The sequence below is a fragment of the Streptomyces sp. NPDC017890 genome (assembly GCF_044328675.1).
Classification (GTDB): domain Bacteria; phylum Actinomycetota; class Actinomycetes; order Streptomycetales; family Streptomycetaceae; genus Streptomyces.
Map to the genome: position 1 here is coordinate 1 of NZ_JBIRHU010000028.1, position 56,357 is coordinate 56,357.

The 56,357-nt window shown below is 71.6% G+C and carries 51 protein-coding genes, 2 tRNA genes and 2 pseudogenes (1 of these 55 running past the window's edge); 22 read left to right on the forward strand and 33 right to left on the reverse strand.

The features are described 5' to 3' along the window. Positions 1–184, reverse strand: a pseudogene (locus tag ACH4F2_RS30080) (alpha-ketoacid dehydrogenase subunit beta); the annotation flags it as partial. A gap of 31 nt (positions 185–215) precedes the next feature. After that, complete coding sequence (pdhA, locus tag ACH4F2_RS30085; protein ID WP_398135908.1) at positions 216–1,442, reverse strand: pyruvate dehydrogenase (acetyl-transferring) E1 component subunit alpha; 1,227 nt, start codon at positions 1,440–1,442, stop codon at positions 216–218. 323 nt (positions 1,443–1,765) lie between these two features. On the opposite strand from pdhA (ACH4F2_RS30085), the gene ACH4F2_RS30090 reads away from it, so the two are divergent. Together ACH4F2_RS30090 and ACH4F2_RS30095 are read left to right on the forward strand one after the other, a co-directional pair. Continuing rightward, complete coding sequence (locus tag ACH4F2_RS30090; protein WP_398135909.1) at positions 1,766–2,422, forward strand: response regulator; 657 nt, start codon at positions 1,766–1,768, stop codon at positions 2,420–2,422. A 113-nt stretch (positions 2,423–2,535) separates the two neighbouring features. Continuing rightward, positions 2,536–2,745: pseudogene (locus ACH4F2_RS30095) on the forward strand (pyridoxamine 5'-phosphate oxidase family protein); the annotation flags it as partial. A 76-nt stretch (positions 2,746–2,821) separates the two neighbouring features. Here the strand turns inward: ACH4F2_RS30095 and ACH4F2_RS30100 are convergent. Next, positions 2,822–4,447 (reverse strand): protein kinase, encoded by a 1,626-nt coding sequence (locus ACH4F2_RS30100; protein ID WP_398135910.1) that lies wholly within the window; start codon positions 4,445–4,447, stop codon positions 2,822–2,824. Between the two features lie 347 nt (positions 4,448–4,794). On the opposite strand from ACH4F2_RS30100, the gene ACH4F2_RS30105 reads away from it, so the two are divergent. Then, entirely contained in the window at positions 4,795–6,468 is a 1,674-nt protein-coding gene (locus tag ACH4F2_RS30105; RefSeq protein WP_398135911.1) for a protein kinase, read from the forward strand. A gap of 154 nt (positions 6,469–6,622) precedes the next feature. On the opposite strand, the gene ACH4F2_RS30110 is transcribed toward ACH4F2_RS30105, so the two are convergent. Then, positions 6,623–7,162 carry a bacterial proteasome activator family protein gene (locus ACH4F2_RS30110; RefSeq protein WP_398135912.1) on the reverse strand — a complete coding sequence of 180 codons (540 nt, stop codon included), beginning with the start codon at positions 7,160–7,162 and terminating at the stop codon, positions 6,623–6,625. Positions 7,163–7,388: 226 nt separating this feature from the next. On the opposite strand from ACH4F2_RS30110, the gene ACH4F2_RS30115 reads away from it, so the two are divergent. Further along, entirely contained in the window at positions 7,389–8,210 is an 822-nt protein-coding gene (locus ACH4F2_RS30115) for a hypothetical protein (protein ID WP_398135913.1), read from the forward strand. Positions 8,211–8,222: 12 nt separating this feature from the next. On the opposite strand, the gene ACH4F2_RS30120 is transcribed toward ACH4F2_RS30115, so the two are convergent. Next, positions 8,223–9,203 (reverse strand): NAD(P)H-quinone oxidoreductase, encoded by a 981-nt coding sequence (locus ACH4F2_RS30120; RefSeq protein WP_398135914.1) that lies wholly within the window; start codon positions 9,201–9,203, stop codon positions 8,223–8,225. A gap of 170 nt (positions 9,204–9,373) precedes the next feature. On the opposite strand from ACH4F2_RS30120, the gene ACH4F2_RS30125 reads away from it, so the two are divergent. Both ACH4F2_RS30125 and ACH4F2_RS30130 read left to right on the forward strand, forming a co-directional pair. Next, entirely contained in the window at positions 9,374–10,396 is a 1,023-nt protein-coding gene (locus ACH4F2_RS30125; protein WP_398135915.1) for an ATP-binding cassette domain-containing protein, read from the forward strand. After that, on the forward strand, positions 10,393–11,241 hold the full coding sequence (locus ACH4F2_RS30130; RefSeq protein WP_398135916.1) for an ABC transporter permease: 849 nt from the start codon (positions 10,393–10,395) through the stop codon (positions 11,239–11,241). The genes ACH4F2_RS30125 and ACH4F2_RS30130 overlap by 4 nt, the downstream gene beginning before the upstream one ends. A 33-nt stretch (positions 11,242–11,274) precedes the next feature. Here ACH4F2_RS30130 and ACH4F2_RS30135 read toward each other — a convergent pair whose 3' ends face one another. The 6 genes from ACH4F2_RS30135 to pdhA (ACH4F2_RS30160) form a co-directional block, all read right to left on the reverse strand. Beyond that, positions 11,275–12,372, reverse strand: a complete 1,098-nt coding sequence (locus ACH4F2_RS30135; RefSeq protein ID WP_398135917.1) for a potassium channel family protein — start codon at positions 12,370–12,372, stop codon at positions 11,275–11,277. Next, positions 12,369–13,778 (reverse strand): molybdopterin molybdotransferase MoeA, encoded by a 1,410-nt coding sequence (locus ACH4F2_RS30140; protein WP_398135918.1) that lies wholly within the window; start codon positions 13,776–13,778, stop codon positions 12,369–12,371. The genes ACH4F2_RS30135 and ACH4F2_RS30140 overlap by 4 nt, the downstream gene beginning before the upstream one ends. Continuing rightward, complete coding sequence (locus ACH4F2_RS30145) at positions 13,778–14,752, reverse strand: NTP transferase domain-containing protein (RefSeq protein WP_398135919.1); 975 nt, start codon at positions 14,750–14,752, stop codon at positions 13,778–13,780. Before ACH4F2_RS30145 ends, ACH4F2_RS30140 begins: the two co-directional genes overlap by 1 nt. Before the next feature lie 79 nt (positions 14,753–14,831). Beyond that, the gene (locus ACH4F2_RS30150; protein WP_398135920.1) at positions 14,832–16,352 is read right to left on the reverse strand and encodes a 2-oxo acid dehydrogenase subunit E2; all 1,521 of its coding nucleotides are present in this window, start codon (positions 16,350–16,352) and stop codon (positions 14,832–14,834) included. Continuing rightward, entirely contained in the window at positions 16,352–17,356 is a 1,005-nt protein-coding gene (locus tag ACH4F2_RS30155) for an alpha-ketoacid dehydrogenase subunit beta (protein ID WP_398135921.1), read from the reverse strand. The genes ACH4F2_RS30150 and ACH4F2_RS30155 overlap by 1 nt, the downstream gene beginning before the upstream one ends. After that, positions 17,353–18,525 carry a pyruvate dehydrogenase (acetyl-transferring) E1 component subunit alpha gene (gene pdhA / locus ACH4F2_RS30160; protein ID WP_398135922.1) on the reverse strand — a complete coding sequence of 391 codons (1,173 nt, stop codon included), beginning with the start codon at positions 18,523–18,525 and terminating at the stop codon, positions 17,353–17,355. Before pdhA (ACH4F2_RS30160) ends, ACH4F2_RS30155 begins: the two co-directional genes overlap by 4 nt. 174 nt (positions 18,526–18,699) lie before the next feature. Between pdhA (ACH4F2_RS30160) and ACH4F2_RS30165 the strand changes: the two genes are divergently transcribed. After that, positions 18,700–19,218, forward strand: coding sequence for an Lrp/AsnC family transcriptional regulator (locus ACH4F2_RS30165; protein WP_398135923.1), 519 nt, complete (start codon positions 18,700–18,702; stop codon positions 19,216–19,218). 79 nt (positions 19,219–19,297) lie between these two features. Here ACH4F2_RS30165 and ACH4F2_RS30170 read toward each other — a convergent pair whose 3' ends face one another. Then, entirely contained in the window at positions 19,298–19,909 is a 612-nt protein-coding gene (locus ACH4F2_RS30170) for a TetR/AcrR family transcriptional regulator (protein WP_398135924.1), read from the reverse strand. Then, positions 19,906–21,420 carry a 3-hydroxyacyl-CoA dehydrogenase gene (locus tag ACH4F2_RS30175; protein WP_398135925.1) on the reverse strand — a complete coding sequence of 505 codons (1,515 nt, stop codon included), beginning with the start codon at positions 21,418–21,420 and terminating at the stop codon, positions 19,906–19,908. The genes ACH4F2_RS30170 and ACH4F2_RS30175 overlap by 4 nt, the downstream gene beginning before the upstream one ends. 173 nt (positions 21,421–21,593) lie before the next feature. Here ACH4F2_RS30175 and paaN point away from each other — a divergent pair, with 173 nt between their 5' ends. Beyond that, positions 21,594–23,285, forward strand: coding sequence for a phenylacetic acid degradation protein PaaN (paaN, locus tag ACH4F2_RS30180; protein ID WP_398135926.1), 1,692 nt, complete (start codon positions 21,594–21,596; stop codon positions 23,283–23,285). Here the strand turns inward: paaN and ACH4F2_RS30185 are convergent. The 6 genes from ACH4F2_RS30185 to ACH4F2_RS30210 all read right to left on the reverse strand — a co-directional run bounded on the left by ACH4F2_RS30185 (position 23,282) and on the right by ACH4F2_RS30210 (position 29,310). After that, on the reverse strand, positions 23,282–24,073 hold the full coding sequence (locus ACH4F2_RS30185; RefSeq protein ID WP_398135927.1) for a TrmH family RNA methyltransferase: 792 nt from the start codon (positions 24,071–24,073) through the stop codon (positions 23,282–23,284). The two genes, paaN and ACH4F2_RS30185, sit on opposite strands and share 4 nt — an antisense overlap. A 10-nt stretch (positions 24,074–24,083) precedes the next feature. Beyond that, positions 24,084–25,370 (reverse strand): HTTM domain-containing protein, encoded by a 1,287-nt coding sequence (locus tag ACH4F2_RS30190; RefSeq protein WP_398135928.1) that lies wholly within the window; start codon positions 25,368–25,370, stop codon positions 24,084–24,086. Then, complete coding sequence (locus ACH4F2_RS30195) at positions 25,367–26,269, reverse strand: DUF5819 family protein (protein ID WP_398135929.1); 903 nt, start codon at positions 26,267–26,269, stop codon at positions 25,367–25,369. Before ACH4F2_RS30195 ends, ACH4F2_RS30190 begins: the two co-directional genes overlap by 4 nt. A 263-nt stretch (positions 26,270–26,532) precedes the next feature. Further along, positions 26,533–26,862 (reverse strand): rhodanese-like domain-containing protein, encoded by a 330-nt coding sequence (locus tag ACH4F2_RS30200; protein ID WP_398135977.1) that lies wholly within the window; start codon positions 26,860–26,862, stop codon positions 26,533–26,535. Positions 26,863–26,911: 49 nt separating this feature from the next. Further along, on the reverse strand, positions 26,912–27,727 hold the full coding sequence (locus ACH4F2_RS30205) for a hypothetical protein (protein WP_398135930.1): 816 nt from the start codon (positions 27,725–27,727) through the stop codon (positions 26,912–26,914). Positions 27,728–27,789: 62 nt separating this feature from the next. Beyond that, complete coding sequence (locus ACH4F2_RS30210; RefSeq protein ID WP_398135978.1) at positions 27,790–29,310, reverse strand: DUF2252 domain-containing protein; 1,521 nt, start codon at positions 29,308–29,310, stop codon at positions 27,790–27,792. A gap of 420 nt (positions 29,311–29,730) precedes the next feature. Here ACH4F2_RS30210 and ACH4F2_RS30215 point away from each other — a divergent pair, with 420 nt between their 5' ends. Then, on the forward strand, positions 29,731–30,591 hold the full coding sequence (locus tag ACH4F2_RS30215) for a carbohydrate-binding protein (RefSeq protein ID WP_398135931.1): 861 nt from the start codon (positions 29,731–29,733) through the stop codon (positions 30,589–30,591). Between the two features lie 99 nt (positions 30,592–30,690). On the opposite strand, the gene ACH4F2_RS30220 is transcribed toward ACH4F2_RS30215, so the two are convergent. After that, positions 30,691–30,777, reverse strand: a tRNA-Leu gene (locus ACH4F2_RS30220). A gap of 534 nt (positions 30,778–31,311) precedes the next feature. Between ACH4F2_RS30220 and ACH4F2_RS30225 the strand changes: the two genes are divergently transcribed. From ACH4F2_RS30225 to ACH4F2_RS30255, 7 genes are all read left to right on the forward strand, one after another. Next, a complete protein-coding gene (locus ACH4F2_RS30225) occupies positions 31,312–32,187 on the forward strand; it encodes an FhaA domain-containing protein (protein ID WP_398135932.1) in 876 nt (291 codons plus the stop codon). A 10-nt stretch (positions 32,188–32,197) separates the two neighbouring features. After that, positions 32,198–32,713 (forward strand): antibiotic biosynthesis regulator FhaB, encoded by a 516-nt coding sequence (gene fhaB, locus ACH4F2_RS30230; RefSeq protein ID WP_398135933.1) that lies wholly within the window; start codon positions 32,198–32,200, stop codon positions 32,711–32,713. 144 nt (positions 32,714–32,857) lie between these two features. Further along, positions 32,858–34,405: a Stp1/IreP family PP2C-type Ser/Thr phosphatase gene (locus ACH4F2_RS30235; protein WP_398135979.1), complete on the forward strand. Its 1,548-nt coding sequence runs from the start codon at positions 32,858–32,860 to the stop codon at positions 34,403–34,405. A gap of 27 nt (positions 34,406–34,432) precedes the next feature. Beyond that, entirely contained in the window at positions 34,433–35,869 is a 1,437-nt protein-coding gene (locus tag ACH4F2_RS30240; RefSeq protein ID WP_398135934.1) for an FtsW/RodA/SpoVE family cell cycle protein, read from the forward strand. Next, on the forward strand, positions 35,866–37,338 hold the full coding sequence (locus ACH4F2_RS30245; protein WP_398135935.1) for a peptidoglycan D,D-transpeptidase FtsI family protein: 1,473 nt from the start codon (positions 35,866–35,868) through the stop codon (positions 37,336–37,338). The genes ACH4F2_RS30240 and ACH4F2_RS30245 overlap by 4 nt, the downstream gene beginning before the upstream one ends. 189 nt (positions 37,339–37,527) lie before the next feature. Further along, on the forward strand, positions 37,528–39,537 hold the full coding sequence (gene pknB, locus ACH4F2_RS30250) for a Stk1 family PASTA domain-containing Ser/Thr kinase (protein WP_398135936.1): 2,010 nt from the start codon (positions 37,528–37,530) through the stop codon (positions 39,535–39,537). Between the two features lie 154 nt (positions 39,538–39,691). Continuing rightward, positions 39,692–40,729: a restriction endonuclease gene (locus ACH4F2_RS30255; RefSeq protein ID WP_398135937.1), complete on the forward strand. Its 1,038-nt coding sequence runs from the start codon at positions 39,692–39,694 to the stop codon at positions 40,727–40,729. Positions 40,730–40,826: 97 nt separating this feature from the next. Here the strand turns inward: ACH4F2_RS30255 and ACH4F2_RS30260 are convergent, their stop codons facing one another. Genes ACH4F2_RS30260 through ACH4F2_RS30280 form a run of 5 tightly spaced genes read right to left on the reverse strand, consistent with a single transcriptional unit; the run spans position 40,827 to position 44,317 of the window. Next, on the reverse strand, positions 40,827–41,600 hold the full coding sequence (locus ACH4F2_RS30260; protein ID WP_398135938.1) for a class E sortase: 774 nt from the start codon (positions 41,598–41,600) through the stop codon (positions 40,827–40,829). Between the two features lie 13 nt (positions 41,601–41,613). After that, complete coding sequence (locus ACH4F2_RS30265) at positions 41,614–42,663, reverse strand: class E sortase (protein WP_398135939.1); 1,050 nt, start codon at positions 42,661–42,663, stop codon at positions 41,614–41,616. Further along, positions 42,660–43,298, reverse strand: coding sequence for an aminodeoxychorismate/anthranilate synthase component II (locus ACH4F2_RS30270; protein ID WP_398135940.1), 639 nt, complete (start codon positions 43,296–43,298; stop codon positions 42,660–42,662). The genes ACH4F2_RS30265 and ACH4F2_RS30270 overlap by 4 nt, the downstream gene beginning before the upstream one ends. Beyond that, positions 43,295–43,492 carry a hypothetical protein gene (locus ACH4F2_RS30275; protein ID WP_174532177.1) on the reverse strand — a complete coding sequence of 66 codons (198 nt, stop codon included), beginning with the start codon at positions 43,490–43,492 and terminating at the stop codon, positions 43,295–43,297. Before ACH4F2_RS30275 ends, ACH4F2_RS30270 begins: the two co-directional genes overlap by 4 nt. A gap of 45 nt (positions 43,493–43,537) precedes the next feature. Further along, positions 43,538–44,317, reverse strand: coding sequence for a DUF881 domain-containing protein (locus tag ACH4F2_RS30280; protein WP_398135941.1), 780 nt, complete (start codon positions 44,315–44,317; stop codon positions 43,538–43,540). 121 nt (positions 44,318–44,438) lie between these two features. Between ACH4F2_RS30280 and crgA the strand changes: the two genes are divergently transcribed. Further along, the gene (gene crgA / locus ACH4F2_RS30285) at positions 44,439–44,693 is read left to right on the forward strand and encodes a cell division protein CrgA (protein WP_398135942.1); all 255 of its coding nucleotides are present in this window, start codon (positions 44,439–44,441) and stop codon (positions 44,691–44,693) included. A gap of 257 nt (positions 44,694–44,950) precedes the next feature. Here crgA and ACH4F2_RS30290 read toward each other — a convergent pair whose 3' ends face one another. Together ACH4F2_RS30290 and ACH4F2_RS30295 are read right to left on the reverse strand one after the other, a co-directional pair. Next, complete coding sequence (locus ACH4F2_RS30290) at positions 44,951–45,841, reverse strand: rhomboid family intramembrane serine protease (RefSeq protein WP_398135943.1); 891 nt, start codon at positions 45,839–45,841, stop codon at positions 44,951–44,953. Positions 45,842–45,944: 103 nt separating this feature from the next. After that, positions 45,945–46,478: a peptidylprolyl isomerase gene (locus ACH4F2_RS30295; RefSeq protein WP_398135944.1), complete on the reverse strand. Its 534-nt coding sequence runs from the start codon at positions 46,476–46,478 to the stop codon at positions 45,945–45,947. Positions 46,479–46,798: 320 nt separating this feature from the next. Between ACH4F2_RS30295 and ACH4F2_RS30300 the strand changes: the two genes are divergently transcribed. Next, complete coding sequence (locus tag ACH4F2_RS30300; RefSeq protein WP_398135945.1) at positions 46,799–47,500, forward strand: DUF5324 family protein; 702 nt, start codon at positions 46,799–46,801, stop codon at positions 47,498–47,500. Positions 47,501–47,587: 87 nt separating this feature from the next. Here the strand turns inward: ACH4F2_RS30300 and ACH4F2_RS30305 are convergent, their stop codons facing one another. Both ACH4F2_RS30305 and ACH4F2_RS30310 read right to left on the reverse strand, forming a co-directional pair. Further along, positions 47,588–48,364, reverse strand: a complete 777-nt coding sequence (locus tag ACH4F2_RS30305; RefSeq protein WP_398135946.1) for an isoprenyl transferase — start codon at positions 48,362–48,364, stop codon at positions 47,588–47,590. A gap of 611 nt (positions 48,365–48,975) precedes the next feature. Next, positions 48,976–49,048 (reverse strand) — tRNA-Ala (locus tag ACH4F2_RS30310). Between the two features lie 178 nt (positions 49,049–49,226). On the opposite strand from ACH4F2_RS30310, the gene ACH4F2_RS30315 reads away from it, so the two are divergent. Together ACH4F2_RS30315 and ACH4F2_RS30320 are read left to right on the forward strand one after the other, a co-directional pair. Then, a complete protein-coding gene (locus ACH4F2_RS30315; RefSeq protein WP_395573146.1) occupies positions 49,227–49,775 on the forward strand; it encodes a helix-turn-helix domain-containing protein in 549 nt (182 codons plus the stop codon). Between the two features lie 84 nt (positions 49,776–49,859). Further along, positions 49,860–51,524, forward strand: coding sequence for a protein kinase (locus tag ACH4F2_RS30320; RefSeq protein WP_398135947.1), 1,665 nt, complete (start codon positions 49,860–49,862; stop codon positions 51,522–51,524). Positions 51,525–51,537: 13 nt separating this feature from the next. Here ACH4F2_RS30320 and ACH4F2_RS30325 read toward each other — a convergent pair whose 3' ends face one another. Together ACH4F2_RS30325 and ACH4F2_RS30330 are read right to left on the reverse strand one after the other, a co-directional pair. Beyond that, positions 51,538–52,872, reverse strand: a complete 1,335-nt coding sequence (locus ACH4F2_RS30325) for a hypothetical protein (RefSeq protein ID WP_398135948.1) — start codon at positions 52,870–52,872, stop codon at positions 51,538–51,540. A 267-nt stretch (positions 52,873–53,139) separates the two neighbouring features. Next, positions 53,140–53,268 carry a DLW-39 family protein gene (locus tag ACH4F2_RS30330; RefSeq protein ID WP_003999697.1) on the reverse strand — a complete coding sequence of 43 codons (129 nt, stop codon included), beginning with the start codon at positions 53,266–53,268 and terminating at the stop codon, positions 53,140–53,142. A 338-nt stretch (positions 53,269–53,606) separates the two neighbouring features. Here ACH4F2_RS30330 and ACH4F2_RS30335 point away from each other — a divergent pair, with 338 nt between their 5' ends. Both ACH4F2_RS30335 and ACH4F2_RS30340 read left to right on the forward strand, forming a co-directional pair. After that, positions 53,607–53,978 (forward strand): DUF6344 domain-containing protein, encoded by a 372-nt coding sequence (locus ACH4F2_RS30335; RefSeq protein WP_398135949.1) that lies wholly within the window; start codon positions 53,607–53,609, stop codon positions 53,976–53,978. Between the two features lie 279 nt (positions 53,979–54,257). Beyond that, the gene (locus ACH4F2_RS30340; protein WP_398135950.1) at positions 54,258–55,025 is read left to right on the forward strand and encodes a glycosyltransferase family 2 protein; all 768 of its coding nucleotides are present in this window, start codon (positions 54,258–54,260) and stop codon (positions 55,023–55,025) included. Between the two features lie 118 nt (positions 55,026–55,143). Here ACH4F2_RS30340 and ACH4F2_RS30345 read toward each other — a convergent pair whose 3' ends face one another. Together ACH4F2_RS30345 and ACH4F2_RS30350 are read right to left on the reverse strand one after the other, a co-directional pair. Next, entirely contained in the window at positions 55,144–56,064 is a 921-nt protein-coding gene (locus ACH4F2_RS30345; protein WP_398135951.1) for an FkbM family methyltransferase, read from the reverse strand. Positions 56,065–56,188: 124 nt separating this feature from the next. After that, positions 56,189–56,357, reverse strand: partial view of a ferredoxin gene (locus ACH4F2_RS30350; RefSeq protein WP_398135952.1) — the 3' portion only. 26 nt of this gene lie beyond the right edge of the window; 169 of the gene's 195 nt are visible here — the last part of the coding sequence; its start codon lies beyond the right edge, outside the window; the stop codon is at positions 56,189–56,191.

Below are 56,357 nucleotides of genomic sequence, written 5' to 3' on the forward strand. Positions count from 1 at the left end.
CGACGATGCCGGACTCGGCCAGCGGGGTGTCGATGACCCGGTCCTCACCGAAGTCCTTCTGCAGACCGTCGGTCACCCGGAAGACACCACCGAGCTTGCCGACGTCCTCACCCATGATCAGGACCTTGGGGTCCGAGTCCAGCGCCCGCCGCAACGACTCGTTGATCGCCTTGGCCAGCGCCATCTTCCTGCCGGTCACGGATTCCGCAGCCATGTCAGACCCCCTCTGCCTCGGCGAACGACGCCTGGTAGGCGGCGAACCGGGCCCGCTCCTCGTCGACGAGCGCGTGCCCGTCCGCGTACACGTTCTCGAAGATGGCGAAACGGTCCGGGTCCGGCATGGCACGGACCACCTCGCGCACTCGTTTGCCCAACGCCTGGCTCTCCGCCTCCAGTTCCGCGAAGAATCCCTCGTCCGCGTGGTTTGCGGACTCCAGGAAGCGGCGAAGGCGCAGGATCGGGTCCTTCGCCTCCCAGGCGGCCCGCTCGTCGTCGTGCCGGTAGCGGGAGGGGTCGTCCGAGGTGGTGTGGGCGCCCATGCGGTACGTGTACGCCTCGATCAGCGCCGGGCCCTCACCGCGCCGCGCCCGCTCCAGCGCCCACCGGGTGACCGCGAGACAGGCCAGCGCGTCGTTGCCGTCGACACGGACGCCGGGGAAGCCGAAGCCCTGGGCACGCTGGTAGAGCGGCACCCGGGTCTGCTTCTCGTTCGACTCGGAGATCGCCCACTGGTTGTTCTGGCAGAAGAACACCACCGGGGCGTTGTACACAGCCGCGAAGTTGAACGCCTCGCTCACGTCGCCCTGGCTGGAGGCGCCGTCGCCGAAGTAGGCGATCACGGCGGAGTCCGCGCCGTCCTTGGCCACGCCCATCGCGTAGCCCGTGGCGTGCAGCGCCTGCGAACCGATGACGATGGTGTACAGGTGGAAGTTGTTGCTGTTGGGGTCCCAGCCGCCGTTGTTCACGCCGCGGAACATGCCGAGCAGGTTGGTCGGATCCACCCCGCGGCACCAGGCGACGCCGTGCTCGCGGTAGGTCGGGAAGACGTAGTCGTCCTCGCGGGTGGCCCGGCCGGAGCCGATCTGGGCGGCCTCCTGCCCCAGCAGCGAGGCCCACAGACCCAGCTCGCCCTGACGCTGCAGGGCGGTGGCCTCGGCGTCGAAACGCCGGGTGAGCACCATGTCGCGGTACAGGCCGCGCAGCTCGTCGGGGGTGATGTCGGCAACGTACTGGGCGTACTCGGCGTAGGCCGCGTTCTCGACCCGTTCGCCCTCGGGCGTCAGCAGCTGCACCAGCTCCGTCCCGGAGCCCTTCGCGGCAGCGGTGCCGGTCTTGCGAGTGGTGCGCTTGGCACCGGTGGTCGCGGCCTTGGTGCCGGTGGTACCGGTCGCCTTGCCTCCGGCGCTGCGTCGCGGCTTGCGCGCGGCAGTGCTCTCGGTCACGTGTGCTCCTCCGTCGGTCCGGCCCCCGGGTTCGCCGGAAGCCAGTGCGGCTCACCTGCGGCCCGGCGGTCGCACGAGGGTGGGTGCGGCCCGGTCGGGAACAGGCGTGACAGGTGCCCCGGCGAGCGCCCTGCGAACAGCACGTTACCCAGTGCTCCACATTTCTGTGAAACCCCTCCTGACCTGCGTTTTTACTCGGATTTCCAAGTAAATCGGCGAAGTGCGGAAGTTTTACTGGTCACAGCCTCGCAGGGGGCCGGAACAACGGCACGTTATCCCGGCCACCCCGGGCACGGGAAGGGTTGGTGTGTGACACTGACCGCGTGCGCGAAGACGGAAAAATCCGGGTATTCCTCCTCGACGACCACGAGGTCGTCCGCCGGGGGGTGCACGATCTGCTCGCGGGCGAGGCCGACATCGAGGTGGTGGGCGAGGCCGGCACGGCGGCCGAAGCGCTCGCCCGGGTCCCGGCCGCCCGTCCGGACGTGGCGGTGCTGGACGTCCGGCTGCCGGACGGCAGCGGCGTCGAGGTGTGCCGCGAGATCCGTTCGCGGGACGAGTCCGTCCGGTGCCTCATGCTGACCTCCTTCGCGGACGACGAAGCCCTGTTCGACGCGATCATGGCGGGCGCCTCCGGGTACGTCCTCAAGGACATCCGGGGCGCCGAGCTGCTGAGCGCCGTACGGGAAGTGGCCGGAGGCAAGTCCCTGCTCGATCCGGCGGCCACCGCGCGCGTGCTGGAGCGGCTGCGCGCCGGCGGCCCCCCGAGCGACGACCGGCTCGCCCGTCTGACCGAACAGGAGCGGCGCATCCTGGAGCTGATCGGCGAGGGCCTGACCAACCGTGCGATCGGCGAGCAGCTGCACCTCGCCGAGAAGACGATCAAGAACTACGTGTCGAGTCTGCTGGCCAAGCTCGACATGCGGCGGCGCTCGCAGGCCGCCGCCTTCGTGGCACGGCTACAGGCCGAGAACCGCTGAAACGCAGGGCGGGTCCGCAGTGGCCGGGCACGGGCCCGTCCGGGACCTGCGTCCCTTCCTGCCGGGCCGGGCGACTCCGTCCCCGTCCCCTCCGCTCCCGCGCAGTGAGGGCCATGCCCCCCGACGAACAGCTCGCCGTCGGCCTGCCCGGCCGCACCGCCCGCGGCCGGGCGGCCACCAGCATGCGCGCCCTGCCCTTCCTCGCCGTCGCGCGGCACATCTCGGCCGACGGCCGGGTCCTGCCGCGCATGCCCAGGGGCTGCGGGTACCACCGGGTGTGCGCCGGGATCGTCGTCGCTTACGGCGCGGCCAACCTGGGCTCCCTGTGAACGTCCGAAAACGCGACGCGCGCGTGGAGCCCGGGTTCGGGTCGCACGCGCGCGTGGGGAGCGGTCCGGATCAGCCGTCGTCCCCTTCGCCGCCCGGGGCGCCGGTCGCGCCGCCCGTCGGCTCACCACCACCGGTCGGCTCACCACCACCGGTCGGCTCACCACCACCGGTCGGCTCACCACCACCGGTCGGCTCACCACCGTCCGTCGGCGTGGACGGCTGCGTCTGGCCGTCGGTCGGCTCGCCGGTCGGGTCGTCCGTCGCGGTATACGAGGGCGAGTACGACGGCGTGTAGGGCCGGTCCCAGTCCCCGTCGCCCGTGCCTCCCCCGCCGCCGTCCTGCTCCGTGCCCGGGTCGGTGGTCTCCTGCGTCTCCTCGTCGCTGGGCGACGAGCTGGGCGATTCGCTGCCGGCGCTCTGCGAGGTGGTCGCCGACGGGCTCTTGTCCGTTTCGGGGCCGACTTTGCCGCCGTCGCCGTTGTTCAGGGCCAGCGCGACGCCCGCGGCGACGGCGATCACCGCGAGAACGGCCAGGATCCACAGCTTGCCGCGGCCGCTGCCCTTGTTGCCGTTGCCCTCGAAGCCACCGTCGTCGCCGTAGCCCCCGCCGTAGCCGTTCGGCAGGATCGGCTGGGGGATCTGCGTGGTGCCCGAGCCGTGGTCGGGGTGCGGCAGTACCGAGGTACCCGCGAGGCCGGCCGCGGGAGTGTGCCGCCCGTCGTGCGCGGCGACCGGGCCGGTGTTCCAGGTGCCGGTGTGGCCACCCTGCTCGTACAGCATCTGCAGGCCGTACTGGACCAGGCCGCGCATCTCCTCCGCGGTCTGGAAACGGTCGTCGGGCTCCTTGGCCAGCGAGCGCATCACCAGGCCGTCGAGCTCCGGCGGCGTCGCGTCGGAGACCTCGGACGGCGGCGTCGGGATGTCCTGGACGTGCTGGTAGACCACCGACAGCGGGGTCTCGCCGGTGAACGGCGGACGCAGCGCGAGAAGTTCGTAGAGCAGGCAGCCCGTCGCGTACAGGTCGGAGCGGTGGTCGACGGCCTTGCCGAGGGCCTGCTCCGGGGAGAGGTACTGCGGGGTGCCCATGACCATGCCGGTCTGCGTCATCGTCGACTGGGCGCCGTGCAGGGCGCGCGCGATGCCGAAGTCCATCACCTTCACCGCGCCGGCGTTGGTGATGATCACGTTGGCCGGCTTGATGTCGCGGTGCACGATGCCGTGCTGGTGGGAGTAGGCGAGGGCCTCCAGGACACCGGAGACGATGATCAGCGCCTGCTCGGGGCCGGGCGCCTCGGCGTTGAGGAGGAGGTCGCGGATGGTGCGGCCCTCGACGATCTCCATCACGATGTACGGCACGGACTGGCCGCCGACGAAGTCCTCGCCGGAGTCGTACACGGCCACGATGGCATGGTGGTTGAGCCCGGCCACCGACTGTGCCTCGCGTGTGAAGCGCGCCTTGGAGACCGGATCCTCGGCGAGGTCGGCGCGCAGCAGCTTGACCGCCACGGTGCGTCCGAGGCGGACGTCCTCGGCGGCGAACACCTCGGCCATGCCGCCACGCCCGAGTCTGCGGGTCAGCCGGTACCGGCCGTCGCCGACCAATCCGCCGTTGCCCCAGTTCTCCGGCGCGTCAGACATACCGCCGCCAGATGCCTCGGGTTCGGACGGGCCCTGGGCGCGCTGCTGCTGTGCCATCAGTCCTCGCCGTCGTTTCTGCCCGCGGTGCGCGCGGTGTTGTTACGGTCTCCGTCGGCCACGCTACAGCCTCCGCGCTGGCCTCCGGTCCGAGATGGGCGCCGGGACCGGCATCGAGACGGACCGGTCATGAAACCCTGGTTCCGTACTCTCGTGCAAATTCTGTGTACCGGCGGTACGCCGGCTGTAACGCTTCCGCGACGCTTCCTTCGCGTACGGTCACGGAACGGGCACCGCGCTTGACGTGTCGGTGCCCTGGGGCAGACTTGGCCGGGAATAGCACTATCGATCACGAGCGCGCGTGCTGCCGCCACCGGCGCCGCGGCGCCTACGGGGGACGCAGAGACATGAGCCAGGACGCCGGACAGGGCCGGTACGCGGGGCGGGCGCTCGCCGGCGGCCGCTACCAGCTGCGCGACTTGCTCGGCGAGGGCGGCATGGCCTCCGTGCACCTGGCGTACGACTCGGTGCTGGACCGACAGGTCGCGATCAAGACACTGCACACCGAGCTGGGCCGGGAACAGGCCTTCCGCGAGCGCTTCCGCCGCGAGGCCCAGGCCGTGGCCAAGCTCACGCACACCAACATCGTCTCCGTCTTCGACACCGGCGAGGACGACCTCGGTGGCATGACGACGCCGTACATCGTCATGGAGTACGTCGAGGGCCGGCCGCTCGGCTCGGTACTCGACGAGGACGTCCGGCAGCACGGCGCGATGCCCGCCGACAAGGCGCTGCAGATCACCGCGGACGTCCTGGCGGCCCTCGAGATCAGCCACGAGATGGGCCTGGTCCACCGGGACATCAAGCCGGGCAACGTGATGATGACCAAGCGCGGCGTGGTCAAGGTGATGGACTTCGGCATCGCCCGCGCCATGCAGTCCGGCGTGACCTCGATGACGCAGACCGGCATGGTCGTCGGCACCCCGCAGTACCTCTCGCCGGAGCAGGCACTCGGCCGCGGTGTGGACGCCCGCTCCGACCTGTACTCGGTCGGCATCATGCTGTTCCAGCTGGTCACCGGGCGCCTGCCGTTCGAGGCGGATTCGCCGCTGGCCATCGCGTACGCGCACGTGCAGGAGGAGCCGGTGGCTCCGTCGTCCGTCAACCGCGCCCTGCCGCCGGCCGTGGACGCGCTGGTGGCCCGCGCGCTGAAGAAGAACCCGAACGAGCGTTTCCCCAGCTCCGAGGCGATGCGGGACGAGTGCCTGCGCGTGGCGGCCTCCTTCCACGCGGCCCCGCCGAGCATCGTGCCCGGCGCGCACACGCCGAGCGGCGCGGGCGTCGGCTCCGCGGTGTTCCCGCCGGTCGACCAGGCCGGCCCCGCGCCCACGGGTCCCGTCCAGACGCCGTACGAGCCGACGCCGAACCAGGGTCCGGGTCCCGGTCCCTTCGGCACCCCGCCATCCGCCGCGTACGGCTACCCGCAGCAGGGCGGCTACCAGGCCCCGGCCGCGTCGCCGTACGCGTCGCAGCAGCACCAGCTGCCGCAGCAGTACCAGGGCGCGCAAACGCCGCCTCCGTACAACCTCACGCCCTCCACCCCGGCGTCCGGGTCACCGGGCGGCGGCAAGAGCAACAAGATGGTGATCATCGGCTCGATCGCGGCCGCCGTCCTGGTGGCCGGCGGTCTGATCGGCGCGCTGACGATGGACAACGGCGGGGACGACGCCAAGGGCGGAGAAGCCACGGCCGGCGCCTCCACGCCGGCCTCGGAGGTGCCGGGCTACCGCGGGCCGGACAAGACGAAGACGATCGAGAAGGACACCTGCACGGAGCCCCGGGAGGCGTACAACGACCCCGACATGATCGAGGTACCGGACTTCACGTTCAAGTACATCGGCTCGGTCAAGGAGTGCTTCAACGCCGTCGGCTGGCCGATGGAGGTCGTGGAGGTCGACGAGAACACCTACGGGGAGGGCTCGGTCCGCGACCAGTTCCCCACGCCCGGTACGGACGTCGACCCCGAGAACATGCCGACGATCCAGCTCAAGGTATCGACGGGCAAGCCGCCGTCCGCATGAGCGTGGGCCCCGGGGCCCCGGTCCCGGGGCCCGGCGTACGGCGAAGGGCCCGGCAGCAGGTGCTGCCGGGCCCTTCGTGCTGTCGGTGGCCGGTTGTGGCCCCAGGGGGACTCCTGCACGTACCGGGGGACTCCCACAGGTACCGGTGGGCTTCCTACAGGTAGGGGCCGCCGGAGCGGGCGCCCGGGTGGGGCGGCTCCTCGCCGTCCTGACCGACGCCCGGCGGGAGAGCGCGGCGCATCTGCTCCAGCTGGGCCCGCGCGGCCATCTGCTGGGCGAACAGCGTGGTCTGGATGCCGTGGAAGAGACCCTCCAGCCAGCCGACCAGCTGGGCCTGCGCGATCCGCAGCTCGGCGTCGGTCGGGGTGACGTCGTCCGTGAAGGGCAGGGACAGCCGCTCCAGCTCCTCGACCAGCTCCGGAGCCAGCCCGTCCTCCAGCTCCTTCACCGAGCTGGAGTGGATCTCCTTGAGCCGGGCCCGGCTCGCCTCGTCCAGGGGCGCGACGCGCACCTCCTCCAACAGCTGCTTGATCATGCTGCCGATCCGCATGACCTTGGCGGGCTGTTCCACCTGCTCGGTCACCGGGATCTCGCGGGAGTCGTCGTCTCCGCCGCCGCCCAGCGCCATTCCGTCCTGGCCGACGACCAGGATCTGGGGGTTCTCCGGCGACCTGTCGTTCCTCGGCATCTCCATGCCCGCCATTCTCTCGTACCCGTACGCCTCGATCGGGTGGTGCCCCCGGAGAAACGTGATCCATCGCATTCGGCCCAGTCCGGAATGCCGGTGTAGCGGGTGGATGTGAGGCTTGTTCCGTCGATTTCTCCGACTGGATTATCACCGGGAGGGGGTCACGGGCGTGACTCCATTGCTGCGCGCACTGCGAGCGACGGGACTGGTGGGGGCTCTGGGGATTGTGGGGGTGAGCACTTCGGTGTCGCCGTGGGGGGTGGATGTGGCGTACGGCGTCGGGGGCGCGACGGTGGCGGGCGCCGAGTCCGCGACCGTGGTGGCTGTCGGGCCCACGACGGTGGTGGCCGCCGCGGCCCCGTCGCCTTCCGTGCCGGATCCCGCTCGGGTACCGGGGACTGCTGCCGACCCGGACGGCTCCGGCGGTCACGACGAGCACGGATCCAGCGGTCACGACGAGCACGGATCCAGCGGTCACGACGGGCACGGATCCAGCGGTCACGACGGGCACGGATCCGGCGGCAACGACGGGCGGGGCGGTCACGAGCGCCCCCAACGACCCGACGGTCGTGACGAGCCCGACAGACCGGACGGCGGCCCCGCTTCCCCGACCGCCGAGAAGTCCGGCCCGGCGGGCAGCGCGGCGCGCGGCTCCGCGACGCCCTCCCCGTCCCCCTCTCCCTCGGCGTCCGACGGCCCGGCGGCCGACCCGGAACCCTCCCGGGCGGGGAGCCGGCCGGGCGAAGGGCGGCAGCGCCCCGGACGGCCCGAGGAACGGGAACCGGAGCGGCGCGGCGCGGACGAGATCACGCGTCACAGAGCGGACGTGTACGGCGGCGAGGACGTCCTCGACGGTCCGGACACCGCGGTGCCGCCCGGGGAGGCCGCCCTGGTGCCCTCCGCGACCCCGTCCCGGTCCGAGCCCCGGGCTGGCACGCACGCCGGGGACGCCACCGATCCCGTGGTCCGGGTCCTGCCCCTGGGCAGCGGGCTGGTCCTCATCGGTCTCGGCCTGGCCCTGGCCTTCGTCGGCCTCCGCCTGCGCCGGGGCTGACACACGCCTCCGCTACGGGGCGAGCAGCAGCACCTTGCCGATGTGCCCGCTCTCCTCCACGACCCGGTGGGCGGCGGCGGCGTCGCTCATCGGGAGTTCGCGGTCGACGATCGGACGGACGTGACCCCCCGCGAGCAGCGGCCAGACGTGCTCGCGTACGGCCGCCACGATGGCCGCCTTCTCCTCCGCCGGACGGGCACGCAGCGACGTCGCGCTGACCGCCGCGCGCTTGGCCAGGAGCGTGCCGATGTCCAGCTCGCCCTTCCGGCCCCCCTGCATACCGATGATCGCGAGCCGGCCGTTGACGGCGAGGGCCCGGACGTTGCGGTCCAGGTACTTGGCGCCCATGTTGTCGAGGATGACGTCGGCGCCCGCGCCGCCCGTCGCCTCCTTCACCTCGGCGACGAAGTCCTGCTCGCGGTAGTTGACCAGGATGTCGGCGCCCAGCTCGGCGCAGCGCTCCAGCTTCTCCTTGGTGCCCGCCGTCACGGCGACCTTCGCGCCGACGGCCTTGGCGAGCTGGATCGCCATGGTGCCGATGCCGCTGGAACCTCCGTGCACGAGGAGCGTCTCGCCGGGGCGCAGCTGGGCGACCATGAAGACGTTCGACCAGACGGTGCAGACCACCTCGGGCAGCGCCGCCGCCCGCTTGACGTCGATGCCCTGCGGAACCGGCAGCAGCTGACCGGCCGGAACGACGACCTTCTCGGCGTAACCTCCGCCTCCGAGCAGCGCGCACACCTCGTCCCCGACGGACCAGCCGGACACGCCCGTGCCGAGTGCGGCGACGCGCCCGGAGCACTCCAGGCCGGGGTAGGGGGAGGCGCCGGGCGGGGGATCGTAGAAGCCCTGGCGCTGCATGATGTCGGCGCGGTTGACGGCGCTGGCCGTCACCTCGACCAGGACCTCGCCCTCGCCGGGCACCGGATCGGGGACCTCGGCCCAGACCAGCGCCTCGGGGCCTCCGGGTTCGGAAATCGTGATCGCATGCATGAGAGCGACGCTACTCCTCCGCCCGTGGCCGGGCCCCTCCACCTGGGTCCCCGGTCGGAGTGCCCTCCGTCTTCGGGACCGTCCACGGGGAAATCCCTGTGCGCGACCGATGAGTTTGCGCGACGGTGGAGGTCTTCCCATGCGTAATCCGAGAACGCGGAAGGACCCCGATGAGCACGCACACGTCCGGCCTCGCGATCGAGACCGCGGGACTGGTGAAGACGTTCGGTGAGACCCGGGCCGTGGACGGGGTGGACCTCGCGGTGCCCGCCGGCACGGTCTACGGCGTCCTCGGCCCGAACGGCGCCGGCAAGACCACCGTGGTGAAGATGCTCGCCACCCTGCTGCGACCGGACGGCGGCCAGGCCCACGTCTTCGGCCACGACGTCGTACGCGAGGCGGACGAGGTGCGCAGCCGGGTGAGCCTCACCGGGCAGTACGCGTCCGTAGACGAGGACCTCACCGGCACCGAGAACCTGGTCCTGCTGGGCCGCCTCCTCGGGCACGGCAAGACGGCCGCGCGGCAGCGGGGCGAGCAGCTGCTGGCGGCCTTCGGGCTGACGGAAGCGGCGGCGAAGCAGGTCAAGCACTACTCCGGCGGCATGCGGCGGCGCATCGACATCGCCGCGTCCATCCTCAACACGCCCGATCTGCTCTTCCTCGACGAGCCGACGACCGGACTCGACCCGCGCAGCCGCAACCAGGTGTGGGACATCGTGCGCGCGGTCGTCGCCCAGGGCACGACCGTGCTGCTGACCACGCAGTACCTGGACGAGGCCGACCAGCTGGCCTCCCGCATCGCCGTGATCGACAAGGGAAAGGTGATCGCGGAGGGCACCAAGGGCGAGCTGAAGGCGTCCGTCGGCGCCGGCTCCGTCCATCTGCGGCTGCGGGACCCCGACCAGCGGCCGGAGGCCGAGCGGGTGCTGCGCGACCTGCTGGTCGCCGAGGTCCAGCTGGAGCACGACCCGGTCGCTCTGACCGCCCGCCTGGGGGCGTCTGCCGGTGACGCGGCCGCCGACCAGGCCGCCCGGGCACTCGGCGAGCTGGCCCGGGCCGGCATCACCGTCGACAACTTCTCGCTGGGGCAGCCCAGCCTCGACGAGGTCTTCCTGGCGCTCACCGGGCACGACACCGGCCAGAGCACCGGAACCGACACCGGCCCCGACGCGAAGGACGAGGTGGCGGCATGAGCACGGCCGCGAGCACCGAGAGCAAGGAACTCTCCCCGGTCAGCACCGAGTCGCTGGCGGCCCTCCTGGTCGCCAAGGAGCGCCCGCCACGGCCCAGCGCCCTGTCCACGTCCCTGACGTTCGGATGGCGCGCGATCCTCAAGATCAAGCACGTGCCGGAGCAGCTCTTCGACGTCACCGCCTTCCCGATCATGAACCTGTTGATGTTCACGTACCTCTTCGGCGGTGCGCTGGCGGGTTCGCCGAGCGACTACATCCAGTTCGTGCTGCCGGGCATCCTCGTGATGTCGGTCGTGATGATCACGATGTACACCGGGATCTCGGTGAACGTCGACATCGAGAAGGGCGTCTTCGACCGCTTCCGCTCGCTGCCGATCTGGCGGCCCTCGGCGATGGTCGGCTACCTGCTCGGTGACGCCCTGCGCTACACCATCGCGTCCGTCGTGATGCTCGCCGTCGGCCTGCTGCTCGGGTACCGCCCCGACGGCGGGCTCGGCGGCGTGGTCGCCGGGATCGCGCTGCTGCTGGTGTTCTCGTTCGCCTTCTCGTGGATCTGGACGATGTTCGGGCTGATGCTGCGCACCGAGAAGTCGGTGATGAGCGTCAGCATGATGGTGATCTTCCCGCTCACCTTCCTGTCCAACGTCTTCGTCGACCCGAAGACCATGCCGGGCTGGCTGCAGGTGTTCGTCAACAACAGCCCGATCACCCACCTGGCGTCCGCGGTGCGCGGGCTGATGGCGGGCGACTGGCCGGGCGCGGAGATCGGCTGGACGCTGGGCTGGGCGGGCCTGTTCCTGCTGGTCTTCGGCCCGGTCACCATGCGTCTCTACAACCGCAAGTAGCCCTTCCGCACTCGGTACGGCATCGGCGCCCCGTCAGTCGCGGGGCAGCGGCCGGGCGTCGGGGGCCACCTGGGTGCTCGGCGTCGCCCGCACGATCGTGATCAGGCGGTCCGCCAGCTCCAGGCCGCCGAGGGACGGATCGTCGTAGCCGAGCACCCGGTGCCCGCGCACGACGCTCACCACCAGGTCGTCCGTCTCGCGCGGACTCCTGCCCACCTCGGCCTTTATGACCGGCCGCTCGACGAGGTCGAGCCCGCTGCCCTGGCTGATGAGGTCCTCCATGACCATGCCGGCGGCGGGGCTGAGCACGGAGAGGCCGAGAAGGCGGCCCGCCGCGCTGGCACTGGTGATCACGGCGTCGGCTCCGGACTGCTTCAGCAGCGGCGCGTTCTCCTCCTCGCGGACCGCGACCACGATCTTCGCGCCGCGGTTGAGCTGCCGGGCCGTCAGCGTCACCAGTACGGCCGTGTCGTCGCGCTGGGTGGCGATGATGATCTGCCTCGCCCGGTACACCTCGGCGCGGTTCAGCACGTCGCTGCGCGTCGCGTCCCCGATCACCCCCGCGTAGCCGTGGGCCGTCGCGGCCTCGATGGCCTTCCCGCTGGGGTCGACCACCACGACCTGCTCCTTGCGCAGGCCGGTCGCGCAGACGGTCTGGATCGCCGACCGTCCTTTGGTGCCGAAGCCGACGACGACGGTGTGATCGCGCAAGGTGGACCTCCAGCGGTTCAGGCGCCACTCCTCCCGAGTGCGCTCGGTGAGGGCTTCCAGGGTGGTACCGACCAGGATGATCAGGAACATCACGCGCAGCGGCGTGACGACGAAGATGTTGGTCAGCCGGGCCGCGTCGCTGACGGGCGTGATGTCGCCGTACCCGGTGGTGGAGAGGGTGACGGTGGCGTAGTAGAAGGCGTCGAGGAGGTCGACGGAACCGTCGGAGTTGTCGTTGTAGCCGTCGTGGTCGGCGTAGACGATGACGGCGGTCACCAACAGGACCAGAAGGGCCGTGGAAAGCCTTTTGGTGACCTGGCGGATCGGGTGCTCCACCAGCTTCCTCGGGAGTTTCACCCGATGGGTCACGAGGTGTTCGTCCGCCTGGCGGGCGATCGCGTCCTGGCCCGGAAGTTTCACGTGAAACACACTCCGATTCCGCCGGTGGCCCAGGGCAGGTCGAGCACTTCGGCCCCCTGTCCCGGACGCGCACCGCCCGGGGGTACGACGGCCAGGGCATCGGCGGCCGCGATGCCGCGCAGCATGGCGGGACCGTTGTAGCGCAGCGGCACGGCGTCGTCGCCGCGCAGGACGACGGGGACGAGCCGGGTGTCGTGCGGGTGCCCGTGCACCGCGTCCCGCAGCGGCAGCGCGTACGGCTCCGGGGCCGGGCGGGCGGCGAGGGTGCGCAGCAGCGGCTCGGCGAGCGTGAGCAGCCCGGAGACGGCGGCGAGGGGGTTGCCGGGCAGACCGACGAGGTGCCGGCCGTCCTCGAGGCGTGCCAGCAGCATGGGATGACCGGGGCGTACCCGGACGCCGTCCACGAGGAGTTCGGCGCCGACCCGGCGCAGAACAGGGTGAACGTGGTCGACGGGGCCCGCGGCGGTACCGCCGGTCGTGACGATCAGGTCGGCCGTGGAGGTCGTGACGGCACGTTGCAGGGCCTTGGCGTCGTCGCCGATCCGGCGGACCACGCGGACCTCGGCGCCCAGGGCCCGCAGCCAGGGCGGCAGCATCGGGCCGAGCGCGTCCCGGATGAGGCCGTCGTGCGGGAGTCCCTCGGTGAGCAGTTCGTCGCCGAGGACGAGTACGTCGACGCGGGGGCGGGGGACCGCGGTGAGGGTGTCGTAACCGGCGGCTGCCGCGAGGCCCAGTACGACCGGGGTCGCCAGAGTGCCGACGGGCAGCAACTGGTCGCCGCTGCGGCACTCCTGGCCGCGCAGGCGGATGTCCTGGCCGTGCGCGACCTCACGGGTCGCCTGCAGCCGGTCCCTGCCGTCGGTGCGGCCGTGCTCGGTGCGCAGTACGGCGGTGGTGTCCAGGGGGACGCGTGCGCCGGTGGCGATCCGGACGGCGTAGCCGTCGGTGAGGGGGGCGGGTTCCCCGTGTCCGGCCAGGACGCCCTCGTCGCGCACCGTCCAGGGGCCCGGCCCGGCGACGGCCCAGCCGTCCATCGCGGAGGTGTCGAAGGAGGGCAGGTCGGTGAGGGCGGTGAGGGGCGCGGCGAGGGTGAGGCCGAGGGCCGCGTCGAGGGGCACGGAGACCGGGGCGCGGCGGGCGGCACGGGCGGCGGCGCGGGCGGCGCGCTCGGCGGTGGCCCGGGCTTCGGGCCAGGGGGTCGCGCGGTGGTGGGGCTCCGTGGACCCGTGCGGGGCGCCGTGATGGCTCTGAGGTGCGTGAGTGCCGTGGTGCTCGGGGTGCGCGGGTGTCGACGCGTGGTCATGGGCGCCGCGGGGAGGGCGGGGGTTCTCCTTCACGAGAGCCAGTGCCTCCTCGACGCCCAGGTCGTCGGCTTCCTCGTCGGCCCGTGTGCCGGGGGAGGACATCACGCGTCCGGGCGGGTGTCGGGGGTGGCGTCGGGAGCCACGTCCGGCTTGCCCGCCGGGGGAGCGGACCCGGCGTCGGCGGCCTCCTGGGCCCAGCGCTGAGCGAGGGCCGCGGCCTTCCGGGCGGCCTCGGCGACGGCCTCGGGGCCTCCCCCGGTCCGTCCGGCCGCGTAGCCGACGAGGAAGGTGGTCAGCGGGGCCGCGGGCCTGGCCACCCCGTGGGCGGCGTCGCGCGCGAGGTCGAGCAGGACGCCGGTGTCGACGTCGAGGTCGATGCCCAACTCGTCCTTGGCTGCGGTGATCCATTCATCCAACACGTGACCATGCTCCCTGATGCGTGCCCTTGCGGTGGCGATGTCGTCCCAGGTGTCGCAGTCGAAGGAGGCGACGGCGTCGGGGACGCGGGTGAGACGGAGGGCGCCGGTCAGGCGGCGCAGGGGCAGCCCGGTGAGGTCTGCCCGGTCCCGGGTGAGCGCGGTGAGTTCGCGGCGCAGCGCGGACGCACGGTAGGCGGCGACGAGGGGCTGGTCGCGGCCGTCGGCGTCGGTGAGCAGCACTCCGTCGGAGTCGCTCGCGGTGAGGGCCGACAGCAGTCGTCGGACGGTGGGTCCGGTGAGGAACGGCAGGTCGGCGGAGACCACCACGACGCGCTCCTCCGTGGTGTGCCCGAGGCCGGCGGCGAGGGCGGCGAGCGGTCCACCGCCGGGCGGGTCCTCGCGCGCCCAGGCCACCGGGCGGGCGGTGGGGCGGTGGTCGGCGACGACGACGGTGGTCCGCGCTCCGGCGCAGGCGGCGAGCACCCGGTCCAGCAGCGCGCGCCCGCCCACACGGAGGCCGGGCTTGTCCGCGCCGCCGAGCCGCCGGGCGGCCCCGCCGGCGAGCACGACGGCGTCGTACCCGGCGAGGTCCGCGCCCGGCACGGAGCCGGGGGCAGGGCCGGGGCCGGGGGCACCGGCGGGCTCGTACGCGGTCACCCCCCGAGTATGCGTCCCCGCGCGATCACAGGGAACGCGGGGAGGCCGCGCAATCAAGGTGGGTGCTCCGGCACCACTGTCACAGGGTGCGCAGCAGCACCACCGGCTGTTCCACGCAGTCCGCGACGTACCGCAGGAAACCGCCCGCCGTGCCGCCGTCGCACACCCGGTGGTCGAAGGTGAGCGACAGCTGGACGACCTGACGCACCGCCAACTCCCCCTCGTGCACCCAGGGCTTGGGGACGATGCGGCCGACGCCGAGCATGGCCGCCTCGGGGTGGTTGATGATCGGCGTGGACCCGTCGACGCCGAACACGCCGTAGTTGTTCAGCGTGAAGGTGCCGCCGGTCAGTTCGCCGGGCGTCAGCCGTCCGGCGCGGGCCGCCTCGGTCAGCCGGGCGAACTCCGCGGTGAGCCCCTCGGCGTCTCTCGCGTGCGCGTCCCGGACGACCGGCACGACCAGTCCCCGGTCCGTCTGGGCGGCGAAGCCGAGATGGACCTGGTCGAGCTGGACGACCTCCCTGGCCTCCACGTCGACCGTGGAGTTCAGCGCGGGGAAGCGGGCCAGCGCGGCCGTGCAGATCCGGGCCAGCAGGGCGACGAGGGAGATCTTCTGGTCGCCGGCGGCGTTCATCGCGGTGCGCGCCCGCATCAGTTCGGTCGCGTCGGCGTCCACCCAGCAGGTCGCGTCCGGGATCTCACGCCGGCTGCGGGAGAGCTTGTCGGCGACGGCGCCGCGGACGCCCTTGAGGGGGACGCGGATGCCGCCGGACCGCGAGGCGGAGGCCGCGGGGGCCGGTGCCCGGCCCGTCCCTGCCTCGTGCGGCCCGCTCCCCCGGGCCGCCGTACGGCCGCCCACCGCGCCGGCGGCACGCAGCGCGTACTCCACATCCGCCCGCAGGATCAGCCCGTCCGGGCCGGAGCCGGTCAGCTCGCGCAGGTCCAGATCGTTCTGCCGGGCGAGCCTGCGCACCAGCGGGGAGATGACGGGGACAGGGCCGTCCACCGGGTCGGCGTCAGGGACTTGGCCGTTGGCCCGCCCGGTCGCCGCCACGGCGGACGCCGACGGCACCGGTCGCACCCTGCGCCGCCGCGCGGGCGTCTCGGAGGTGCCGTATCCGACCAGCACGTTTCCCGAGCCCTCGGTCTTCGCCTGCCGCGCCCGAGGCCGCTCGGCCTGGGCCTCATCGGCCTGGGCCCTCCCAGCCTGAGCCCTCTCGGCTCGGGGCTCTCCGCCCTGCGGATCCCCGGCCTGCGGCCCTCCGGCGCGCTCGCCGGGCGGCTTGCCGGCCGCCTCGCCGTCGGGGCCCGCCCCCCGTGCCGGGCGGCTCCCGGCGGTCTCGCCCACCGCCACCGACAGCAGCGGCGCCCCGACGGGAAGCTCCGTGCCCTCCTCGCCGAAGCGGGCGGTGACCACACCGCCGTAGGGGCAGGGCACCTCGACCATCGCCTTGGCCGTCTCGACCTCGACGACCGGCTGGTCGACGGCGACGACGTCGCCGACCTCGACCATCCAGCGCACGATCTCCGCCTCGGTGAGCCCCTCCCCGAGGTCGGGGAGCTTGAACTCCAGACTGTGACCGTCACAAGCGTGTGCCATCAGCTTTCGGCCTCCCACTGCAGGCGCCCCACGGCGTCCAGGATCCGGTCCACACCGGGCAGGTGGTGGCGCTCCAGCATCGGCGGCGGATACGGGATGTCGAACCCGGCCACACGCAGCACCGGCGCCTCCAGGTGGTGGAAGCAGCGCTCCGTGACCCGGGCCGCGATCTCCCCGCCCGGGCCCCCGAAGGAACCCGACTCGTGGACGACGACCGCGCGTCCCGTCCGCCGCACCGAAGCGCACACCGTCTCGTCGTCGAACGGCACCAGGGAGCGCAGATCGACGACTTCGAGGTCCCAGCCCTCGGCCCGGGCCGCCTCGGCCGCCTCCATGCAGGCGACCAGCGACGGCCCGTACGTGATGAGTGTGGCGCTCCGGCCCGAGCGCCGCACCACCGCGCGGCCTACCGGCTCAACGGGTGTGGGCTCCTCGGGGTTCCAGGGCTCCTTCGACCAGTACAGACGCTTGGGTTCGAGGAAGACCACCGGGTCGTCGGAGGCGATGGACTCGCGCAGCAGCCCGTAGGCGTCGGCGACGGTCGCGGGCGTGACGACATGGAGCCCCGGAGTCGCCATGTAGTACGCCTCGGACGAGTCGCTGTGGTGCTCGACGCCGCCGATGCCGCCGCCGTAGGGGACGCGGATGGTCAGCGGCAGGGGCATCCGGCCGCGGGTGCGGTTGCGCATCTTGGTGACGTGGCTGACGACCTGCTCGAACGCCGGGTAGGCGAAGGCGTCGAACTGCATCTCCACGACCGGGCGCAGCCCGTACATCGCCATGCCGACGGCCGTGCCGAGGATGCCGGCCTCGGCGAGCGGCGTGTCCGTGCAGCGGTCGCCGCCGAACTCCTCGGCGAGCCCGTCGGTGACCCGGAAGACGCCGCCGAGCGTGCCCACGTCCTCGCCCAGGACGTGCACGCCCGGGTCGGCGGCCATGGCGTCGCGCAGCGCGCGCGTGAGGGCCTGCGCCAGGGTGGCCGGCCTGACTGCGACGGTGGTCATCGGTGCGTCCCTCCCGGCCCGGCCCCGGCCCCGACTTCTGCCTCTGCCTCTGCCTCTGCCTCCAGCTCCGCGCGCAGCCGGTCCCGCTGCTCGCGCAGCTGCGGGGTGGGTACGGCGTAGACGTGGTCGAACAGGTCCATCGGGTCGAGCCGGGGGTCCTGGTTCATTCGCGCGCGCAGGTCGGCGGCCATGTCCTCGGCGTCCTCGCGGGCGGCCCGGACGGCGTCCTCGCCGAGCAGGCCGCGCTCGGTCAGTTCCCGTTCCAGCAGCTCGATCGGGTCGTGCCGGCGCCAGGCCGCCACCTCGGCGTCGCCCTGGTAGCGCGTCGCGTCGTCGGCGTTGGTGTGCGCCTCGACGCGGTACGTCACCGCCTCCACCAGCGTGGGCCCACCGCCCGCGCGCGCGTGCCGTACGGCGTCGGTCAGGACCTCGTGCACGGCGGCGGCGTCGTTGCCGTCGACCAGGCGGCCGGGCATGCCGTAGCCGACGGCCTTGTGGGCCAGCGACGGGGCCGCGGTCTGCTTGGCGAGCGGGACGGAGATCGCGAAGCCGTTGTTCTGCACGAAGAAGACGACCGGCGCCTGCCAGACGGCGGCGAAGTTCAGCGCCTCGTGGAAGTCGCCCTCGCTGGTACCGCCGTCGCCGACCATCGCCAGCGCGACCACGTCGTCACCCTTGAGCCGCGCGGCGTGCGCGAGGCCGACGGCGTGCGGCAGCTGGGTGGCGAGCGGCGTGGACAGCGGGGCGACCCGGTGCTCGTAGGGGTCGTAGCCGGTGTGCCAGTCGCCGCGCAGCAGGGTGAGGGCCTCGACCGGGTCGACTCCGCGGGCGACCACGGCGAGCGTGTCGCGGTAGCTGGGGAAGAGCCAGTCCCGCTCCTCGAGTGCCAGCGCGGCGGCGACCTCGCAGGCCTCCTGGCCGGTGCTGGAGGGGTAGACGGCCAGTCTGCCCTGCTTGGTCAGTGCCGTGGCCTGCGCGTTGTACCGCCGGCCGCGCACCAGCCGGGCGTACAGCGTGCGCAGCAGCTGGGGGTCGGCCTGCTCGGCGGCCTCGGTGCCGAGGACGCGGTACGGCTCCGCGTCGGGCAGCAGCGGCGCGGGGTCGGTGCGGGGCTGCCAGGCGGGCGGCGGTGTGGGCCGGTAAGCGCCCCGCTGCTCCATGACCGTCATGACGGCACCTCCTCGTGGGAGCGGCTCCGGGCTCGCCACGGGTGTGACGGGCCTCACCTACCGATTGTTCGGTCGTCGGCACATTTTGGCTACAGGCGACCCCAGGCTGTGGACAAACGGTTCTCCACAGCCTGAGATGGACGCAGTACGTCCATGGTAGGGAGGCGGGGGGACATGGCATCTGAACAAATGGCCGAACGCCCGGAAGACGCCGGCGGCCAGGAGGAGTCCGTCGCCCCGCCGCCCCCGCGCCCGCTGGACGCGATCGACCAGGACATCCTGCGCATGCTCCAGGCGGACGGCCGCTCCTCGATACGCTCGGTCGCCGAGCGGGTGCACGTTTCGCGCGCGAACGCCTACGCGCGCATCAACCGGCTCGTCGAGGACGGCGTCATCCGCGGATTCGGCGCCCGCGTCGACCACGAGCGTGCGGGTCACGGCACGTCGGCGTACATCACCCTGAAGATCGTCCAGAATTCCTGGCGCACGGTCCGCGCCCAGCTCCGCCGGCTCCCCGGGGCCTCCCACATCGCTCTGGTGGGCGGCGACTTCGACGTCCTGCTCCTGGTGCACACCCCCGACAACCGGGCCCTGCGCGAGCTGGTGCTGACCCGGCTCCAGGCCATCCCGGAGGTGCTCAGCACCCGCACCCTGCTCGTGTTCGAGACCGAAGACCTCGAACCGCAGAGCTGACCGGCTGGCGGACCCGGCCGACCCACCGAACCCGGCCGACCCACCGGCCCGGCCACCACCCGCCCCGGCCACCGACGGCTCAGGAGCCCTTGCGCAGCCCTCCGAACACCAACCGCGCCACCGCGTCGACCACTTCGCGCTCACCCGCGCCACCCCTGCCGTCGGGGCCGTCGGGGCCGTCGGGCCGGTACCACTCGACGATCGAGTTGATCATGCCGAAGACCAGGCGCGTCGCGAGCCGTACCTCCACGTCCGCGCGGACGTCCCCCTCGGCCGCCGCGGCCTTCAGCAGATCCGCCACCCGGTGGTCGAACTCGCGCCGCCGCTCCAGCGCCCACCGCTCGGTGCCCGTGTTACCGCGCACCCGCAGCAGCAGCGTCACGTAGGGCAGCTCGGCCATGAGCACCTCGACCATGCGCCGCACGACGTACTCCAGCCGCTCGGCGGCGGACCCCACGCGCGCGTGCTCCTCGTCGAGGATCCCGAAGAGCTCGTCCAGGGCCCGGCTCACCGCCCGGCGCAGGAGTTCCTCCTTGCCCGTGACGTGGTGGTAGATCGACGACTTGGAGATGCCGGCCGCCTTGGAGAGGTGCTCCATGGAGGTGCCGTCGTAGCCGCGCTCGATGAAGACCTGCACGGCCACGGACAGCAGCGTCTCGGGCGTGTACGTGTCGCGCCTGGCGGTGGTCATGAGCGGGTGTCCTCCCCTGCGTCGGATGCGTGCGCGTGGCGGTAGAGCGCGAGGGACGGCGCGTACCGTCCCGAGGGCTCACGCACGTGCAGGTCCTCGAGCAGCCCGTACGCCCAGTGGCGGCCGAGCCGGTCGCTCCACTCGATGGGGCCGAGCGGGTAGTTGACGCCCAGCCGCATCGCGGTGTCGACGTCCTCCCTGGTGGCCACGGCCTGGGCGACCACATCGTGTGCCAGGCAGACGATCCGCGCGACCGTACGCGCGACGATCATGCCGGGAGCGTCGCCGATGACGCTGACCTCCTTGCCGAGCGCCTGGAAGAGGCCGGTGGCCTCGGCGAGCGTCCGGGGCGGCAGGGCCGGGTGGGAGGACAGGGCGATACGGGTGGCCCGCCGGTAGTCGAGCGCGAGGTCGAAGTGGACGACGTCACCGAGCTCGCCCGAGGTCTGCCCGTCGGCGAGGAGGAGCCGGCCACCGCCGGGCAGGACGAGCGACCCGCTGCCGCCGTCCTCCTCGCGGACCTCGATGCCGGCCTCACGGATCAGCGTGACCAGCTCGGCGGCCGGCCCCAGGCCGCCCTCGACGACGACGTGGGCGGGACGGTCGGCCGGTTCGGCGGTGTGCGGCTCGGGCCGCCCGGCCCCGTCGCGGTAGTCGTACCAGCCCTGACCGCTCTTGCGGCCGAGCCTGCCGGACTCCACGAGGCGGCGCTGGGCGAGCGACGGTGCGAAGCGCACGTCCTGGAAGAACGCCTGCCACACGGAGTGCGTGACGGACTCGTTGACGTCCTGCCCGATGAGGTCGGTCAGCTCGAAGGCGCCCATCCGGAAGCCGCCGGACTCGCGCAGCACGGCGTCGATGGTGGCCGGGTCGGCCACCTGGTCCTCATGGACCGCGAAAGCCTCGGCGTAGAAGGGCCGGGCGACGCGGTTGACGATGAAGCCGGGGGTGTCCGCGCAGGCGACCGGGGTCTTGCCCCAGGCGCGGGCCGTGTCGTACGCGCGCGTGGCCGACGCGACATCGGTGGCGAACCCGGAGACCACCTCCACCAGCGGCAGCAGCGGCGCGGGGTTGAAGAAGTGCAGGCCGACGAAGCGGCCGGGGACGCGGAGCGCGCCGCCGACGGCGGTGACGGACAGGGAGGAGGTGTTGGTGGCGAGCAGGCAGTCGTCGCCGACGACGTCCTCCAGCGCACGGAAGAGTTCCTGCTTGACGTCCAGCCGCTCCACGACCGCCTCGACGACCAGCGCGCAGCCGGCGAGTTCGGCGAGGGCCCCGGCGGGCTCCAGCCGGGCACGGGCCGCGTCCCGCTCGGCGCCGGTGAGCCGTTCCTTCTCGACGAGCCGGTCGAGCCGGGCGCCGATCGCGTCGGCCGCTTCCCGGGCCCGCCCGGGGACGGCGTCGTACAGCCGTACGGGGTGGCCCGCGACCAGCGCCACCTGGGCGATGCCCTGGCCCATGGTGCCGGTGCCGACGACGGCCACGGGGCTGCTGAGGTCGAGTGCTGTCATGTGCGCGATCCTCCCGCACGGGGTTTTCCACGGATGCGGCGGTCCCCCTTGTCCCGACCGATCGTTCGGTTACTCTAGCCGTGTCCGCCTGTTCCCGCTCAGGTTTCCCCCAGGTTCCGAACTCGACGCCGGAGTCGACGGCGAGTTCGGGAGAGACGAGGAGTTGGTCCCGCATGGCCGCCGAACTCACCGCGCACCAGCTGATCGACCGGCACCGGCCGACCCTGGACCAGGCGCTGGAGACGATCCGCACGCGCGCGTACTGGTCCCCCCACCCCGAACACCCCAAGGCCTACGGGGCGAACGGCAGCCTGGACACGGCCGCGGGCAAGGCCGCCTTCGACGCCCTGCTCGGCACCCGCCTCGACCTCGGCCAGCCCGGCACCGACGACTGGGTGGGCGGCGAGGTCTCCCCGTACGGCGTCGAGCTGGGCGTCACGTACCCGCACGCGGACCTCGACGTACTGCTGCCCGCCATGAAGGCCGGGCAGAGGGCGTGGCGGGACGCGGGCGCGGAAGCGCGCGCGATGGTCTGCCTGGAGATCCTGAAGCGGATCGCGGACCGGACGACGGAGTTCGCCCAGGCGGTCATGCACACTTCCGGGCAGGCCTTCATGATGGCCTTCCAGGCAGGCGGCCCGCACGCTCAGGACCGCGGCCTGGAGGCGGTGGCCTACGCGTACGTGGAGCAGGTCCGCACCCCGGACACGGCGGAGTGGACCAAGCCGCAGGGCAAGCGCGATCCGCTGGCGCTGACCAAGCAGTTCACGCCGGTACCGCGCGGCGTCGGCCTCGTCATCGGCTGCAACACCTTCCCGACGTGGAACGGCTACCCGGGCCTGTTCGCCTCCCTCGCCACCGGCAACGCGGTCCTGGTCAAGCCGCACCCGCGCGCGGTGCTGCCGCTCGCGCTCACCGTCCAGGTGGCCCGCGACGTCCTCGCCGAGGCCGGCTTCGACCCGAACCTGGTCGCGCTGGCCGCCGAGCGCCCCGGCGAGGGCATCGCCAAGACCCTGGCGACCCGCCCCGAGATCCGGATCATCGACTACACCGGCTCCACCGCCTTCGGCGACTGGCTGGAGGCCAACGCCCGCCAGGCCCAGGTCTTCACGGAGAAGGCCGGCGTCAACACGGTGATCGTGGAGTCGACCGACGACTACCAGGGGATGCTCGCCAACCTGGCGTTCTCGCTGTCCCTCTACAGCGGCCAGATGTGCACCACCCCGCAGAACCTGCTGATCCCCCGCGACGGCATCCGCACCGACCAGGGCGACAGGACCTACGACGAGGTGACCGCCGACCTGGCGCGCGCCGTGGACGGCCTCCTCGGCGACGACGCCCGCGCGAACGCCCTGCTCGGCGCGATCGTCAACCCGGACGTCAAGGCCCGGCTGGAGGCCGCCGCCGGCCTCGGCGAGGTCGCCCTGGCCTCCCGCGAGGTGACCAACCCCGACTTCCCGGACGCGGTCGTACGCACCCCGGTGATCGTCAAGCTGGACGGCGCCAAGCCCGACGACGAGGCCGCCTACACCAGCGAGTGCTTCGGTCCCGTCTCGTTCGCCGTCGCCGTCGACTCCGCGACCCACGCCGTGGACCTGCTGCGCCGCAGTGTCCGGGAGAAGGGCGCGATGACGGTGGGCGCGTACACGACCGACCCGGAGGTCGAGCAGGCCGTGCGGGAGGCCTGCCTGGAGGAGGCCGCCCAGCTCTCCCTCAACCTCACCGGCGGGGTGTACGTCAACCAGACGGCCGCCTTCTCCGACTTCCACGGCTCCGGCGGCAACCCGGCGGCCAACGCCGCGCTGTGCGACGGGGCGTTCGTCGCCAACCGCTTCCGGGTGGTGCAGGTGCGCCGCCAGGCCTAGGAGCCCTGGGCCGCGCCCCCGGTCGCGCTCCAGTGGTACAGCGTCATGGCCACACTGGTCGCGAGGTTGTAACTGGAGACCTGGGGGCGCATCGGCAGCGCCACCAGGTGGTCGGCACGCGCGCGCAGCTCCCGCGACAGCCCGCTGCGCTCCGAGCCGAACGCGAGCAGCGCGTCGTCCGGCAGCCTCAGCCCGCGGATGTCCTCGCCCTCCGGGTCCAGCGCGAACACCGGCCCCGGCGGCAGTTCCCCGACGTCCAGCCGCTCCACGGCGGTCGCGAAGTGCAGCCCCGCCCCGCCGCGCACCACGGTGGGATGCCACGGGTCGAGCGTGCCCGTGGTGACCACACCGGTCGCCCCGAAACCGGCGGCCAGCCGGATCACCGCCCCCGCGTTGCCGAGGTTGCGCGGCTGGTCGAGGACCACGACGGGCGTACGGCGGGGCGTGTGCGCCAGTGCCCGCAGGTTGCCCGTACGCGAGGGCCGTACGGCCAGGGCGGCCACCGCGGTGGGATGCGGCCGGGCGACGAGGGACGCGTACACCTCCTGCGGCACCTCGGCCAGCAGACCGTCCAGCGCGTCCCGTACGTCGGGTGCCAGCTCGTCGGCGAGGGCCAGGGTGCCCGCGCGGTCACCGGTGACGGCCACCGGGACCTCGGCTCCGAAACGGAGCGCGTGCTTGAGGGCGTGGAAGCCGTCGAGCAGCACGCAGGGTCCGGCATGCCGGCGCCAGGCGGCCAGCGGGGCGAGCTCGGGGCCGGGACGGGAGTCGGGGTCGGGGCCGGTCATGCCCCGAAGCCTACGTGCGTGTACTCGGAGCCCTCTTGTCCGCGGGCCCCCCTGCGTCCTTCCGGTCCTGACCGCCCTCGTGGGCACGGGGACCGGGCACCGCCGCCGTACCGCCCTCCCCGCGCCCGTGCGTCGGCCAGGCCGGCCGGCGGGCGGACAGCCGGGCCGGCGGCCGGCCTCGCGCGCGTGCCGCCCAGTCTCCCAGGCGGCGCAGGAAGGAGGTCGGCAGGAAGACCGCGTCCGCGGCGATCATCGCCAGCGAGAAGAACGGCAGCCCGAGCACCACGGCGATCACCGCGTGCTCGGTCATCATGGCGGCCAGCAGCACGTTCTTGACCCGCCGGTTGAACAGCGTGAACGGGAACGCGACCTGCACGGCGACCGTGCCGTAGGTGATGAGCAGGACCATCGTGCCGTTGGCGGCCAACGCGTCGGAGAGGGCCGGCCAGGGCGTGAAGTAGTCGAGGTTGAGCGGGTAGTAGACCGCGGTGCCGTCCTGCCAGCGGGAACCCTGGATCTTGTACCAGCCCGCGGTCGCGTAGATCAGACACGCCTCGGCCATGATCACGACCAGTGCGCCGTTGTGCACGATGTCGGCGACCACGTCGAGCAGGATCCGCGGCTCGCCGCTCCTGGCCCAGCGCCCCACGGCCCACCACAGGCCCTGCGCGGCCCACACCGCCCACAGCAGCGCCGGAACGAACCAGTCGCCGTCCATCCCGCCCGCCAGGGTCATGGTGAGCAGCACGAACCCGAACACGGACCACAGCGCCGGCCCCACCCGGTCCACGACACGCTCCCCACGCGCGCGTGCCGCACCCGCCCGCCGTGCCCGGCGCGCGTCCAGCGACCACACCTGGCCGCAGCGCGTCAGGACCAGGTAGATGCTCATCAGGTGCAGGACGTTGTCGCCGCCGTCCCCCATGAAGACGCTGCGGTTCTGCAGCGAGAGCACGCCGACCATGAAGAGAACGGACATGGTCCGGGTGCGCCAGCCCAGCAGGAGCAGCACACTGCTCAGCACGGCCAGCGCGTAGACGATCTCGAACCAGGCCCGCCCGTCCGACCACATCAGCGCCGTGAAGGCGCCGTTGTCCCCGATCAGCTGCTCGGCGAGGTCGTGGCTCCAGGGCCCGTCCGGGCCGTACAGCTCGTGGCGGTGGGGCAGTTCACGCACCAGGAAGAGCAGCCAGGTGGCGCTGAAGCCGATGCGTATCACCGCGGTCTGGTACGGCCCGAGCGCGGCGCCGGTGACACGGGCGATGCCGCGGGAGACGGAGAGGGCGATGCCGTTCACGCGGCGCCCCCTTCCTTCGCGGTGCCGTCGTCCGTGCCGTCGTCCTCCGTGTCGCCGGGCACCGGCCACCAGGGCAGCTCGCGGTAGACCGGGCGGTCGGAGACCGTCTCACCGCTCCACCGGGGCGGTGCCACGCTGGTGGTCCGGGAACGGTACTGGACGCGCTCGACGACACCGCCCGGCCCGGCGGCCTCGTTGCGGTCCAGGCGCAGGACCGCGATGCGCCGCAGATAGGTCTCGGACAGTGTGCCCCGCAGGCCCACCGGACGGTTGTCGGAGTCGTGGGTGGCGACGAAGAAGTCCCAGGCCCGGCGGAGTTCGTTCTGCTGGGTGTGGCTCGGCAGCGGATTGCCGTCGATGTTCCGGCCGTCCTCCGCGGACAGGTCGTACCAGCCGGTCGTCCGTATCGCGCCGTCCGCCGTGGTGACCTCGGCGCGGAGCTGGACGGAGATGTTCTGCTGGAGCGGGTTGGGCGCGAACAGCTTCCAGTTCTGCTCGAACTCCGGGTAGACCCATTCGTCGACCGCTGCGCCGTGCTGCTTGGTGAGGGTGTTCGACGGGGCGACGTGCAGGAACACCAGGCCTATGTGGGCGCAGACGGCGACGGCGACGACCGCGAGAGCGACCACGGCACCGGCCTGGTAGCGCGGGGAGAGCGCGGCGACACCCGTACGGGCCTCCGCGGTCGCCGGTCCGGACTCCGACACATCCGCCGCATCCGACCCATCCTGCCCATCCTGCCCATTCGGCCTATCCAGCCCGTTCGGCATATTCGGCCCATCGGGCCAGTTCAGCGCGTCCGACGCGTCAGGCGCATACGCCACGTCCGGCGCATCCGGGCCCTCCTGCCCGTGCCGCCCCTCCCGGGAGGCGTTCGAGCCTGTGTCGTACGCGTCCATCACGCCCCGTTCCGGTCCCGACCGTCGTTCCGCCCGCACCGCCGCGGGGCCCCGCGCGCCACTCGTGCGGCTGCCCGGCAGCGTTCGAACGGGAACGGTACTCAGGACCGTCCGCCCGCACAGCCCCGGCGGACCGATCACATCCCGGCCGTCACCACACCGTCACCGCGCGCCGACGCCCGCGGCGCCCCGGAGACGCCCCGGAGACGACCCGGGCACGACCGGACGCGACCCGAAACAGCCCGGAGACGACCCGAACGGCCCTAGATGACGTGCCCCGGCTCACCCTTCCCGTCCACCACGGGCCGGCCGGCGGCGGCCCACACCTGCATACCGCCGTCGACGTTCACGGCGTCGACACCCTGCTGGACCAGGTACATGGTGACCTGGGCCGAGCGCCCGCCGGACCGGCAGATCACGTGGACCCGGCCGTCCTGCGGCGCGTTCTCGGTCAGCTCACCGTACCGGGCCACGAACTCGCTGATGGGAATGTGCAGCGCCCCGGCGGCGTGACCGGCCTGCCACTCGTCGTCCTCGCGGACGTCCAGCAGGAAGTCGCCGTCCTTGAGGTCCGTGACCTCGACCGTGGGCACACCAGCTCCAAAACTCATGTCCCAGACGCTACCCGAGCCGCCACCGGGCTCAGTCCTGCCCGAGCACCGCGGCCAGCTCGGCCTCCCGCTCCCGCACCTGGGCCGTCAGCTGCTCGGCGATCTCCTCCAGCAGCCGGTCGGGGTCGTCCGGGGCCAGCCGGAGCATGCCGCCGATCGCGCTCTCCTCCAGTTCCTTGGCGAGCAGCGTGAGCATCTCCTTGCGCCGGTCGAGCCATTCGAGGCGGGCGTACAGCTCCTCGCCGCGGCTCGGGCGCCGCTCGGGCGCCGGTCCCGCCGCCCACTCCTCGGCCAGCTCCCGCAGCAGGCCCGCGTCGCCACGGGCGTAGGCGGCGTTGACGCGTGTGACGAACTCCTCGCGCCGGGCCCGCTCCTCGTCCTCCTGCGCCAGGTCGGGGTGGGCCTTGCGGACCAGCTCGCGGTAGAGCTTGCGGGCCTCCTCGCCGGGCCGCACCCGCTGCGGGGGGCGTACCGCCTGGTCCGTGAGCATCGCCGTGGCCTCCGGGAACAGCCCGTCCCCGTCCATCCAGCCGTTCAGCAGCTCCTCGACCCCGGGGATGGGCATCAGCCGGGCCCGCGCCTCGTCGGCGCGGCGCAGGTCGTCGGCGTCACCGGTGCGGGCGGCCCTGGCCTCCAGGATCTGCGCCTCCAGCTCCTCGAGCCGCGCGTACACCGGCCCGAGCCGCTGTTCGTGCAGGCGGGAGAAGTTCTCGACCTCCACGCGGAAGGTCTCCAGCGCGATCTCGTACTCGATGAGTGCCTGCTCGGCGGCCCGTACGGCCTGTTCCAGCCGTTCCTCGGGACGCGGCGCACCCCCCTGCTCGGGCTCAGCTTCCGGCGTCGTCACCCGACCAGCCTAGGCCACGTGCGGCCCGCCCCTCCGGTGTGCCCGGCGGGCCGAGGGGCCCCTCACACGCCCAGCTCCGCCGGGACCCGCCCCGCCCGCACTCCGGCCACCAGCTCCGCGTGGTCGGCCTCCGTGCGGTCGGCGTAGGCCACGGCGAAGGCGGCCACCGCCTCGTCGAGCTCGTCGTTCTTGCCGCAGTAGCCGGCGACGAGCCGCGGGTCGGCGCTGTGCGCGTGGGCGCGGGCCAGCAGGGCGCCGGTCATGCGGCCGTAGTCGTCCATCTGGTCGGCGGCGAGGGCAGCGGGGTCGACGCTGCCCTTGCGGTTGCGGAACTGCCGCACCTGGAACGGCCGCCCGTCGACCGACGTCCAGCCCAGCAGGATGTCGCTGACCACCTGCATCCGCTTCTGCCCCATGACCACCCGGCGCCCCTCGTGCGCGACCTTTGGGGTGTCGAAGCCGGCCGTCGCCAGGTGGGGCAGCAGCGCGGAGGGCCGGGCCTCCTTCACCTGGAGCACGAGCGGTTCACCGCGGTGGTCCAGGAGCAGCACGACGTACGACCGGGTGCCCACGCTGCCGGTGCCCACGACCCGGAAGGCGACGTCGTGCACCGCGTACCGGGCCAGCAGCGGCAGCCGGTCCTCGGAGAGCGTGGCCAGGTACGGCTCCAGGGCGGCGGCGACCGACGCCGCCTCCCCGGCCGGTACGCGCCGCAGCACCGGCGGGGCGTCCACGAAGCGCCGCCCGCCGTCCTCGGTGGACTCGGTGGACCTGGCCGCGAAACGCCCGCTGGTGTTGGCCCGCGCCTTCTCGGAGACCCGCTCCAGCGTGCCGAGCAGATCGTGGGCGTCGGTGTGGGAGACGAGCTCCTCGTCCGCGATGGCGTTCCAGGCGTCCAGTGCGGGGAGCCTGGCGAGCAGCCGCATGGTGCGCCGGTAGGCGCCCGCCGTGTCGTGCGCGGCCTCGCGGCAGGTGTCCTCGTCGGCGCCGGCCTCCCGGCCCGCGAGGACGATCGATGCGGCGAGCCGCTTGAGGTCCCACTCCCAGGGGCCGTGGACCGTCTCGTCGAAGTCGTTGAGGTCGATGACCAGGCCGCCGCGGGCGTCGCCGTAGAGGCCGAAGTTGGCGGCGTGCGCGTCGCCGCAGATCTGGGCGCCGATCCCCGTCGTCGGCGTACGCGCCAGGTCGTACGCCATCAGCCCCGCCGACCCGCGCAGGAAGGCGAACGGCGTGGCCGCCATCCGCCCGGCGCGTATCGGAGTGAGCCCGGGTATCCGGCCGCGGTTGGACTCCTCGACCGCGCTCACCACGTCCGGCCGGGAGGGGTCCGGGTCGAGGACGGCGTGCGCGGACCGCGGAACGCGCGTGCGCAGCGCCCTGCCCTCCGCCTTCGGCGAGCCACCGACGGGCCACCACGCGAACCCCGGCACGACCGGCACCCGCGCGCCCTCACCGGCCTCCGTACGCACAAGCGCCCCCGCCGTACCCGCAACCGCCCCAACCTTCCCAGCCGCCCCAGCCGTCCCCGCGGCCCCCGCGGCCCCCGAAGCGTCTGCCGCCGTCCCTGCCGCCGTCCCCGTCATCGCCCCGGCCACCGCCCCCGTCGTCGTCCCGCCCATACCGGCCGCCCTCCCCGTACTCGTAACCGTGCCGCGCCCGTCACCGAGCCGTGCCCGCATCCGCGCCCGGTCCGTCCGCCGGCGCCGGCGCGCCACGACCGTACCCCCGGGCGAACCGCCCGTACACGGTCCCCGCCCAGCCCCGCCCCGCCGCCGCATAACGCCGGGCAGAGGGCGGAACAGGAGGTGCCCGGGCCCCCACCGGCGCACTTACGGTTTCCAGCGATCACCACGGAACGCGCCCGTCGAAGCAACGACAGCAGCCTGCCCCGCGCCGGCGGGCGCGTTCCCTGTCCTCGACGTCCCGGATGCCGCACGTCCCGTCCCCTCACCGAGGGACCACTCCACCAAGAGACCGAGAGACCGAAGAGACCGAGGAACCCCATGACCTCCGAAACCCCCACCACCCCCGACGACCCCGGCACCGGCGCCGACCCCGGCATCAGCCGCAAAACGCTGCTCAGGGCGGCCGTCGCGGCCGGCGCCGCCGTGCCGCTGCTCGCCACCGGCTCCATCGCGCTCGCCCGGGACACCGCCCGCTCCTCCACCGGACAGACCCTGGCACCGACCCCCTTCTGCGACGACGGCGACGACCCGACGCCCGACCAGATGGAGGGCCCCTACTTCAAGCCGAACTCCCCGCTGCGCACCAGCCTGGTGACACCCGGCACCGCCGGTACCCGGCTGACCGTCACCGGCTACGTCTTCGGCCGCAACTGCGTCCCGCTGCCCGGCGTGCTCCTCGACTTCTGGCAGGCCGACAACGCCGGCGCCTACGACATGGCCGGATACACCTTCCGCGGCCACCAGTTCACCGACGCCTCCGGCGCGTTCACCCTGCAGACGATCGTCCCCGGCCTCTATCCGGGCCGCACCCGGCACATCCACGTCAAGGCGCAGGCACCCGGCGAACCCGTGCTGACCACCCAGCTCTATTTCCCCGGCGAGCCCCGCAACAACACGGACGCGCTGTTCGACCCGGCGCTGCTGATGAACGTCCGCGACGCCGGCGGCGGCAGGCAGGGGAGCTTCGACTTCGTCCTGAACGTGGACGGCGGTCCGGGCCCCGACCCCACCGACCCGCCCACCGACCCCCCGAGCGGCACCTGGGCGGCGGGCCGCTCCTACTCCGCCGGTGACCGGGTGACGTACGGCGGCGGCGCGTACCGCTGCCTCCAGGCGCACACCTCGATGACGGGCTGGGAGCCGCCAAACGTGCCCGCCCTGTGGCGCGCCGGGGCCTGAGACCTTCCTCACAACCCATCGCACCCCGTGACACCGCGCCTGACACCGCGTCCGGGTACGCGGAAGCCCCCCAGGTCCGAGACCTGGGGGGCTTCCGGCTGGTGCGCGAGGGGGGAGTTGAACCCCCACGCCCTTGCGGGCACTGGAACCTGAATCCAGCGCGTCTGCCTATTCCGCCACCCGCGCATTGGGTGTGTCTTCCGGCTCCGTCCTTGCGGTGCGGCGCCTTCCGACACGAGAACATTAGCACGCTGGAACGGGTGGATTCACATCCCTTGTCGCCGGTCGGGCCGGGGCTCCCGCGGCCCTCGGGCACTCGCCGCGGCCCGTGGCCGTTCACGTATCAACCTCGTACCGGTCGGGCTCGTCTCCCGGGAGCCGGTAGGGGTCCGCGGCCAGGTGCGGGACACTGGTCTGCGGCCGCCTCTACGATCCTGGGCATGAGTACCTGCGGGAGCATCCCGAAGGGCCTCGGGCGTTCGAAGAGGAGCACCGGCGGGAACTCCGAGAGGCGTCGACACCTGTCGACCGGGCCGACAGGGGGAACCAGCCGATCGACCGGCGCGTGGATACGATCAGTAAGCAGTACCAGGTAAGCAGTGCGCGGGTGAGCGGTTCGCCCGTAAGCAGTACGGGAGACAGCGGTACACAGGGCAGCGGTACGCAAGGCAGCAGTACGCAAGACAGCGGACAGGACGGCAGCGACGGAGGAGGTGCCCCATGGGAGTCCTGAAGAAGTTCGAGCAGCGTCTCGAAGGTCTGGTCAACGGCACCTTCGCGAAGGTGTTCAAGTCCGAGGTGCAGCCCGTGGAGATCGCGGGAGCGCTCCAGCGCGAATGCGACAACAACGCGACCATCTGGAACCGCGACCGCACCGTCGTACCCAATGACTTCATCGTGGAGCTGAGCACGCCCGACTTCGAGCGCCTCAGCCCCTACTCCGGCCAGCTCGGCGACGAGCTCGCCGGCATGGTGCGGGACTACGCCAAGCAGCAGCGCTACACCTTCATGGGACCGATCAAGGTCCACCTGGAGAAGGCGGACGACCTCGACACCGGCCTGTACCGGGTGCGCAGCCGTACGCTCGCCTCCACCGGCAACCAGCAGGGCGGCCCGCCCTCCGCGGGCCCCACGGCACCCCCCGCTCCCACCGGGCGGCCCGGCGGCCCGGGCGGTGGCTACGGCTACCCGCAGCCCGCCACCCCCGCGGGCGCCCCGCCCATGCCGGCCGCGCCGCCACCCGGCGGACGCCCCGGCGGCTACCCGCAGCCGGCGGGCGGCCAGCAGCCCCCGGCCGCACCCGCGTCCGGCGGACGCACCCGCCACTGGATCGAGATCAACGGCACCCGCCACCAGATCTCCCGCGCGACCCTCGTACTCGGACGCAGCACCGAGGCCGACGTGCGGATCGACGACCCCGGCGTCTCCCGCAGGCACTGCGAGATCCGGACCGGAACGCCCTCGACGATCCAGGATCTCGGCTCCACCAACGGCATCGTGGTGGACGGGCAGCACACCACCCGCGCTACGCTCCGCGACGGCTCGCGGATCGTCGTGGGCAGCACCACCATTCTCTATAGGCAAGCCGAAGGGTGATCCGGGGGCAATGTCAGAGCTGACCCTCACGGTCATGCGGCTGGGTTTTCTCGCCGTACTGTGGCTGTTCGTGATCGTGGCCGTGCAGGTCATCCGCAGCGACCTGTTCGGTACGCGGGTCACCCAGCGCGGAGCGCGGCGCGACGCCGCCCGACCGCAGCAGGCCGCGCGCCAGGGCCAGGCGCCTCCACCGCAGCGCCAGCAGCCCAGCGGCGGACGGGGCCGCCGCGGCGCGCCCACCAAACTGGTCGTCACGGAGGGCACCCTCACCGGCACCACCGTTGCCCTCCAGGGCCAGACCATCACGCTCGGCCGGGCACACGACTCGACCATCGTGCTGGACGACGACTACGCCTCCAGCCGCCATGCCAGGATCTACCCGGACCAGAACGGCCAGTGGATCGTCGAGGACCTGGGCTCCACCAACGGCACCTACCTGGACCGGTCCCGGCTGACGACCCCCACACCGATCGGGCCGGGATCGCCGATCCGCATCGGCAAGACCGTCATCGAGCTGCGGAAGTAGTGCTACACCAATGAAACAGCGCGAGCGGAGCGAGCACGCAACGGTGGCCGGCACTCCGGGCCCCGGCGCGCTCCCGACCGGAGGGTGGGCAGTGTGGCTCGACACGACCGGCTGTACCAGGAGCAGCCGACGGGCGAGGTGGGCATGAGTCTGTCACTGCGCTTCGCCGCCGGATCACACAAGGGCATGATCCGCGAGGGCAACGAGGACTCCGGTTACGCCGGACCCCGCCTGCTCGCCATCGCCGACGGCATGGGCGGCCAGGCCGCCGGTGAGGTCGCCTCCTCCGAAGTGATCTCCACCATCGTCGCCCTCGACGACGACGTGCCCGGCTCCGACATCCTCACCTCCCTCGGCACCGCCGTGCAGCGCGCCAACGACCAGCTGCGGCAGATGGTCGAGGAGGACCCCGCCCTCGAAGGCATGGGCACCACCCTCACCGCCCTGCTGTGGACCGGCCAGCGCCTCGGCCTCGTCCACGTCGGCGACTCCCGCGCCTACCTCCTGCGCGACGGCGTCCTCACCCAGATCACCCAGGACCACACCTGGGTGCAGCGCCTCGTCGACGAAGGACGCATCACCGAGGAGGAGGCGGGCACCCACCCGCAGCGCTCCCTGCTGATGCGCGCCCTCGGCAGCGGCGACCACGTCGAACCCGACCTGTCCATCCGCGAGGTACGGGCCGGCGACCGCTACCTCATCTGCTCCGACGGACTCTCCGGCGTCGTCTCCCACCAGACGATGGAGGACACCCTCGCCAGCTACCAGGGCCCCCAGGAGACCGTTCAGGAGCTGATCCAGCTCGCCCTGCGCGGCGGCGGCCCCGACAACATCACCGTCATCATCGCCGACGTCCTCGACCTCGACACCGGCGACACCCTCGCCGGGCAGCTCTCCGACACCCCGATCGTGGTCGGCGCCGTCGCCGAGAACCAGGCCCAGTTCGGCGACAACGGCATCATGCAGACCCCGGCCGGCCGCGCCGCCGGCCTCGGCCGCCAGGGCGGACAGCGCGGCGGGGGCGGCGAGTTCGGCCCGCCCGGCAGCGGCGACACCACCGGCTACATCCCGGCCGGCGACTTCGACGACTACGGCCCCGACGACTTCGTCAAACCCCGTAAGAACCGCAAGTGGCTGAAGAGATCCCTCTACACCGTGCTCGCCCTCGCCGTCATCGGCGGCGGCACGTACGGCGGCTGGCGCTGGACCCAGACCCAGTACTACGTCGGCACCAAGGACGACCACCTCGCGCTGTACCGGGGCATCAGCCAGGACCTCGCCTGGGTCTCGCTCTCGAAGGTCCAGAAGGACCACCCCGAGATCGAACTCAAGTACCTGCCGCCCTACCAGCAGAAGCTGGTCGAGGCCACCATCCCCGAGAGCGACCTGGCCGACGCCCGGGCGAAGATCGAGGAACTGGCGGTCCAGGCCTCCGCCTGCAAGAAGCAGGCCGACCGGCGCACCGCTCAGACCGAGAAGAACGCGAAGACGGGCGAGGGCGAGGCCGGAGGCACCACGGGAACCACCCCCGCCTCCTTCACGTCCAAGGCCTCACCGACCCCGAACCCGTCGGGATCACCGAAGGCCCCCGAATCGTCCGAGACCCCGTCCACGACCGCACCCACTCCAGGCCCCGGCCCGACCCTCTCGGAGGAAGAGCAGAAGGTCGTCTCGCTGTGCGGTAAGCAGTAGGCAAGCCGTGAGAGGCCCTGTCACACGATGAGCAGTACTTCCAACTCGCCGACGCACCACACGTCCACGATCGGCGCCATCGGCGCCCCGAGCCGGCGCAACACCGAGCTGGCTCTGCTCGTGTTCGCCGTCGTCATCCCGGTCTTCGCCTACGCCAACGTGGGACTGGCCATCAACGACGAGGTGCCCGCCGGCCTGCTGAGCTACGGCCTCGGCCTCGGCCTCCTGGCCGCTGTCGGCCACCTCGTCGTCCGCAAGTTCGCCCCGTACGCGGACCCGCTGATGCTGCCCCTGGCCACCCTGCTCAACGGCCTCGGGCTCGTCGCCATCTGGCGCCTCGACCAGTCCGAACTGCTCCAGAGCATCGACCAGGCCGGCAACGCCGCACCCCGCCAGCTGATGTACACCGCGATGGGCATCGCCCTGTTCGTCGCCGTGATGATCTTCCTCAAGGACCACCGCGTCCTGCAGCGCTACACCTACATCTCCATGGTCGGCGCCCTGGTCCTGCTGCTGCTCCCCCTGGTGCCGGGCCTCGGCAAGAACGTCTTCGGCGCCCGGATCTGGATCCAGGTCGGCTCCTTCTCCATCCAGCCCGGCGAGTTCGCCAAGATCGTCCTCGCGATCTTCTTCGCCGGCTACCTCATGGTGAAACGCGACGCGCTCGCCCTGGCCAGCCGCCGCTTCATGGGCCTCTACCTGCCCCGCGGCCGCGACCTCGGCCCGATCCTCGTCGTCTGGGCGATCTCGATCCTCATCCTCGTCTTCGAGACCGACCTCGGCACCTCGCTGCTCTTCTTCGGCATGTTCGTGATCATGCTGTACGTCGCCACCGAGCGGACCAGCTGGATCGTCTTCGGCCTGCTGATGTCCGGCGCCGGCGCCGTCGGCGTGGCCAGCTTCGAACCCCACATCCAGCAGCGCGTCGACGCCTGGCTCGACCCGATGCGCGAGTACACACTCTCCCGCGCCGGCCAGGGAGGCCACTCCGAACAGGCCATGCAGGCCCTGTGGGCCTTCGGCTCCGGCGGCACCCTCGGCACCGGCTGGGGCCAGGGCCACTCCGACCTCATCCGCTTCGCCTCCAACTCCGACTTCATCCTCGCCACCTTCGGCGAGGAACTCGGCCTCGCCGGCCTCATGGCACTGCTCCTGCTCTACGCGCTGATCGTGGAACGCGGCGTGCGCACCGCCCTCGCCGCCCGCGACCCGTTCGGCAAGCTCCTCGCCATCGGCCTCTCCGGCGCCTTCGCCCTCCAGGTCTTCGTCGTCGCCGGCGGCGTCATGGGCCTCATCCCGCTCACCGGCATGACCATGCCCTTCCTGGCCTACGGCGGCTCCTCCGTCATCGCCAACTGGGCCCTGATCGGCATCCTGCTGCGCATCAGCGACACGGCACGCAGACCGGCACCCGCCGCGCCCGCCAACCCCGATGCCGAAATGACCCAGGTGGTCCGACCGTGAACAAGCCACTGCGCCGAATCGCGATCTTCTGCGGCCTCCTCGTCCTCACCCTGCTCATCCGCGACAACTGGCTCCAGTACGTCCAGGCGGACGAGCTCAAGGAGGACGAGCACAACCGCCGCGTCGCCATCGAGCGGTACGCCAGCCCGCGCGGCGACATCATCGTCGACGGCCAGGCCATCACCGGCCACGCCACCACCGACGGCGACTTCAAGTACAAGCGCACCTACAAGGACGGCGCCATGTGGGCGCCGGTGACCGGCTACGTCTCCCAGGCCTACGGCGCCACCCAGCTCGAAGCCATCGACGACGGCATCCTCACCGGCAACGACGACCGGCTCTTCTTCCGCAACACCCTCGACATGGTCACCGGCAAGAAGCGCGAAGGCGGCAACGTCGTCACCACCCTCAACGGCGCCGCGCAGAAGGCCGCCTACGACGGCCTGAAGAAGCAGGGCGCCAAGGGAGCCGTAGTCGCCCTGGAACCGTCCACGGGCAAAATCCTCTCGATGGCCTCCTACCCGTCGTACGACCCCTCGTCGATCGCCGGCGGCAGCACCGCAGACGGCGAGGCCTGGGACAAGCTCCAGAAGAAGAACAACCCCGACGACCCGATGCTCAACCGCGCCCTGCGCGAGGTCTACCCGCCCGGCTCCACCTTCAAGGTGCTCACCGCCGCGGCCGCCCTGGAGCACGGAAAGTACGACTCGGCGGACGAGAAGACCGACTCCCCCCTGCCCTGGACGATGCCCGGCACCACCACCGAGCTGCCCAACGAGGGCGACCTCCCCTGCGAGAACGCCACCCTCCGCGAAGCACTCCGCGTGTCCTGCAACACCGTCTTCGGCAAGATCGGCTCCGACCTCGGCAACGACAAGATGCTCGAGACCGCCAAGGAGTTCGGCTTCACCGAGGAGCAGTTCGTCCCCGTCCGCTCCAGCGCCTCCGTCTTCTCCGACGACATGAACGAGTCGCAGACCGCGCTCTCGGCCATCGGCCAGTACAACACCGCCGCCACCCCCCTGCAGATGGCCATGGTCACCTCGGCCATCGCCAACAACGGCACCCTGATGAAGCCGTACATGGTCGACGAACTCCAGGACCCGGGCCTCGACACCATCGAGAAGACGGACCCCGAGGAGATGAGCAAGCCGCTCTCCGCGGACAACGCCCAGATCCTCCAGTCGATGATGGAGACCGTCGTCAAGGACGGCACGGGAACCAACGCACGGATCGACGGCGTCACCGTCGGCGGCAAGACCGGCACCGCACAGCACGGCGTCGACAACAGCGAGAACCCCTACGCCTGGTTCATCTCGTACGCCAAGGGCGACGACGGCAGCGCGCCCGTCGCCGTGGCCGTGGTGATCGAGGACGAGAACGCCGTCCGCGACGACATCTCCGGCGGCGGACTCGCGGCGCCGATCGCGAAGAACGTCATGGAGGCCGTCATCGAAAGCAAGAAGTGACCGCGCCATGAACGGGACGTGACTCCGCTCACGTCCCCTTCACATCGGCGCACGTTGCGATACCGGTCCTGTATCGGCTGCCAGGCTTGGCCAAGTCACACAAAGCAAGCCGGGTACCGTAGGCCGGACGGCAGCCTCCGACCGTACAAGCATGCCGGTCGGGACCGACGGAGAGGGCTGGTAGTAACCATGGAAGAGCCGCGTCGCCTCGGCGGCCGGTACGAGCTGGGCCCGGTGCTCGGCCGTGGTGGCATGGCGGAGGTTTACCACGCACATGACACCCGGCTCGGACGCCAGGTAGCGGTGAAGACGCTCCGCGCGGACCTCGCGCGCGACCCGTCCTTCCAGGCCCGCTTCCGCCGGGAGGCCCAGTCGGCCGCCTCGCTCAACCACCCCGCGATCGTGGCGGTCTACGACACGGGCGAGGACTACATCGACAACGTGTCGATCCCGTACATCGTCATGGAGTACGTCGACGGCTCCACACTCCGTGAGCTGCTCCACTCCGGCCGCAAACTGCTGCCGGAGCGGACCCTGGAGATGACCATCGGCATCCTCCAGGCCCTGGAGTACTCGCACCGCGCCGGCATCGTCCACCGCGACATCAAGCCCGCCAACGTCATGCTGACGCGGGGCGGCCAGGTCAAGGTCATGGACTTCGGCATCGCCCGCGCCATGGGCGACTCCGGCATGACGATGACGCAGACCGCCGCGGTCATCGGCACCGCCCAGTACCTCTCCCCGGAACAGGCCAAGGGCGAGCAGGTCGACGCCCGCTCCGACCTGTACTCCACGGGCTGCCTGCTCTACGAGCTGCTGACCGTACGCCCGCCCTTCGTCGGCGACTCCCCGGTCGCCGTCGCCTACCAGCACGTCCGCGAGGAACCGCAGGCGCCCAGCGTCTTCGACCCCGAGATCACGCCCGAGATGGACGCGATCGTGCTGAAGGCCCTGGTCAAGGACCCCGACTACCGCTACCAGTCGGCCGACGAGATGCGCGCCGACATCGAAGCCTGCCTCGACGGCCAGCCCGTCGGCGCCACCGCCGCGCTGGGCGCCATGGCCGCGGGCGGCTACGGCGCCTACCCCGACGACCAGCCGACCACCGCCCTGCGCTCCGACGCCGGCGCGGGCGCCACGACGATGCTGCCGCCCATGAACGCGGACGACGGCGGCTACGGCTACGACGACCGCCCCGACCGGCGCCGCCAGCAGCCCCGCAAGTCGAACACCTCCACGATCTTCCTGATCCTGGCCGGCATCCTCGTCCTCGTCGGCGCCATCCTCATCGGCAAGTACGCCATCGGCGGAGGAGGAGGGCCCGGCAACGACAAGGTCGCTGTGCCCGGCTTCATCGGCCAGACGCAGAAGGACGCCGAGCAACTGGCGACCAACGCCGACCTGGAACTGGCCTTCACGCAGAAGCCCTGCGAGGACCAGAAGAAGGGCAGCATCTGCTCCCAGGACCCCAAGCAGGGCACCGAGGTCGACAAGAAGTCCACCGTCAACCTCGTCGTCTCGACCGGCGCGCCGAAGGTCGCCGTGCCGAACGTCATCGACAAGAACATCGACGAGGCCACCCAGCAGCTCGAGGACAAGGGCTTCGTCGTCGAGCAGAAGCAGACCGAGTCCTCCCAGGACGAGGGCACCGTCCTCAGCCAGAACCCCGACCCGGGCAACGAGCTCGAGAAGGGCTCCACGGTGACCCTGGAGGTCGCCAAGGCCGCGGAGAAGGCCACAGTGCCCGACGTGCTCGGCCGGTCCTGTGAAGAAGCGACGTCCCAGATGGAGAACAGCGACCTGGTCGCCACCTGCACGGAGCAGCCCACGACCGACCCGAACCAGGCCGGCAAGGTCATCTCCACCACGCCGCAGTCCGGGCAGCAGGTCGACAAGGGCTCGCAGGTGACGATCGCCATCGGCAAGGTCGCGGAGAAGACGAAGGTCCCGGAGGTCCGCGGTCAGTCCCTCGCGCAGGCCCGTCAACTCCTGCAGCAGAGCGGCTTCACCAACGTCCAGGTCGCCCCCAACGCCCCGGGGGACGACAACGCGACGGTGATCGCCATGGACCCGCAGCCCGGCAGCGAGGTCGACGACCCGGCCGCCACACAGATCACCCTCACGACCATGGGTGGCAACGGAAACGGCGGCGGGAACAACGGCGGCGGCTTCATCGGCGGCCTGCGCGGCGACGACTGACGCGTCCGCTCGCCCCGAACGGCCAGAGCCCCGGCCCCTCAGCGTTCACGGAGGGACCGGGGCTCTGTCGTGCGCGCCACCGGGAATCGATCGTGCCTTCGCATGTCACGACTCGTTGACTCTGCGTGACCGCACGACCCGCCCGAGGAGACACATGATCAGCGAAGCCGCCCTACTGGAATCGCCGGCCCTGCGCGGCAGCGTGCTGGAGCGCACGGACGTACTCGACAAGGTGAAAGCGCTGTCACTGCTACCGGACGGTATGCACGTGACGACGGCGATGGTGGCGACGTACTTCGGCGTCACCACTGAAGCCATCCGTCAGCTCAAGGCACGGCACCGTGAGGAGCTGTCGAGCAATGGAATGCTGACACTGCAAGGCCCTGAGCTCGCACAATTCAAGCGTGACACCTTGTCACGCTATCCGGGAGGTTATCCACAGCCCCGGTCAAGCCTCACCCTCTACTCGCGTCGTTCGGTGCTCAACATCGCCATGCTGCTCCGCGACAGCGAAGTCGCACGTCAGGTGCGCGTCTACCTCATGGACATGGAGTACCTGACCCGCACACAGCCTGTGGACAGCCCAGCCCCCGCTTCCGTGGAACTCGACGCCCGCATCGACGAGCGCATCACCCACATCCTCGGCAGGACCGTCGTGCCGATGTTCAACGCGCTGATCGCCACGTCCGGTGAACACCGTCGCGAGCTCATCGAACTCCGCGCGGACATCGAAAACGTCGAGCGCAAGCTCTGCTGGCACCACAGGCGCCTCGCCACCCTGGAAGGGGACGCCCCCGCCGACCACGTCAGGTCCACACTCAAGGCCATGACCTGGAAGGCGTTCGAGCACCACGTAGCCGATCTGCTGCGCCGGGACGGCTGCATCGACGTCGTCGTACGGCAGGCCCGCACCGACCGGGGCATCGACATCACCGGCCGCACCGCGGACGGACGTACGGTGGCCGTCCAGTGCAAGAACCGGGCCGGCCGCTGGACCGTGCCCAGCGCCGACATGCAGAAGTTCGCCGGCGCGGCACGCGCCATCGGCCAGGTGGACGTCGCTCTCTTCGTCGCCACGTGCAATTTCAGCCACGAGTCGGAGGCGATCGCCAAACTCACCGGAGTGATCACCGTGAACCGCGAGGAGCTGGAGGCCTGGAGCGCCGGAGTGCGCCTCGAAGCACTGCGTTGAGCACCTCGACAAGAGGCCCGAAGCCGCAAAAGGAAGTTGCGGCTTCGGGCCTCCGTCATGTTAGAGGACCGAGGTCCCTCCGGGACTCAGGTCCACCTCACCGCAGCTCCACCGGCGGGGTCCGCTCCCCGTCCACCTTCTCCGTACGCACCAGTTCCCCCCACACCACGTACCGGTACCGGCTCGTGTACACCGGCGTGCAGGTCGTCAGCGTGATGTAGTGGCCGGCCTTCTTCCTGCCGGACTCCTCGGGGACCGGGTCGAGGACCCTGACGTTGTACTTCGACGTCTCGGGAAGGACCGCGTAGGTCTTGTAGACGTACCACTTGTCCTTCGTCTCGAAGACGATCGGGTCCCCCTCCTCGATCTTGTCGATGTTGTGGAACTTCGCCCCGTGCCCGTCCCGGTGGGCCGCCAGGGAGAAGTTGCCCTCCTTGCCCGACGCCGGCAGCGCCGACCGGACCGGGTCGGTGTAGTAGCCGGCCACGCCGTCGTTGAGGACCTTCATCGACGTGCCCTTCTCCACCAGGATGTCGCCGTTCCCCATCGCCGGCACGTGCAGGAAGCCGATGCCCGCCTTCGTGTCCAGCGTTCCCGGGCCGTCCGTGCCGACCCTGTCCTGGGCCCAGTTGTCGCGGACCTTGTCGCCCTGCTTGTCCGCCGCGCGGTCGGCGACCACGTTCGTCCACCACAACGAGTAGGCGACGAACAGGCCCAGCACCAGGCCCGCGGTGATCAGGAGCTCGCCGAAGACGCTGACGGCCCGCGCGACGAACCGCCCGGGCCCGCGGCCACGGCCGCGTGCCGCGGCTACCGGCCGGCCGGCCGCGCCGGACTGCTCTTCGTGCTCCGTGTCGGTGGTCGCTGCCACTGGTCATCCGCCCTTAACTGACGAGCGCATCCGGCTTGCCCTTGCTGCGCGGCCGTTCCTCGACCATCTTGCCCCACACGATCATCCGGTACTTGCTCGTGAACTCCGGCGTGCAGGTGGTGAGGGTGATGTACCGGCCGGCTTCCTTGAAACCCGACTGCTTCGGCACCGGGTCGAGGACGCTGACATTGCTCGGAGACGTCACCGGCAGGATCGACGCCATCTTGTAGACGAAGTACTCGTCCTGCGTCTCCACGACGATCGGGTCGCCCGGGCTCAGCTTGTTGATGTACCGGAACGGTTCACCATGCGTGTTGCGATGCCCCGCCAGCCCGAAGTTGCCCGCCTTCGCCTCCGGCATCGCCGTCTTCAGCGCGCCCTCCGCGTAGTGCCCGACCATTCCCCGGTCCAGCACCTTCTCGTCGTCGATGCCCTCCGCGATCGGCACCACCACGTCCAGCTTGGGAATGTGCAGCAGCGCGAACCCCTGCCCCGGCTCGAAGGTCCCCGGGTTCCGCTTGCCGCTCGCCCAGTCCTCCTGGAGGTTGTTCGCCGCCTTGTCCGCCTGGGCCTGCGCCCGCACGTTCGTCCACCACAACTGGTACGTCACGAACAGCAGCATCAGCACGCCGGAGGTGATGAAGACCTCGCCGATCACCCGGCTCGCGATCACAGCCGCACCCGGCTTGCGCGCACGGGCCTGCCGACGCGCCTCAACGCGCGACAGAGGCGCTTTCGGAGCTCCGTCCGACTCCGGTGCCGCCGACGGCTCCCGGGAAGCCCCACGGCGCCCGTGACGCCGTTTCGCGGCCTTCCTGCGTGCCGCGCGCCCACCACCCGCAGGACCACCCACGGGGGAAGCGGAAGCCCTCCGCTCCGGCCGCGCCGCCGGAACCCGCAGCGCCACCGTCTCGTCGTCGGCGACCGGCCGGTACGCCCCCTCCGGAGAGAAGTCCTCGTACCGGCCGTCCCCGAACGCACCGGAGTTCCCGTACGGCTGCACGTACGGACCCCCCTGGTCACCGGCCGCGCCGGACTCGCGCTCGGGGCGCAGCGCGGTCACGCCGTGGCCCTGCCCACCACCGGGGCGAGCCCCGCCGACCTCGCCACCGCGTCCTGGTCGCCGCACTCCACCAGCCAGTTGGCCAGCATCCGGTGCCCGTGCTCGGTCAGCACCGACTCCGGATGGAACTGCACGCCCTCGACGGGCAGTTCACGGTGGCGCAGCCCCATCACGATCCCGTCGTGCGTACGGGCCGTCACCTCCAGCTCCGCCGGCACCGTGGCCGGCTCCGCCGCCAGCGAGTGGTAGCGCGTCGCCGTGAAGGGAGAGGGCAGTCCCGCGAAGACGCCCCGGCCCGCGTGCTCGACCGGCGAGGTCTTGCCGTGCAGCAGCTCCGGAGCCCGGCCCACCACACCGCCGTACGCCACCTGCATCGACTGCATGCCCAGACAGACACCGAAGACCGGCACCCCGGTCGCCGCGCAGTGCCGCACCATCTCGACACACACGCCCGCCTGCTCCGGCGTACCAGGGCCCGGCGACAGCAGCACGCCGTCGAAACCGTCCTGGGCGTGCGCCGTCGACACCTCGTCGTTGCGGAGCACCTCGCACTCGGCGCCCAGCTGGTACAGGTACTGCACCAGGTTGAAGACGAAGCTGTCGTAGTTGTCGACGACGAGGATGCGCGCGCTCACTGGTTGTCCACCGTCACATCGTTGAAGGGAAGCAGCGGTTCGGCCCACGGGAAGACGTACTGGAAGAGGACGTAGACCACGGCCACCGCCAGCACGAGCGAGAGCAGCGCCTTCACCCACGCGTTCCCCGGCAGATGCCGCCAGATCCAGCCGTACATGCCGTCCCTTCCGTCGCACCACGGCGCCAGACTCACGCCGTACGGCACCAGACTAACGGCGCGAGGCCCTCCGGAACGGTGTCAATCCACGGGCCGGGCATAGTGCAGGTCCGCCGTGCCCGAGTAGCCCGGCAGCGTCACCCGCCCCTCGTCCTCGACCTTCCAGCCCAGCCCGTACACGTTGACGTACACCATGTAGTTCTGGATCGTCGGCGACGCCGCCAGCGCCTCCTTCAGCCGCTCCGGATCACCGACCGCCTGGATCTTGTACGGCGGTGAGTAGACCCGGCCCTGCAGGATCAGCGTGTTGCCCACACAGCGCACCGCGCTGGTGGAGATCAGCCGCTGGTCCATGACCTTGATCCCCTCGGCACCGCCCTGCCACAGGGCGTTCACGACCGCCTGGAGGTCCTGCTGGTGGATCACCAGGTAGTCGGGCTCGGGCTCCGGATAGCCGGGGAGCTTGGCGGTGGCGTCCGGCGGTGCGTCGTCGAGCGTGACCGAGATCGACTCGCCCTTCAGTTTCCGCGTGCCCGCCTTCTTCTCCAGCTCCGCGAGTTTGGCGTCCTCCGCCTCCGTACTTCCGTCGTCGCGCTCGGCGAGCGCGTCGACGTCGTCCCTCAGAGCCGCGTTGGATTCCTCCAGCTCACCGTTTTCCCTGCTGCGCTCATGGATGAGATCGGACAACTTGAGCAAAGAGGTGTCGGTGCGGATATTGGTGCCCTTGGCGGTATTGAAGCTGGTGAAGAAAATGAGCCCCGCCAGAGCGAAGACGGCTGCCGTGAGAACCCGCACGGGCCGGAAACGGCGCCTGCGGACAGGGCTGGATCCCGTCCCGGGGGAGTCGGCAGAATTGCTCAACGTACCCTTATCTCCTTCGGCGCCACGGAAGCACTACGCTAACGGACGCCCGGGGGAGCGCTCCAAGTCCCCGACCCCGTTCCCTGCGCGGCCACGCAGCGCATCGACAGGAGAGACCCTCGTGCCGAAGTCACGTATCCGCAAGAAGGCCGACTACACGCCGCCGCCGTCGAAGCAGGCGACCAGCATCAAGCTGACCAGCCGCAGCTGGGTGGCGCCCGTCATGCTGGCCATGTTCGTCATCGGTCTCGCCTGGATCGTCCTCTTCTATGTCACCGACGGTTCACTGCCGATCGACGCGCTGGGCAACTGGAACATCGTGGTGGGCTTCGGCTTCATCGCCGCGGGATTCGGTGTCTCGACGCAGTGGAAGTAGCGCCTGCGGTAACTCCGCAGTAGCTCTCCCCAGGGCTATCCACCGGGTTATCCACAGGCGCCATCCACATGGTGGGGAAAAGAAAGACGATCTGTGGATAACCCGCCGCCCGTTGACACCAGTGTGACGGAAGTACCGGCACTCGAAAACTCGTTCGCCCCCTGTCTGACCTGCTGAAACACGGGTCAGTGACAGGGGGCACGCTTGTTCCCCCACACTGTGCACAAGATCGGCCACCGACTGTGGACAACGTGTGCTCAGGTGAGCTGAGCGGTCCTCAACAGGGTCAGTCCGACGACGGCCACGAGGACCAGCGCGCAGGTGCCGTACTGCACGAGCGTCCGCCGCTCACGCGGGGCGTGGAGCATGGCGTAGCCGATCACGGCGCCGGCGACGAGACCGCCGATGTGGGCCTGCCAGGCGATGTTGAAGCCCGGGCTGAACGTGAAGACCAGGTTGATCACGAGCAGGATGACGACCGGCCGCATGTCGGCGTTGAGGCGGCGGACGAGGGCCGCGGTGGCGCCGAAGAGGCCGAAGACCGCGCCGGAGGCGCCGAGGGTGGCCGTGGTGGGTGAGGCCAGCAGGTAGGTGAGGGCGCTGCCGGCCAGGCCGGAGACGAGGTAGAGCGTGAGGTAGCGGGCTCTGCCGAGGGCTGCTTCCAGGGGGCCGCCGAGGAACCAGAGGCTGATCATGTTGAAGCCGATGTGCCAGATCTCCTCGTGGGTGAACATCGTGGTCACCAGGCGGTACCACTCGCCTTCAGCGACGCCTTCGGTCGGGACGAAGGGGGCGGGGGGCCAGCGGCCGATCAGCACCATGTCGCCGAGGAACGACGACGACAGGGTGTGGACGGCGATGAAGACCGCCGCGTTGATCCCGATGAGGATCTTGGTGAGGAGGTGGGGGTCGGCGGCGATGGTGCCGCCGGCGAGGGTGCGGGGCCGGGACGCGGCGGGGGCGGGTCCGGTGCCGGTGCGGCCGGTGGCGCAGTCGGGGCAGTGGAAGCCGACGGAGGCGTTGACCATGCAGTCGGGGCAGATGGGGCGTTCGCAGCGGGTGCAGCGGATGCCGGTCTCCCGGTCGGGGTGGCGGTAGCAGCCCGGCGGGTTCTGGGCGTTCGGTGAGCCGGCTGCCGCGTGTTCCATGGCGTCCCCTCGGTCGTCCTGCGAGCGGTGTGCGCAAATGCACCGCCCCGCCCATCTTTACGGATGAGCGGGGCGTTTGGTTCCTGCCCTGTGGGCGGGGAGGTCAGTCCTGGTGGGTCTCGACGACGACCGACTCGATGACGATGTCGTTGACGGGTCGCTCGGTGCGGGGGTTGGTCTGGGTGGCGGCGATGGTGTCGACGACCTTCTGGCTGGTCGCGTCGGTCACTTCGCCGAAGATCGTGTGTTTGCGGTTCAGCCATGTCGTCGGGGAGACGGTGATGAAGAACTGCGAGCCGTTGGTGGCGGGGCCGGCGTTGGCCATGGCCAGCAGGTAGGGCCTGTCGAAGGCGAGGTCTGGGTGGAACTCGTCCTCGAACGCGTATCCGGGGTCGCCGGTGCCGTTGCCCAGCGGGTCGCCGCCCTGGATCATGAAACCGCTGAGGACGCGGTGGAAGACAGTGCCGTCGTAGAGCCTGGCCGTGGACTTCTCGCCGGTGGCGGGGTGGGTCCACTCCCGCTCGCCCTGGGCGAGTTCGACGAAGTTCCGGACCGTCTTGGGGGCGTGGTTCGGCAGCAGCCGGACCTCGATGTCACCTTGGCTGGTCTTCAGGGTGGCGTAGAGCCGCTCGGCCACGATGTGCCTTCCGTCGTCTTTCCGTGCGCATCGATCCTCGCACGGTCGGGGGCGCGTATGCCGCTCATACCGCTGGGTCACGAGCGCGGGGCGTCGATCCGTGGCATTGTCGTCGACAGGCTCCCGTTGCCCGGTATTCATCCGTTATCGATGTTGATCGGTTCTGGTTCGCAACTTCATCACCACGTGCCCCAGATGCCCCGAAGGCACCGTCCGTGACCCGGATGCCCGCCCTCACATGCCCGGCAGCGCGTCCGCAGGCATGATCCGTAAAAGGGTGGAAAGTCGAATTACCGTACGCCACCGAGGAGGAGGAACCCGTGACCCGCATCGACAGCGTGCGCGCCGCGACCGGTTCGGCGAAGGACAGCGTGCTGCACGCCGCGGAAGTGGTGGCGCCCTACGCCGACACGGCCAAGGACAGGGCCGCTCACTATGCACAGGAGGCGCGCGTACGGCTGGCGCCCAAGGTGTCGCAGGCCGCATGTCAGGCCCGTTACCAGTACGGTGCGCATGTCGCGCCGCGGCTGGAGCAGGCCCGTACGCATGTGCCGCCGAAGATGGACGCGGCCGCCCAGGAGGCCGCCGTCCGTACGCGTCTGGCCGCTCGGCAGGCGGCCGACTACTCCCGGCCGAGGATCGAGCAGGCGGTGGCCGCGGCCGGCCCCGTCAGGGACGAGGCCGCTGCCCGGGGTGCTGCCGCGTTGGCCGCGCTGCGGGGACAGGTCACGGCCAAGGAGATCCAGAGGCTGACGCGCAGGCACCGGCGTCGGGCGAGGGCCGGGCGGCTCGCCAGGGTTCTGGCGGTGGCAGGGGTCGTCGCGGGCGGTGCCTTCGCGGCCTGGAAGTGGTGGGACAAGCAGGCCAACCCGGACTGGCTGGTGGAGCCGCCCGAGGCGACGGAGGTTGCCGAGTCGGGGCGGCTGACGTCGGTGGACGGCACCGGTGACGCGCATCTCGATCCCGAGGTGCAGGCCAAGCAGGCACAGGAGGAGGCGGCGGAGGGCGACGAGCCCCGCTGACGTTCGCCGGACGGGTTTCACATCGCCGCGGGGCGGAAGGCTTCAGGGTCTTCCGCCCCGCGGCGATGTTTCACGTGAAACCGTGACTCAGCGACCGTAGCGGCGTTCACGCAGGGAGTAGGAGCGCAGAGCGCGCAGGAAGTCGATCTCGCGGAAGTCCGGCCAGTAGGTCTCACAGAAGTGGACCTCGGCGTAGGCGGACTGCCAGAGCAGGAATCCGGAGAGGCGCTGCTCGCCGGAGGTGCGGATGATGAGGTCGGACTCGGACCGTGTCTTGGAGTACAGGTGCTTGGAGATGTGCTCCATGGTGAAGGTCTCGATGAACTCGTCGATGTCCCCGCCCTGGGAGCTGTGCTCGGTCAGGGCGGACCGGACGGCGTCGACGATCTCCCGTCGGCCGCCGTAGCCCACGGCGACGTCGACCTTGGTGCCGCCTTGGCGGCCCTGGGTGGCGGCGGTGGCGGTCTTGAGGCGGCTCGCGGACTCGGCGGGCAGCAGGTCCAGGGCGCCGACCGCTTCGACGGGCCAGGGGTTGCCCGGTGCGGCCAGTTGTTCGACGACCTCGGCGATGATGTCGATGAGCGGGTTCAGCTGCTCCTCGGGCCGGCGGAGGTTGTCGTCGGAGAGCATGAACAGGGTGACGTGTTCGATCTGCGCGGAGTCGCACCAGCGCAGGAAGTCCTGCACTTTCGCCCCGCCCGCCCGGTAGCCCTCTCGCGGGTCGTCGATGCCCGACATCTTGGCCCACCGGCGGTTGCCGTCGAGCATGATGCCGATGTGCTGGGGGCGCTGGCGCCCTTCCAGCTCCCTGACCAGGCGCTTCATATAGATCGCGTCGAGAGCGGCCCGTACTTTCGCCCGCATGGTCTACCCCTTCCACCTCGTCGGCAGCGGCCGGTCGGCTCCGACGGCGATGTGCCACGTGGCACCGCCCCGCAGGGGTGTGGCGCTGGTGCCCTGTGGGGTGACGATATCAAGAGCAGACAGCACCACCCGGGTGCTCGGCGGGGCCCTGGGCAGTCGGCACAGGGCGGGAAGGCACGGTCGCTCCGGTCACGCGGTGCGGCGACCCTGTTCAGGGGCACGTGCCGGCCAACTCGCCTCCCTGGTAAGGAGTTTGTCGATCATGGCGGGTACACGCCGTCCGGGGCGCGGGACCGGGTGTTTCCCGTCACTACCGGGCCCGGCCGGTCGGCGGCGACGGCCGGTGGGTTCGAGGCGCGGTGACGATCACTCCGGCGGGACGATCTGAAGTCCTGGAGACCTGAAGTTCTGAAGCCCTGAAGCCCTGGAGTCCTGAAGCTTGGGGTCCTGAAGCCTTGGAGTCCTGGAGACCTGGAGAGCCGCTCCGGCTCCTGGGGGTCGCCGGGAGGGCGGCCGGGCGCGTCCACGAGGTGACGGACACCGTGTTCCGAGCCGTGCCAGAACGCACAGACGCCCTCCGGGAACTGTCCCGGAGGGCGTCTGACCTGCGGTGGAGCCTAGGGGAGTCGAACCCCTGACATCTGCCATGCAAAGACAGCGCTCTACCAACTGAGCTAAGGCCCCGAAAGAGGCGTCCGGTCGGACAGTCGCGAGCCGACGGGCGCCGCAGACAAGAGTACCGGGTCGTCCCCCGTATCTCACAAATGATTGGGGGTCCCGGGAAAACACCACGCTCCGTAAAATGCTCGGCGTGGTTCGCTGGAGCGAACTGCGGTTTTTGGGGAAGCGATGGGGAGACGCAATGGACGCCGCACAGCAGGAAGCCACCGCCAGAGCGCGGGAACTGCAGCGGAACTGGTATGGGGAGCCGTTGGGGGCGCTCTTCCGCAGGCTCATCGACGATCTTGGTCTTAACCAGGCTCGTCTCGCGGGGGTGCTGGGGCTGTCCGCACCGATGCTGTCGCAGCTGATGAGCGGCCAGCGGGCGAAGATCGGCAATCCCGCGGTGGTCCAGCGGGTGCAGCTGCTGCAGGACCTGGCGGGGCAGGTCGCGGACGGCAGCGTGAGCGCGGCCGAGGCGACGGAACGCATGGACGAGATCAAGAAGTCGCAGGGGGGCTCGGTGCTCAGCAACACCACGACGACCACGACCAGTTCGGGGGCGCCCACGGTCAAGCGGGTGGTCCGTGAGATCCAGTCGCTGCTGCGCTCGGTGGCCGCCGCCGGGGACATCATCGACGCGGCGGACGCGCTGTCCCCTTCCCACCCGGAGCTGGCCGAGTTCCTGCGGGTGTACGGCGCGGGCCGCACCTCGGACGCGGTGGCGCACTACCAGTCCCACCAGAACTGATTCCGGGGCCCGGTCGCCGCAGGGGGTTCGGCGGTCGGTCCCGGAGTGGCGCGACAGGTCCCAGGGGAGGAGCGGCGCACAGCCATGGGTGAGGTCTTCGCGGGCCGGTACGAGCTGGTCGATCCGATCGGCCGCGGTGGGGTCGGTGCCGTATGGCGTGCCTGGGACCACCGCCGTCGGCGGTACGTGGCCGCCAAGGTGCTGCAGCAGCGGGACGCGCACTCGCTGCTGCGGTTCGTACGCGAACAGGCGATGCGGATCGACCATCCCCATGTGCTGGCGCCCGCGAGCTGGGCCGCCGACGACGACAAGGTCCTGTTCACCATGGACCTGGTCACGGGCGGTTCACTCGTCCACCTGGTCGGGGACTACGGTCCCCTGCCGGCGGCGTTCGTCTGCACCCTCCTCGACCAGTTGCTCGCCGGCCTGGCCGCGGTGCACGAGGAGGACGTCGTGCACCGTGACATCAAGCCCGCCAACCTGCTGCTCGAAGCGACCGGGACGGGCCGGCCCCGGCTGCGGCTGTCCGACTTCGGCATCGCGATGCGGCTGGGTGAGCCACGGCTGACGGAGGCCGACCTCGTGGTGGGGACGCCGGGTTATCTCGCTCCGGAGCAGATGATGGGGGCGGAGCCGGACTTCCCCGCGGACCTGTTCGCGGTGGGCCTGGTCGCCCTGTATCTGCTGGAGGGGGCCAAGCCGGACGCCAAGGCGCTGGTGCAGCACTTCGCCGAGCACGGGACGCCGCCCGCGCCGCAGGGGGTCCCCGAGCCGCTGTGGCAGGTCGTGGCGACGCTGGTGCAGCCGGATCCCTCGGCGAGGTTCCGTACCGCCACGGGGGCGCGCAAGGCTCTGGCCGCGGCGGCGGAGCTGCTGCCGGAGCCCGGGCCCGACGACGAGCTGATCGAGATCTTCGACCAAGTCGGCCCGTTGCCCTCGGGGTTCGGACCCGACGGGCCACTCGTGCGGGCGTCGGGGGTGAACGGCGTACTGGCGGACCCGCGGCGGCCGTCCGGCCCTGGAGCGGCCCCGGACGGTACGCCGTCGACGTCGAGGCGGCCACCGCCGGCCCCGGAGGGCGCGCCGCCGCCCCCGGGCGGTACGCCGTCCGCCTCGGGCGACACCCCGTCCGGCCCGGCCGGTACGCCGTCGGCCCCGTACCGGGCACCGGCGATCCCGGGCGGTACGCCGCCGCCCCCGGGCAGTACGCCGTCGCCGCCGGACGGGGCGTGGATCCCCGACCGAACGCCGTCCGCACCGGACGGGACTCCGCCGGTCCCCGACCGTACGCCGTCCGGCTCGGCCGCGGTCCCGTCAGGCCGGTACAGAGCGCCGTCCGCTTCCGACGGTGCCCTGCCCGTCCCGGACGGCACGCCGTCGGTGTCGTCTCCCGGGCCCGCTCGGCCGGCCGCCATGTCGGACACCGGCAGTTTCCTTCTGCCGCCACCGCATGCGGCCGTCACCTCCCCGCCCGCGCCCGGCCCGCAGCCGTACGCACAGCCGGCCTTCCCGGAGAGCGGCCCCCAGCCCCCGTACCCGCCTCCGCTCCCGCGGCAGCGCGCCGACGTGCCCACCGCCTCGTACACCGCGCAGACCCCGCAGGCGGCCCCTGCCGCCCAGGGGCACCGGCAGCGCCGGGGGACACGGCGGCGACGCCGTCCGGGGCCTCCGGCCAGGGTGGCGGTGCCGCTCCTGCTCCTCGCGCTGGCCTGCTACGCCGTGGGGTTCTGGGCCCTGACCCGGATCTGAGCCCGAACCCCCGTCAGGTGGTGCCGGTTCTGCGCCGGGCCGCCGCCGTCCACACGCCCAGGCCCACGAGCAGCAGGCTGCCGGTACCGATTCCGCCGACGGCGACCGCCTTCATGGCGAGGTCGTCGCCCGTGGCCCCGTTCTCCGGCGCGGCTCCCCGGTCCTGTTCCGAGACCTCGAAGACGCCCTTCGGCTCGGACTCCCCCGCGTACTGCGGGCCCGCCTGCGCGGTCCCCTCGAGCCGGACGCGCAGCGTGAGCCCGAACGGGCCCTCGCCGAAGTCGTCGGCCACCTGCTCCGCGAGGTGCACCACGAGGTAATGGGCGCCGGCGAACCGCATCGCGCTGACCTGTCGGCCGGTGGCGTACCGGTTGGCGTGGGCGACCGGCGGCAGGGGAGCGAGGCCGACCGTCGTCCGACGGCCGTTGTAGCCCTTGGCGGCGTCGTCGACCTCACCGCGCACGGGGTTGTGGAGGGCCAGGCGAAGAGCGCCGGTGGCATAGCCGGAGTCGTGGCCGGAGCCGGCGAGTTCGGCGGTCGCGTACAGCCGGCGGCCCCAGTCGAGGGGCACCTTGTAGAAGAGGGTCTGCCCGGGCCGGATGTCGTCATGCCAGGCGCCCTGTCCGACGGGGGTGGCGTGGGCGAAGCCGTCGCCGCCCGGGCGGCGCTCCGGCTCGCCGGTGAGGGGCTCGGGCGAGGCGGAGTTCCAGGTCTCGGGTGCGGTGGTCGCGGCGGCCTGCTTCGGACGGGGTTCGGTGACCGCGGTGAGCTCCAGGTCCCAGGCGCCCGGCGGGGAGTCCTGGGGCCGGGACCGCTGGACGGTGACGTAGTAGGTGCCGGGGTCCTGGCACCGGGTCCCGCCGGGAGCGATCTCGCGCATGCCCCACGCCGTGACCGGGCGGGGGCTGTGGGCGGCGCCGAAAGTCGCGGTGTCCACGGAGCAGGATCCGCCGTCGGCGTCCTGGACGGAGACCCGGATGCCGTCCACCGCGGTTACCTCGCCGCCGGGGCCGGGTACGGCGGTGACGGAGACGTAGGTGTCGCGGGCGGCGTCGAGTTCGAGGCGGTAGTGGAGGGTGCCGCTCCTCGGCAGGGAGCTGCGGTACGTGGTGCCGGGTTCCAGCGGTACGGCGTCCGAGGTGCCGTTCGCGCCCTCGATCCGGCGGGCGTCCTCGGCGAAGGCGTATCCGGCGGGCGCGCCGGCCGCGTGAGCCGCACCGTCGCCGGGCGGGTCGGCGGCCAGGCCGCCGGTCAGGGCCAGTACGGCGGTCACCACGGCCGCACGCCCGGGCGGCGGCCGGTCACGCCCCGATCCGGCACGCTCCCGAGTCCTGCACCACCGTCCCATCACCCGCCACCCCTCGAGCTCACCGGCACTGTCGCAGCCACCCGGAGGAGACCGTGGCCCATCCTGCCGCGCAACCCCGCGCTCCGCGCCACCCGCACGGAATCCCGGCAACGGGATCCGGACAACGAGGACCGGACGACGAGGACCGGACGACGAGGACCGGACGACGAGGACCGGACGACGAGGTGGGGGCACCAGGGTCCGGGCAACACAAAACCCCGACCGTATGACGGCCGGGGTCTGTTCAGGACCGGATGTCGGTCGTACTCACGAACCCGTGGGCACGGAGTCAGTCGCCTCCGTCCACAGATCCTGCTCGGCGCGATCCGCCTGGATCTGGCGGTACACGAGGAGCCCGCCGATGGCGGCCAGTGCGACCAGGAGAAGCTTCTTCACCGCGCGACCTCGTCTTTCCTTGACGGTAGGGGACCTCTGGCGCCCGACTATACACACCGGCCGATATCAATCGGTGACCTGTGTCGGCGGCCAACTGACCGCCGCCGGAGCCCTATAAGAGCCGACCGAGCCGTTCCGGACGGAGAGTGATCACACCTCCACGGACGGTGACTTTGTCCGCCTATCGCCCTTCGAAGCACCTTTTCCAGCCCTTTGCACCCATCCGAGTGGTGTTGATCTGAACATCCACGCGCCACGGGCGTCGGTCCACCACTTCGCGGTCCTCATACACATCATGAGGAAAGTACGCAAATCGCCCAACCCGAAAGTGAGGGGTCATGGCCCGGAACAAGGTCCAGACACTGTGGACAGCCATCGTCACCGCCTTCCTCGCGCTGTGCACGGCGCTCGGACTCGTCACGACGACCGCCTCCGCGGCCGTACCGCAGACCGGCGCGCACAGCAACACCGAAAGCGCCTCCTCCCAGGCGTCACCCGCGGCGGCGGCCCCCTGGTCCTGGTCACGCGCCGGCTCCCTGCCCCCCACGATGAAACAGCGCATCCGCGCCGAGGCCCACGGCAAGGCCCCCAGCTGCCGCAACCGCCCCCTCGCCGACACCGCCGCGGCCACCGGCCTCCTGTGCGACGCCCCCGCCGACTCCCAGGCCCGGCACACCGCCTCCCAGCACACCGCACCTCTCCAGCGCTGAGCGGACCGGCGCGCACGGCTCCCGCCGCGCCACCCCGCCCAGACCCGACGACACGGCGATCTGCGTACAGCACCACACGCGAGAAACGGCCCGGCCGCTCGACAGAGCAGCCGGGCCGCCGCCATGTGCGGAACACCCCGCCCGCCGGGGACCCGCTCATCGAGACCTCTTGAGCAGTCGTAGCCTGTGATCGGATCACGCCCAGCGCGGACCCACAGCCCGACCACGGACCGGAACCGGTGAGTGCCAGTGCCAAAGGCGTACGAGGTGAATGCCGCCGTGAGCCGGCGCGTCATCGTCGTCACGGCCGTCCACGGCCCCTCGGCCCCCTTCCTGCCGCAGGCCCACGCGTCGTTGTGCGCGCAGGAGCTGCCCGACGGATGGGAGTGGCGCTGGGTGATCCAGGAGGACGGGCGGACGGACGACGTGCGGCCGCACGTGCCCGACGACCCGCGTGTCGTCTTCCGGCAGGGACGGCGGGGGCGGCAGGGCGGCCCCGGTGTCGCCCGCACGATCGCCCTGTCCCACGCGGACGGCGAGTACGTAAAGACCCTGGACGCCGATGACCAGCTCCCGCCGGGCACCCTGGCCCGCGACCTGGCCGCCCTCGAAGCCGACCCGACGCTCGGGTGGGCGACGTCCCGGGCGCTGGACCTCCTGCCGGACGGCTCGACGGCCGGTTTCCCGGGCGACCCGGACCACGGGCCGATCGAGCGGGGGGAGGTCCTCGACTTCTGGAAGAAGAACGACTTCCGCGCCCAGGTCCACCCGGCGACGCTTCTCGTGCGGCGTGATCTGCTGCTCGCGCTCGGCGGCTGGATGGCCCTGCCCGCCTCCGAGGACACCGGCCTGCTGCTGGCGCTCAACTGCGTGAGCCGGGGCTGGTTCTCCGCAGAGGTGGGCCTCCTCTACCGCAAGTGGGAGGGCCAGGTGACCGGCCAGGCGGACCATGTGGACCCCGCCGAACGGGACTCCCGGATGGCGGTGGTGGAGGCCAGGGCGCGGGCGCTGGCGTCCTTCGGGTGGCGTTTTCCGGCCGGTACCTGAAACCCGCCGACCCGCCGACCCGGGCAGGGCCTGTTCGACGCACGTCCTGCCCGGATCGAGGCAGCCCGCCCGAGGCCACCCGCCAAGAGACAGAGGAAGAGGCGGCGGAAGAGGCGTTTCACATCAGCGTCTCCGCGTCGACCCGGGAGAAGACCAGATCGCTCTCGCCCGTGACCGGCCCGCGCCACCGCACCGGAGGCTCGGGCCGGCGCAGGGCGCGCGGATAGCTCTCCGGCGCGTAGTCGTTGGCCAGGCGGTAGGTGTGGAAGCCGTGCCCGCGCATGGTCTCCAGCAACTCGTCGACCGAATCACCCAGTTGTTCCATACGCTCCGGAGTCACCTCCATAGTGATCTCCGCGTCGGGGCGGAGCGCGTCGAGCATCGGGGCGAGTCCGCGGACGACACCGCCCTCCGCACCCTCCACGTCGATCTTGATCACGCGCGCCCGGGCGATCTCGTCCGGGCGGAGCAGCTCGGGCAGCGGACGTGCTTCGGTCTCGAAGGTGGACTCCACCGGTCCGTCCCACGGCACGATGCTGTTCGCGCCGGTGTTCCGTGAGCTGGCGAGGACAAAGGTGAGCGTCCTGCGGCTGTCCGAGACCGCGGCGTTGACCGCACGGATGTTGTCGCATCCGTTGAGGACGGCATGCTGGAGCAGGCGCCGATGCAGGACGGGAGACGCTTCGATCGACACCACCCCGCCCGTTCTCCCGACCAGCCGGGAGCCGTAGACGCTCAGGAAGCCGAGGTTCGCACCGACGTCGACCAGGACATCACCGGCCCGGAGCCGACTCGCGAGCCATCGCATCATGTGCGGCTCCCAGGCCCCGTACATGTAGATGTACCGCTGGATCAGGTCCTGGGTGTCGACGGCGAACCTGGCCCCGAACCCGGCGTCGGCCACCCGTCGACGAGGGTGATCGCGCAGGCGGGCGTTGAGGTAGTGCGCGGCGATCGCCCCCTTGAACAGCGAGCCGGGAGCCCGCCTCACGTACCCGCGGGCGAGCGTGGCGAGCAGGTCCGAAGCGCGGTCCGTCATACGATCGCCTCTTGTTCCGACGCGACGGGGCGCGGCCGCGCCCCGGCCCGCTGAGGGCCGCCGGGCGGGACCAGGGCCTGCGGCGCTGCGATCCTCATGACTCCCCGTTTCTCTCCTCGGCTGCTCAGTGCTTCCCCCCGATGGTGATCGCGGCGGCGGGGCACCCCTCGACCGCCTCGCGCACCCGTGGTGCGTCGACGTCGTACTCCCGTCCGGGTATCACGGCGCCCAGGCCGTCCACCTGGGTGAAGACGGAGGGGGCCCGGTGGACGCAGTCACCGGAGCCGTAGCAC

Coding starts and splice junctions, on each gene's coding strand:
- ACH4F2_RS30100 (WP_398135910.1), bottom strand. CDS start 4,447: ATGGCACAGCAGCAGCGCGCCCAGGGCCCGTCCGAACCCGAGGCATCT.
- ACH4F2_RS30105 (WP_398135911.1), top strand. CDS start 4,795: ATGAGCCAGGACGCCGGACAGGGCCGGTACGCGGGGCGGGCGCTCGCC.
- ACH4F2_RS30110 (WP_398135912.1), bottom strand. CDS start 7,162: ATGGAGATGCCGAGGAACGACAGGTCGCCGGAGAACCCCCAGATCCTG.
- ACH4F2_RS30120 (WP_398135914.1), bottom strand. CDS start 9,203: ATGCATGCGATCACGATTTCCGAACCCGGAGGCCCCGAGGCGCTGGTC.
- ACH4F2_RS30125 (WP_398135915.1), top strand. CDS start 9,374: ATGAGCACGCACACGTCCGGCCTCGCGATCGAGACCGCGGGACTGGTG.
- ACH4F2_RS30130 (WP_398135916.1), top strand. CDS start 10,393: ATGAGCACGGCCGCGAGCACCGAGAGCAAGGAACTCTCCCCGGTCAGC.
- ACH4F2_RS30140 (WP_398135918.1), bottom strand. CDS start 13,778: ATGTCCTCCCCCGGCACACGGGCCGACGAGGAAGCCGACGACCTGGGC.
- ACH4F2_RS30150 (WP_398135920.1), bottom strand. CDS start 16,352: ATGGCACACGCTTGTGACGGTCACAGTCTGGAGTTCAAGCTCCCCGAC.
- ACH4F2_RS30155 (WP_398135921.1), bottom strand. CDS start 17,356: ATGACCACCGTCGCAGTCAGGCCGGCCACCCTGGCGCAGGCCCTCACG.
- pdhA (WP_398135922.1), bottom strand. CDS start 18,525: ATGACGGTCATGGAGCAGCGGGGCGCTTACCGGCCCACACCGCCGCCC.
- ACH4F2_RS30165 (WP_398135923.1), top strand. CDS start 18,700: ATGGCATCTGAACAAATGGCCGAACGCCCGGAAGACGCCGGCGGCCAG.
- ACH4F2_RS30170 (WP_398135924.1), bottom strand. CDS start 19,909: ATGACCACCGCCAGGCGCGACACGTACACGCCCGAGACGCTGCTGTCC.
- ACH4F2_RS30175 (WP_398135925.1), bottom strand. CDS start 21,420: ATGACAGCACTCGACCTCAGCAGCCCCGTGGCCGTCGTCGGCACCGGC.
- paaN (WP_398135926.1), top strand. CDS start 21,594: ATGGCCGCCGAACTCACCGCGCACCAGCTGATCGACCGGCACCGGCCG.
- ACH4F2_RS30185 (WP_398135927.1), bottom strand. CDS start 24,073: ATGACCGGCCCCGACCCCGACTCCCGTCCCGGCCCCGAGCTCGCCCCG.
- ACH4F2_RS30195 (WP_398135929.1), bottom strand. CDS start 26,269: ATGGACGCGTACGACACAGGCTCGAACGCCTCCCGGGAGGGGCGGCAC.
- ACH4F2_RS30210 (WP_398135978.1), bottom strand. CDS start 29,310: ATGACGGGGACGGCGGCAGGGACGGCGGCAGACGCTTCGGGGGCCGCG.
- ACH4F2_RS30215 (WP_398135931.1), top strand. CDS start 29,731: ATGACCTCCGAAACCCCCACCACCCCCGACGACCCCGGCACCGGCGCC.
- ACH4F2_RS30225 (WP_398135932.1), top strand. CDS start 31,312: ATGGGAGTCCTGAAGAAGTTCGAGCAGCGTCTCGAAGGTCTGGTCAAC.
- fhaB (WP_398135933.1), top strand. CDS start 32,198: ATGTCAGAGCTGACCCTCACGGTCATGCGGCTGGGTTTTCTCGCCGTA.
- ACH4F2_RS30235 (WP_398135979.1), top strand. CDS start 32,858: ATGAGTCTGTCACTGCGCTTCGCCGCCGGATCACACAAGGGCATGATC.
- ACH4F2_RS30240 (WP_398135934.1), top strand. CDS start 34,433: ATGAGCAGTACTTCCAACTCGCCGACGCACCACACGTCCACGATCGGC.
- pknB (WP_398135936.1), top strand. CDS start 37,528: ATGGAAGAGCCGCGTCGCCTCGGCGGCCGGTACGAGCTGGGCCCGGTG.
- ACH4F2_RS30255 (WP_398135937.1), top strand. CDS start 39,692: ATGATCAGCGAAGCCGCCCTACTGGAATCGCCGGCCCTGCGCGGCAGC.
- ACH4F2_RS30290 (WP_398135943.1), bottom strand. CDS start 45,841: ATGGAACACGCGGCAGCCGGCTCACCGAACGCCCAGAACCCGCCGGGC.
- ACH4F2_RS30305 (WP_398135946.1), bottom strand. CDS start 48,364: ATGCGGGCGAAAGTACGGGCCGCTCTCGACGCGATCTATATGAAGCGC.
- ACH4F2_RS30315 (WP_395573146.1), top strand. CDS start 49,227: ATGGACGCCGCACAGCAGGAAGCCACCGCCAGAGCGCGGGAACTGCAG.
- ACH4F2_RS30320 (WP_398135947.1), top strand. CDS start 49,860: ATGGGTGAGGTCTTCGCGGGCCGGTACGAGCTGGTCGATCCGATCGGC.
- ACH4F2_RS30325 (WP_398135948.1), bottom strand. CDS start 52,872: ATGGGACGGTGGTGCAGGACTCGGGAGCGTGCCGGATCGGGGCGTGAC.
- ACH4F2_RS30335 (WP_398135949.1), top strand. CDS start 53,607: ATGGCCCGGAACAAGGTCCAGACACTGTGGACAGCCATCGTCACCGCC.
- ACH4F2_RS30345 (WP_398135951.1), bottom strand. CDS start 56,064: ATGACGGACCGCGCTTCGGACCTGCTCGCCACGCTCGCCCGCGGGTAC.